General features: G+C 51.5%; 50 protein-coding genes, 1 tRNA gene and 1 riboswitch (1 of these 52 running past the window's edge). Of the genes, 32 read left to right on the plus strand and 19 right to left on the minus strand.

Features of this window, described 5'->3' with window-relative positions; all coding sequences use genetic code 11:
- Positions 1-116 precede the first annotated feature (116 nt).
- From HEN33_RS10340 to HEN33_RS10355, 4 genes are all read left to right on the plus strand, one after another.
- Complete coding sequence (locus HEN33_RS10340; protein ID WP_176263610.1) at positions 117-680, plus strand: fimbrial-like protein; 564 nt, start codon at positions 117-119, stop codon at positions 678-680.
- 86 nt (positions 681-766) lie between these two features.
- Positions 767-3,289 (plus strand): fimbria/pilus outer membrane usher protein, encoded by a 2,523-nt coding sequence (locus HEN33_RS10345; protein WP_001060688.1) that lies wholly within the window; start codon positions 767-769, stop codon positions 3,287-3,289.
- A 15-nt stretch (positions 3,290-3,304) separates the two neighbouring features.
- A complete protein-coding gene (locus tag HEN33_RS10350; RefSeq protein WP_001360978.1) occupies positions 3,305-4,045 on the plus strand; it encodes a fimbrial biogenesis chaperone in 741 nt (246 codons plus the stop codon).
- On the plus strand, positions 4,042-5,085 hold the full coding sequence (locus tag HEN33_RS10355) for a pilus assembly protein (RefSeq protein ID WP_176263609.1): 1,044 nt from the start codon (positions 4,042-4,044) through the stop codon (positions 5,083-5,085). The genes HEN33_RS10350 and HEN33_RS10355 overlap by 4 nt, the downstream gene beginning before the upstream one ends.
- A 53-nt stretch (positions 5,086-5,138) precedes the next feature.
- On the opposite strand, the gene ribB is transcribed toward HEN33_RS10355, so the two are convergent.
- On the minus strand, positions 5,139-5,792 hold the full coding sequence (gene ribB / locus HEN33_RS10360) for a 3,4-dihydroxy-2-butanone-4-phosphate synthase (protein WP_001076997.1): 654 nt from the start codon (positions 5,790-5,792) through the stop codon (positions 5,139-5,141).
- A gap of 103 nt (positions 5,793-5,895) precedes the next feature.
- Positions 5,896-6,044, minus strand: a riboswitch (FMN riboswitch).
- 121 nt (positions 6,045-6,165) lie between these two features.
- On the opposite strand from ribB, the gene ubiK reads away from it, so the two are divergent.
- On the plus strand, positions 6,166-6,465 hold the full coding sequence (gene ubiK / locus HEN33_RS10365) for a ubiquinone biosynthesis accessory factor UbiK (protein ID WP_000566827.1): 300 nt from the start codon (positions 6,166-6,168) through the stop codon (positions 6,463-6,465).
- A 34-nt stretch (positions 6,466-6,499) separates the two neighbouring features.
- Here the strand turns inward: ubiK and glgS are convergent, their stop codons facing one another.
- Complete coding sequence (glgS, locus tag HEN33_RS10370; RefSeq protein ID WP_001296424.1) at positions 6,500-6,700, minus strand: cell surface composition regulator GlgS; 201 nt, start codon at positions 6,698-6,700, stop codon at positions 6,500-6,502.
- Between the two features lie 268 nt (positions 6,701-6,968).
- Between glgS and HEN33_RS10375 the strand changes: the two genes are divergently transcribed.
- From HEN33_RS10375 to HEN33_RS10385, 3 genes are all read left to right on the plus strand, one after another.
- Positions 6,969-7,598 carry an OB-fold-containig protein gene (locus HEN33_RS10375; protein WP_176263608.1) on the plus strand — a complete coding sequence of 210 codons (630 nt, stop codon included), beginning with the start codon at positions 6,969-6,971 and terminating at the stop codon, positions 7,596-7,598.
- A gap of 26 nt (positions 7,599-7,624) precedes the next feature.
- Entirely contained in the window at positions 7,625-9,286 is a 1,662-nt protein-coding gene (locus HEN33_RS10380) for a flotillin family protein (RefSeq protein ID WP_176263607.1), read from the plus strand.
- Positions 9,287-9,524: 238 nt separating this feature from the next.
- Complete coding sequence (locus HEN33_RS10385) at positions 9,525-9,584, plus strand: type I toxin-antitoxin system Ibs family toxin (RefSeq protein WP_071821827.1); 60 nt, start codon at positions 9,525-9,527, stop codon at positions 9,582-9,584.
- A 120-nt stretch (positions 9,585-9,704) separates the two neighbouring features.
- On the opposite strand, the gene hldE is transcribed toward HEN33_RS10385, so the two are convergent.
- From hldE to ygiF, 3 genes are read right to left on the minus strand one after another with little or no spacing between them, the layout of a single operon-like run.
- The gene (gene hldE, locus HEN33_RS10390; protein ID WP_176263606.1) at positions 9,705-11,138 is read right to left on the minus strand and encodes a bifunctional D-glycero-beta-D-manno-heptose-7-phosphate kinase/D-glycero-beta-D-manno-heptose 1-phosphate adenylyltransferase HldE; all 1,434 of its coding nucleotides are present in this window, start codon (positions 11,136-11,138) and stop codon (positions 9,705-9,707) included.
- A 47-nt stretch (positions 11,139-11,185) separates the two neighbouring features.
- Positions 11,186-14,026 carry a bifunctional [glutamate--ammonia ligase]-adenylyl-L-tyrosine phosphorylase/[glutamate--ammonia-ligase] adenylyltransferase gene (gene glnE / locus HEN33_RS10395; RefSeq protein WP_176263605.1) on the minus strand — a complete coding sequence of 947 codons (2,841 nt, stop codon included), beginning with the start codon at positions 14,024-14,026 and terminating at the stop codon, positions 11,186-11,188.
- 22 nt (positions 14,027-14,048) lie between these two features.
- Positions 14,049-15,350: an inorganic triphosphatase gene (gene ygiF, locus HEN33_RS10400; RefSeq protein WP_176263604.1), complete on the minus strand. Its 1,302-nt coding sequence runs from the start codon at positions 15,348-15,350 to the stop codon at positions 14,049-14,051.
- 241 nt (positions 15,351-15,591) lie between these two features.
- On the opposite strand from ygiF, the gene HEN33_RS10405 reads away from it, so the two are divergent.
- The gene (locus HEN33_RS10405) at positions 15,592-16,212 is read left to right on the plus strand and encodes a TIGR04211 family SH3 domain-containing protein (RefSeq protein WP_001125332.1); all 621 of its coding nucleotides are present in this window, start codon (positions 15,592-15,594) and stop codon (positions 16,210-16,212) included.
- A 63-nt stretch (positions 16,213-16,275) separates the two neighbouring features.
- Positions 16,276-17,514 (plus strand): fused tRNA nucleotidyltransferase/2',3'-cyclic phosphodiesterase/2' nucleotidase/phosphatase Cca, encoded by a 1,239-nt coding sequence (cca, locus tag HEN33_RS10410; RefSeq protein ID WP_001551671.1) that lies wholly within the window; start codon positions 16,276-16,278, stop codon positions 17,512-17,514.
- An 80-nt stretch (positions 17,515-17,594) separates the two neighbouring features.
- Here cca and bacA read toward each other — a convergent pair whose 3' ends face one another.
- A complete protein-coding gene (gene bacA, locus HEN33_RS10415) occupies positions 17,595-18,416 on the minus strand; it encodes an undecaprenyl-diphosphate phosphatase (RefSeq protein ID WP_001305111.1) in 822 nt (273 codons plus the stop codon).
- Between the two features lie 90 nt (positions 18,417-18,506).
- Positions 18,507-18,875 (minus strand): bifunctional dihydroneopterin aldolase/7,8-dihydroneopterin epimerase, encoded by a 369-nt coding sequence (gene folB / locus HEN33_RS10420; RefSeq protein ID WP_001295541.1) that lies wholly within the window; start codon positions 18,873-18,875, stop codon positions 18,507-18,509.
- Between the two features lie 104 nt (positions 18,876-18,979).
- On the opposite strand from folB, the gene plsY reads away from it, so the two are divergent.
- The gene (gene plsY / locus HEN33_RS10425) at positions 18,980-19,597 is read left to right on the plus strand and encodes a glycerol-3-phosphate 1-O-acyltransferase PlsY (protein WP_001272796.1); all 618 of its coding nucleotides are present in this window, start codon (positions 18,980-18,982) and stop codon (positions 19,595-19,597) included.
- Positions 19,598-19,609: 12 nt separating this feature from the next.
- On the opposite strand, the gene ttdR is transcribed toward plsY, so the two are convergent.
- A complete protein-coding gene (gene ttdR, locus HEN33_RS10430; RefSeq protein WP_000935209.1) occupies positions 19,610-20,542 on the minus strand; it encodes an L-tartrate utilization transcriptional activator TtdR in 933 nt (310 codons plus the stop codon).
- Positions 20,543-20,748: 206 nt separating this feature from the next.
- Between ttdR and ttdA the strand changes: the two genes are divergently transcribed.
- Genes ttdA through ttdT form a run of 3 tightly spaced genes read left to right on the plus strand, consistent with a single transcriptional unit; the run spans position 20,749 to position 23,774 of the window.
- Positions 20,749-21,660 carry a L(+)-tartrate dehydratase subunit alpha gene (gene ttdA, locus HEN33_RS10435; RefSeq protein ID WP_000986806.1) on the plus strand — a complete coding sequence of 304 codons (912 nt, stop codon included), beginning with the start codon at positions 20,749-20,751 and terminating at the stop codon, positions 21,658-21,660.
- Positions 21,657-22,262 carry a L(+)-tartrate dehydratase subunit beta gene (gene ttdB, locus HEN33_RS10440; RefSeq protein WP_000722957.1) on the plus strand — a complete coding sequence of 202 codons (606 nt, stop codon included), beginning with the start codon at positions 21,657-21,659 and terminating at the stop codon, positions 22,260-22,262. Before ttdA ends, ttdB begins: the two co-directional genes overlap by 4 nt.
- A 48-nt stretch (positions 22,263-22,310) precedes the next feature.
- Positions 22,311-23,774 (plus strand): L-tartrate/succinate antiporter, encoded by a 1,464-nt coding sequence (gene ttdT / locus HEN33_RS10445; protein WP_176263603.1) that lies wholly within the window; start codon positions 22,311-22,313, stop codon positions 23,772-23,774.
- Positions 23,775-23,816: 42 nt separating this feature from the next.
- Here ttdT and tsaD read toward each other — a convergent pair whose 3' ends face one another.
- The gene (gene tsaD, locus HEN33_RS10450; RefSeq protein WP_032185154.1) at positions 23,817-24,830 is read right to left on the minus strand and encodes a tRNA (adenosine(37)-N6)-threonylcarbamoyltransferase complex transferase subunit TsaD; all 1,014 of its coding nucleotides are present in this window, start codon (positions 24,828-24,830) and stop codon (positions 23,817-23,819) included.
- A gap of 237 nt (positions 24,831-25,067) precedes the next feature.
- Between tsaD and rpsU the strand changes: the two genes are divergently transcribed.
- The 3 genes from rpsU to rpoD all read left to right on the plus strand — a co-directional run bounded on the left by rpsU (position 25,068) and on the right by rpoD (position 29,175).
- Positions 25,068-25,283, plus strand: coding sequence for a 30S ribosomal protein S21 (rpsU, locus tag HEN33_RS10455; protein ID WP_001144069.1), 216 nt, complete (start codon positions 25,068-25,070; stop codon positions 25,281-25,283).
- Between the two features lie 110 nt (positions 25,284-25,393).
- Positions 25,394-27,139, plus strand: a complete 1,746-nt coding sequence (gene dnaG, locus HEN33_RS10460) for a DNA primase (RefSeq protein ID WP_000918834.1) — start codon at positions 25,394-25,396, stop codon at positions 27,137-27,139.
- 194 nt (positions 27,140-27,333) lie between these two features.
- On the plus strand, positions 27,334-29,175 hold the full coding sequence (gene rpoD, locus HEN33_RS10465; protein ID WP_000437371.1) for an RNA polymerase sigma factor RpoD: 1,842 nt from the start codon (positions 27,334-27,336) through the stop codon (positions 29,173-29,175).
- Positions 29,176-29,253: 78 nt separating this feature from the next.
- On the opposite strand, the gene mug is transcribed toward rpoD, so the two are convergent.
- Complete coding sequence (mug, locus tag HEN33_RS10470) at positions 29,254-29,760, minus strand: G/U mismatch-specific DNA glycosylase (protein ID WP_176263602.1); 507 nt, start codon at positions 29,758-29,760, stop codon at positions 29,254-29,256.
- A 124-nt stretch (positions 29,761-29,884) separates the two neighbouring features.
- Here mug and HEN33_RS10475 point away from each other — a divergent pair.
- Positions 29,885-29,960, plus strand: a tRNA-Ile gene (locus HEN33_RS10475).
- A 53-nt stretch (positions 29,961-30,013) separates the two neighbouring features.
- Here the strand turns inward: HEN33_RS10475 and nfeF are convergent.
- A complete protein-coding gene (nfeF, locus tag HEN33_RS10480) occupies positions 30,014-30,778 on the minus strand; it encodes an NADPH-dependent ferric chelate reductase NfeF (protein WP_176263601.1) in 765 nt (254 codons plus the stop codon).
- A gap of 287 nt (positions 30,779-31,065) precedes the next feature.
- Here nfeF and nfeR point away from each other — a divergent pair, with 287 nt between their 5' ends.
- Positions 31,066-31,689: a DNA-binding transcriptional regulator NfeR gene (gene nfeR, locus HEN33_RS10485; RefSeq protein WP_000018005.1), complete on the plus strand. Its 624-nt coding sequence runs from the start codon at positions 31,066-31,068 to the stop codon at positions 31,687-31,689.
- Between the two features lie 106 nt (positions 31,690-31,795).
- On the opposite strand, the gene aer is transcribed toward nfeR, so the two are convergent.
- Positions 31,796-33,316 (minus strand): aerotaxis sensor receptor Aer, encoded by a 1,521-nt coding sequence (aer, locus tag HEN33_RS10490; RefSeq protein WP_000094718.1) that lies wholly within the window; start codon positions 33,314-33,316, stop codon positions 31,796-31,798.
- A gap of 416 nt (positions 33,317-33,732) precedes the next feature.
- Between aer and ygjG the strand changes: the two genes are divergently transcribed.
- A complete protein-coding gene (gene ygjG, locus HEN33_RS10495) occupies positions 33,733-35,112 on the plus strand; it encodes a putrescine aminotransferase (RefSeq protein ID WP_001297164.1) in 1,380 nt (459 codons plus the stop codon).
- A 41-nt stretch (positions 35,113-35,153) separates the two neighbouring features.
- Here the strand turns inward: ygjG and HEN33_RS10500 are convergent, their stop codons facing one another.
- The gene (locus tag HEN33_RS10500; protein WP_000450588.1) at positions 35,154-35,486 is read right to left on the minus strand and encodes a tRNA-binding protein; all 333 of its coding nucleotides are present in this window, start codon (positions 35,484-35,486) and stop codon (positions 35,154-35,156) included.
- A 218-nt stretch (positions 35,487-35,704) separates the two neighbouring features.
- Between HEN33_RS10500 and ebgR the strand changes: the two genes are divergently transcribed.
- The 7 genes from ebgR (at position 35,705) to fadH (ending at position 47,818) form a co-directional block, all read left to right on the plus strand.
- Positions 35,705-36,688, plus strand: coding sequence for a transcriptional regulator EbgR (gene ebgR / locus HEN33_RS10505; RefSeq protein WP_176263600.1), 984 nt, complete (start codon positions 35,705-35,707; stop codon positions 36,686-36,688).
- 183 nt (positions 36,689-36,871) lie between these two features.
- On the plus strand, positions 36,872-39,964 hold the full coding sequence (gene ebgA / locus HEN33_RS10510) for a beta-galactosidase subunit alpha (RefSeq protein WP_176263599.1): 3,093 nt from the start codon (positions 36,872-36,874) through the stop codon (positions 39,962-39,964).
- Complete coding sequence (locus HEN33_RS10515; RefSeq protein WP_001219950.1) at positions 39,961-40,410, plus strand: beta-galactosidase subunit beta; 450 nt, start codon at positions 39,961-39,963, stop codon at positions 40,408-40,410. The genes ebgA and HEN33_RS10515 overlap by 4 nt, the downstream gene beginning before the upstream one ends.
- A 62-nt stretch (positions 40,411-40,472) precedes the next feature.
- Positions 40,473-41,906, plus strand: coding sequence for an amino acid permease (locus HEN33_RS10520; RefSeq protein ID WP_001285446.1), 1,434 nt, complete (start codon positions 40,473-40,475; stop codon positions 41,904-41,906).
- Between the two features lie 133 nt (positions 41,907-42,039).
- Positions 42,040-43,110: a protein YgjJ gene (gene ygjJ, locus HEN33_RS10525; RefSeq protein WP_039021363.1), complete on the plus strand. Its 1,071-nt coding sequence runs from the start codon at positions 42,040-42,042 to the stop codon at positions 43,108-43,110.
- Between the two features lie 15 nt (positions 43,111-43,125).
- Positions 43,126-45,477, plus strand: a complete 2,352-nt coding sequence (ygjK, locus tag HEN33_RS10530) for an alpha-glucosidase (protein ID WP_176263598.1) — start codon at positions 43,126-43,128, stop codon at positions 45,475-45,477.
- A 322-nt stretch (positions 45,478-45,799) separates the two neighbouring features.
- Positions 45,800-47,818: an NADPH-dependent 2,4-dienoyl-CoA reductase gene (gene fadH, locus HEN33_RS10535; RefSeq protein WP_105271291.1), complete on the plus strand. Its 2,019-nt coding sequence runs from the start codon at positions 45,800-45,802 to the stop codon at positions 47,816-47,818.
- Positions 47,819-47,928: 110 nt separating this feature from the next.
- Here fadH and higA read toward each other — a convergent pair whose 3' ends face one another.
- From higA to rlmG, 3 genes are all read right to left on the minus strand, one after another.
- The gene (gene higA / locus HEN33_RS10540) at positions 47,929-48,345 is read right to left on the minus strand and encodes a type II toxin-antitoxin system antitoxin HigA (protein WP_000560266.1); all 417 of its coding nucleotides are present in this window, start codon (positions 48,343-48,345) and stop codon (positions 47,929-47,931) included.
- Positions 48,342-48,656, minus strand: coding sequence for a type II toxin-antitoxin system toxin HigB (gene higB, locus HEN33_RS10545; protein WP_000550189.1), 315 nt, complete (start codon positions 48,654-48,656; stop codon positions 48,342-48,344). The genes higA and higB overlap by 4 nt, the downstream gene beginning before the upstream one ends.
- Positions 48,657-48,940: 284 nt before the next feature.
- Complete coding sequence (gene rlmG / locus HEN33_RS10550; protein ID WP_000018675.1) at positions 48,941-50,077, minus strand: 23S rRNA (guanine(1835)-N(2))-methyltransferase RlmG; 1,137 nt, start codon at positions 50,075-50,077, stop codon at positions 48,941-48,943.
- A gap of 84 nt (positions 50,078-50,161) precedes the next feature.
- Here rlmG and HEN33_RS10555 point away from each other — a divergent pair, with 84 nt between their 5' ends.
- The 5 genes from HEN33_RS10555 (at position 50,162) to sstT (ending at position 55,314) form a co-directional block, all read left to right on the plus strand.
- Entirely contained in the window at positions 50,162-50,665 is a 504-nt protein-coding gene (locus tag HEN33_RS10555) for a M48 metallopeptidase family protein (RefSeq protein ID WP_001295542.1), read from the plus strand.
- Between the two features lie 76 nt (positions 50,666-50,741).
- Positions 50,742-51,434, plus strand: coding sequence for a SanA/YdcF family protein (locus HEN33_RS10560; protein WP_176263597.1), 693 nt, complete (start codon positions 50,742-50,744; stop codon positions 51,432-51,434).
- A gap of 78 nt (positions 51,435-51,512) precedes the next feature.
- Positions 51,513-52,499, plus strand: a complete 987-nt coding sequence (locus HEN33_RS10565; RefSeq protein WP_105276825.1) for a Gfo/Idh/MocA family protein — start codon at positions 51,513-51,515, stop codon at positions 52,497-52,499.
- 282 nt (positions 52,500-52,781) lie between these two features.
- Positions 52,782-53,747 carry a TerC family membrane protein Alx gene (gene alx / locus HEN33_RS10570; protein ID WP_001098830.1) on the plus strand — a complete coding sequence of 322 codons (966 nt, stop codon included), beginning with the start codon at positions 52,782-52,784 and terminating at the stop codon, positions 53,745-53,747.
- A 322-nt stretch (positions 53,748-54,069) separates the two neighbouring features.
- Positions 54,070-55,314: a serine/threonine transporter SstT gene (gene sstT / locus HEN33_RS10575; RefSeq protein ID WP_000211655.1), complete on the plus strand. Its 1,245-nt coding sequence runs from the start codon at positions 54,070-54,072 to the stop codon at positions 55,312-55,314.
- 4 nt (positions 55,315-55,318) lie between these two features.
- Here the strand turns inward: sstT and HEN33_RS10580 are convergent, their stop codons facing one another.
- From HEN33_RS10580 to uxaC, 3 genes are all read right to left on the minus strand, one after another.
- Entirely contained in the window at positions 55,319-55,873 is a 555-nt protein-coding gene (locus HEN33_RS10580) for a YgjV family protein (RefSeq protein WP_000128139.1), read from the minus strand.
- 82 nt (positions 55,874-55,955) lie between these two features.
- Positions 55,956-57,443: an altronate dehydratase gene (gene uxaA / locus HEN33_RS10585; RefSeq protein ID WP_001199369.1), complete on the minus strand. Its 1,488-nt coding sequence runs from the start codon at positions 57,441-57,443 to the stop codon at positions 55,956-55,958.
- 14 nt (positions 57,444-57,457) lie between these two features.
- Positions 57,458-57,671: the 3' portion of a glucuronate isomerase gene (gene uxaC / locus HEN33_RS10590; protein WP_000187442.1), read on the minus strand. 1,199 nt of this gene lie beyond the right edge of the window; the window shows 214 of its 1,413 coding nt (coding positions 1,200-1,413); the start codon falls outside the window, past its right edge — the gene reads right to left on this strand; the stop codon is at positions 57,458-57,460.

The raw sequence follows: 57,671 nt of genomic DNA on the forward strand, positions 1-57,671 counted from the left end.
ATTAATAACAAGCCAAATTATCTTTGATTATGGTAATGTCCATAGCGGAATTAATATTAGATTCAAACCTATATTTTCCTCATCCATAGCTCTTCCTATTTATAAAGGATTAAGTCATGTTTAAAAAAACATTATTATCTATATTCGCAACCACACTATTATCTGGCGTTGCATTTAACGCGCTTGCTGATGACCCTAATCAGGGTTCCGGTAAAATAACGTTTAAGGGTGAAGTTATCGATGCACCTTGCTCTATTGCTCCTGGTGATGAAGATCAAACAATAAATCTCGGTGAGGTTGCTGATACTGTATTAAAAAGCGGACAGAAATCTCTGCCTGTAGATGTCACCATTCATTTGCAGGATTGTATTTTATCTGACGGCACTAACACTGTTGATAAAGTCAAAATCACCTTTAGCTCTGCCAGCGTTGACACTACCGACTCCAACCTGCTTAAAAACACACAGGAAGGTAACATCGGCGGCGCAACTGATGTAGGAGTACGTCTGGTGAAATCAGACAATACCAACGTGACTCTTGGTACCCCCATCACCATCGACTTCCCGACAACTAATTCCTACCAGGAGTTGAACTTTAAAGCCCGTATGGAATCTCTGGGACGCACCGCGACCCCGGGTAATGTGCAGGCACAGGCTAATTACGTACTCGACTACAAGTAATCGGCAATTAATACCTACACAACACCAGGCGGTAAAACTGATGAAATTTCATCAGCACCTTGGGGTCTTTTTTGAAATGGATTTTTATGAACAATAAAAACACGTTTACCGGGGATAAATTATCCTACGCAATTAAAAATGCCCTGTCTGGTGTTGTGTTTTCGCTACTCTTCGTTTTACCAGTCCGCGCCGTAGAATTCAATGCTGATATGATTGACGTTGAAGATCGTGCGAACATTGATCTCTCGCGATTTGAAAAAAAAGGCTATATCACCCCTGCAAAATACCTCGTTCGTGTGCAAATAAACAAAAACATGTTACCACAAGCGTTAATGCTGGAGTGGGCAAAAGCCGATAATGAAAGTGGTTCGTTACTCTGCTTAACCAAAGAAAACCTGACTAATTTCGGCCTTAATACGGACTTTATTGAATCATTGCAAACCATAGCTGGCAGCGAATGTTTAGATTTAAGTCAACGTCAGGAATTAACGATACGGCTTGATAAAGCCACAATGATATTATCGCTTAGCATTCCCCAAGCATGGTTAAAATACCAGGCAACAAACTGGACGCCCCCCGAATTTTGGGATGACGGTATCGCCGGATTTATCCTTGATTACAACATATACGCTAGCCAGTATTCTCCACAGCAGGGAGACAGTACCCAAAATGTCAGCTCCTATGGTACGTTAGGCTTTAACCTCGGCGCATGGCGCTTACGTAGCGATTACCAATATAATCAGAATTTTGCTGATGGTCGTTCCGTCAGCCATAGCGGTGAATTTGCGCGAACTTATCTCTTTCGCCCTATTCCCTCATGGTCATCTAAGTTCACCATGGGACAATACGACCTGAGTTCCAATCTTTACGATACCTTCCATTTTACTGGCGCATCACTGGAAAGTGATGAAAGCATGTTGCCGCCAGATTTACAGGGTTATGCGCCACAAATTACCGGCATCGCGCAGACCAACGCCAAAGTGACAGTAGCGCAAAATGGTCGTGTACTTTATCAAACCACAGTCGCGCCAGGCCCTTTTACTATTACTGATTTGGGTCAATCGTTTCAGGGTCAACTGGATGTCACTGTTGAAGAAGAAGATGGCCGTACCAATACCTTTCAGGTCGGTTCCGCTTCCATCCCCTATTTAACCCGTAAAGGGCAAGTACGCTACAAAACATCGCTGGGAAAACCAACATCAGTCGGACATAACGATATTAATAACCCCTTTTTCTGGACGGCTGAAGCCTCCTGGGGCTGGCTGAATAATGTGTCGCTCTATGGCGGCGGCATGTTCACTGCAGATGATTACCAGGCGATCACCACTGGCATCGGTTTTAACCTCAATCAATTTGGTTCGCTTTCTTTCGATGTCACCGGAGCTGATGCCTCTTTACAGCAACAAAATAGCGACAATTTGCGTGGTTACAGCTATCGGTTTAACTATGCAAAACATTTCGAATCAACGGGCAGCCAGATTACCTTCGCGGGTTATCGCTTCTCTGATAAAGATTACGTGTCAATGAATGAGTACCTCAACTCACGTAATGGTGATGAGTCAATCGATAACGAAAAAGAAAGTTATGTTATTTCCCTGAACCAGTACTTTGAATCGCTGGAATTAAACTCTTATGTCAACGTTACACGCAATACTTATTGGGACAGCCCTGCCAATACTAATTACTCGATATCAGTAAGCAAAAACTTTGATATTGGTGATTTCAAGGGCATTTCCGCATCGCTGGCAGTGAGTCGCATTCGCTGGGATGATGACGAAGAAAATCAGTATTACTTCTCATTCTCTCTGCCGTTACAGCAAAGTCGCAACCTTTCCTACAGCATGCAGCGCACGGGTGGTAGTAATACTTCGCAAATGGTTTCCTGGTATGACTCGTCAGACCGCAACAATATCTGGAATATTTCGGCGTCAGCAACGGACGATAATATTCGCGATGGCGAACCAACGCTGCGTGGCAGCTATCAGCACAATTCACCATGGGGACGTCTGAACTTTACCGGTAGTGTGCAACCGAATCAGTACAATTCTGTTACCGCAGGCTGGTACGGTTCAATTACAGCTACGCGTCATGGTGTCGCTCTTCACGATTATAGCTACGGCGATAACGCCCGCATGATGGTCGATACCGATGGTATTCCTGGCGTTGAAATCAACTCTAACCGTACTGTTACCAATGGGCTGGGCATCGCCGTGATACCTTCATTATCGAACTACACCACCTCCATGTTGCGGGTGAATAATAACGTTCTGCCAGAAGGTGTCGATGTCGAAAACTCGGTCATTCGTACTACGCTCACCCAGGGTGCCATCGGCTACGCAAAACTGAATGCCACCACCGGATACCAAATCGTCGGCGTTATTCGTCAAGAAAATGGGCGCTTCCCACCACTGGGGGTGAATGTCACGGATAAATCGACAGGTAAAGATGTGGGCCTGGTGGCGGAAGATGGCTTTGTTTATCTCAGCGGGATTCAAGAAAACAGTACCCTACGTTTAACTTGGGGTAATAACTCCTGTGAAATTACCCCCCCGAACCAAAGTAACATCAACGAAAGTGCCATTATTTTGCCTTGTAAAACAGTCAACTAATTCAGGATGAAAAAAATGAAATCGCTATTAACCGTAACAGGAATGATTTGTTTACTGGGGTTCTGTAACTTCGCCCAAGCGACTGTCTCCCCCGACAGAACGCGCATAATTTTTAATGCTTCAAATAAAAGCGCAACTGTTCGCCTGACCAACCAAAGTAAAATCGATCCTTATTTAGCTCAATCGTGGATTGAGGACGCCAGCGGTAAAAAAACGCGCGATTACATATCAACGCTCCCCCCAATGGAACGTATCGAGGCCAATGAGCAAGTGCAAATTCGCCTGATGGCGCTGTCCGCATTAAACAACTTGCCACAGGACAGAGAAACGCTGTTTTACTATAACGTGCGGGAAATTCCGCCGCGCGCCAAAGAACAGAATGTAATGCAAATCGCCATGCAAAGTCGTCTGAAACTGTTCTGGCGACCCAAATCGATTGAATTAAAAGAGGGAGAGATGGTACCCCTGCAAAAATTGACGATTACCCACAGCGCCGCCGGGTTGACCCTGAATAACCCGACGCCTTATCACATTACCGTCGGTTATATCGGAACTAACGGCAAGACATTAATGCCCGGAACAGACAGCATTATGGTTACCCCTTTTGGGACTGCAACTCAGCAAATTAAAAACCTTCCGACGACCTTCCTACTGGGTTTTGTTGGTGATTACGGTGGGCTGGAAATGTTCAAAATTGACTGTAATTCCGTTCAGTCACTCTGCCAAGCTACACCTGCGAAGAAGGGAAAATTATGATCATGCTTTTTCGTCTCCTGGCAATATTGTGCTTGTTTGTTAATGTTTCTTCTTATGCAGTCGATTGCTATCAGAATAAACGTTTTGGTAATACAGAAATAAATAAACCTATGCCTGCGTTCAAAGTACCACAGGATGCTGAGATTGGTCAGAAAATTTGGGAAAGCGATGATATTAATACAAAAGTTTTTTGCAACAGGGCCGTCAATTGGTCAGAAAGCAATCCATATGAAAATGTTCATGCCTGGATAAAAATAGCAGAGTTCAATGATCCCTCTGTGATAAACAACCCATACTTAACATTTGGTGTAACTTATAATGGACAGGATTACGAAGGAAACAATCAGGGCATTGATACAGGATATTGTCTGGATAGAGCAAACCCATTTCAGATTGTGACTGACACATGCACTAATACTGGTGTCCTCCAAACAGAGGTCACCTTCAATGCTCGATTTCGCTTGTATGTAAAACTTAAACAATATCCCCCTAAGGACACGAAATTTGACTTTAGCTCGGTCAATATATTGCAATTCGATGGTTCACAAGGAGCAAACACCGATAATAGAGCCAAAAATTTACACGCTAATATTACAGGGCTCGACAATATTTCTTTTCTTGATTGTAGCATAGACATTCGCATTTTCCCTGAAAGTCAAATCGTTAATTTCGGACGTATTGACCCGAGTACAATCGTGACTATACCGCCAACAGCTACATTTGATGTTTCAACAATTCGGGATGCTACTGCTAATTGTAGCGAACAATTTGATGTCGCAACCAGTTTCTACACTGATGATACATTATATGATAATACACACTTAGAAATGGGAAACGGTCTTATAATGCACATTACAGATCAAGTTGATAAGACAGATATGAAATTTAATCAGTATAAATTATTTACTACTTATAAACCTAATGAAACCCCAGCAGTAATAACACGAAGTTACCAGGCGAAGCTAACGACAGAACCAGGTGCAACACTGGTTTATGGCCCATTTCAAAAGGACCTGATTGTTAAAATCAACTACAACTAGCCATAAAAACGCCGGGAATATCCCGGCGTTTTCATCTTCAATATTTTGAGTTATTAACTAGCTTTACGCTCATGCGCCTGTCGGTATGCCACCAGGTCTTCAATAGTCACGAGCGCCATATTATGTTTATTGGCAAACTCAATGCACTCTGGCGCACGCGCCATCGTGCCATCGTCATTAGTCAGCTCACACAACACACCAGCTGGTTTAAAGCCTGCCAGCGTCATCAGATCAATAGTCGCTTCGGTATGGCCGCCACGCGTCAGCACACCACCCGCCTGCGCGCGCAGTGGGAAAACGTGGCCAGGACGATTCAGATCAGAAGGTTTTGCGCCATCGGCAATCGCTGCGCGAACGGTCGTAATACGGTCAGCGGCAGAAACACCGGTAGTCACACCTTCAGCCGCTTCAATGGTCACGGTAAAACCGGTGCCATAGGCGCTGGTGTTATTTTCTACCATCATTGGCAGATCGAGTTGTTTACGGCGATCTTCAGTAATGCACAGGCAAACAATACCGCTACCGTGGCGAATGGTCAGCGCCATCTGCTCAACGGTCATGGTTTCTGCCGGGAAGATCATATCGCCTTCGTTTTCACGGTCTTCATCATCAAGCACCATTACACCGCGTCCTTCACGCAGCGCAGCCAGTGCATTTTCAACACGTTCGAAAGGCGTACCAAAAGAGGAAAGTAGCGTCTGATTCATGGTAAAAAAACCTCACTAAAATTATGGTTACCAGAATCAGGGCAGTCTTAGGAGTGGCGGCATATAGCCAAAATAACGTGAGCGGGTCCATGCCCGACAGAATCGTTACTCTCTCCCATCCGGACTCTAACCGTCGGCCCCGGAATTACACCGGATCTGCTGTCCTTTGAGTTCGCACCCAAAGCGCTCGCGGGCTTTCAACTGAGTTGATTTACCGCCGGTGGGGAATTTCGCCCCGCCCTGAGAATAAGCGGATTCACTATAACGCTAATGATTAGCGGCAGCAACGCATAGCTTCACATAATTCTGGTTTATGACTTACCCTTATCGCACTACAATGGCACTCAACACCTATCAGTACAGGGAAACTACAATGATTGACCCGAAAAAAATTGAGCAAATCGCTCGCCAGGTTCACGAATCAATGCCTAAAGGAATCAGGGAGTTCGGGGAAGATGTGGAGAAAAAAATCCGCCAAACCCTACAAGCGCAGCTGACGCGTCTCGATCTGGTGAGCCGCGAAGAATTCGACGTACAGACGCAAGTCCTGTTACGGACTCGTGAGAAACTGGCATTACTGGAGCAGCGCATCAGTGAACTGGAAGCGCGCAATAATCCGGTAGCAGAACTTCAATCTCCTCCGGCTATCCCGCCGGTTGATAAAGCAGAATAAAGCACCACAAAAACGGGCCAGACGGCCCGTAATATCAATGTTCTAATTCCAGTTCTCTGGTTTGCATCATCTGTTGGCAATACCAGGCATAACGTGCGCAAAACCAGGTTCTATGTTCTTCATCCATGTTACCAGTAACGGCCAGAATATCGACCGGGCGACCTTCTGCGTGCATTCTGGCAAAACTACGCGCCAGGAAATCGAAGTTATTTAAAGAATTAAGACTATGATCCATAAGCACATCCTCCGGTTATCGCATACCTTTTAAGGCCATATGCTTTTTCTGATTTCAGTATTCCCCAATCAGTGTAGTGCCTTTAAACATAACGTGCGTAAATATATTGTTCCCGATCACACTTTTTAGTGAAAAATAAAAAACAACATTAAAAGACTTTCTCTTTCAGAACATCTCTAACATGTGTTATTATTAACAAAGATAAATGTAAGCAAGGAAATTATCGCAAAATAAATATTGCGTCACTAAATGGACATTGGAGTGACATATGATTTTATTCGCTGACTATAACACCCCTTATCTTTTCGCTATTTCTTTTGTACTTTTGATCGGCCTTTTAGAAATTTTTGCACTTATCTGCGGTCACATGCTCTCCGGTGCTCTTGATGCACATCTTGACCATTATGATTCCATAACCACAGGTCATATTAGCCAGGCACTTCATTATCTCAATTTTGGAAGATTGCCAGCTCTCGTCGTTCTCTGCTTACATGCTGGTTTTTTTGGCCTTATTGGCATCCTGCTACAGCAGGTCTGCATCATGGTTTGGCAATCACCACTCTCGAACCTGTTCGTGGTTCCTGTCAGTTTACTGTTTACGATTATTGCGGTGCATTATACCGGTAAAATAGTTGCGCCCTGGATTCCACGCGACCATAGTTCAGCTATTACAGAAGAAGAATATATTGGTAGCATGGCGTTAATTACCGGTCATCAGGCCACTTCAGGTAATCCCTGCGAAGGAAAACTCACCGATCAATTTGGCCAAATACATTATTTACTACTAGAGCCTGAAGAAGGAAAAATTTTCACTAAAGGAGACAAAGTGTTAATTATTTGCCGACTTTCTGCAACGCGATATTTGGCGGAAAACAATCCCTGGCCCCAAATATTGTAATTTATTAATCAAAAGGAAATTTAATAATGGATGATATTGTTAATTCTGTGCCCTCCTGGATGTTTACCGCAATTATTGCCGTATGCGTTCTGTTTATTATTGGGATTATTTTCGCCAGGCTCTATCGTCGCGCTTCGGCAGAGCAAGCATTTGTTCGTACTGGTTTAGGTGGTCAAAAAGTGGTGATGAGCGGTGGCGCAATCGTGATGCCAATCTTCCATGAAATAATTCCCATCAATATGAATACCCTGAAACTGGAAGTCAGCCGCTCAACCATTGATAGCCTGATTACGAAAGATCGTATGCGCGTCGATGTCGTTGTCGCTTTCTTTGTGCGGGTAAAACCGTCAGTGGAAGGTATTGCCACCGCCGCTCAGACGCTGGGGCAACGCACCCTGTCGCCTGAAGACTTACGTATGTTGGTTGAAGATAAATTTGTCGATGCCCTCCGTGCAACAGCTGCACAAATGACCATGCATGAGTTACAGGATACCCGCGAGAACTTCGTGCAGGGCGTACAAAATACCGTTGCTGAAGATCTGTCGAAAAACGGCCTGGAACTGGAAAGCGTTTCACTTACCAACTTTAACCAGACGTCGAAAGAACATTTCAATCCTAACAACGCCTTTGACGCCGAAGGTTTAACCAAGCTGACGCAGGAGACGGAGCGCCGTCGTCGCGAACGTAACGAAGTTGAACAGGATGTAGAAGTTGCGGTGCGTGAGAAAAACCGTGATGCGCTTTCGCGGAAGCTGGAGATTGAACAGCAAGAAGCGTTTATGACGCTTGAGCAGGAGCAGCAGGTTAAAACCCGTACCGCTGAGCAGAATGCGAAAATTGCGGCTTTTGAGGCCGAGCGTCGTCGGGAAGCAGAGCAGACGCGAATTCTGGCTGAACGACAGATTCAGGAAACGGAAATCGACCGCGAACAGGCCGTCCGTTCCAGAAAAGTTGAAGCTGAACGTGAAGTTCGCATTAAAGAGATCGAACAGCAGCAGGTCACCGAAATCGCCAACCAGACGAAATCGATCGCTATTGCCGCCAAATCGGAACAGCAGTCACAAGCGGAAGCGCGTGCCAACCTTGCACTTGCAGAAGCGGTAAGCGCCCAGCAAAACGTAGAAACCACTCGCCAGACCGCAGAAGCCGATCGTGCTAAACAAGTTGCCCTAATCGCTGCCGCGCAGGATGCAGAAACCAAAGCGGTTGAACTGACCGTGCGGGCGAAAGCAGAAAAAGAAGCCGCAGAGATGCAGGCGGCGGCGATCGTTGAGTTAGCCGAAGCTACGCGTAAAAAAGGCCTGGCGGAAGCAGAAGCGCAACGTGCGCTGAACGATGCTATCAACGTACTTTCTGACGAGCAAACCAGCCTTAAATTCAAACTGGCATTGTTGCAGGCGCTCCCTGCGGTAATTGAGAAATCTGTGGAACCAATGAAGTCTATCGACGGTATTAAGATTATTCAGGTCGATGGTCTGAACCGTGGTGGTACCGCAGGGGATGCAATATCAGGTAGCGTTGGTGGAGGAAATCTGGCGGAACAAGCGTTATCAGCCGCGCTTTCTTACCGCACACAGGCACCGCTGATTGACTCCTTGCTCAATGAAATTGGTGTTTCAGGCGGCTCGCTAGCGGCATTGACTTCACCCTTAACCTCAACAACTCCCGTAGCAGAAAACATAGAATAAATTTTCAACCATGAACATCCCTGGCCCAAAAAGCCGGGGATTTGTTATATCTGCGTTCCGCTAAAAAGTACAAATGATCAGGTTGTTACAGCGTTTTGCGAGCCGACTCGGGGAAGAGAAAACTGCATCAGGGAAAGCATTGCGCGGGGTCTGGCGCTCATCAACAATCGGGTAGTCAGCAAGGGGCTGAAACGGGAAAGCCCCTCCCGAGGAAGGGGCCTTGTATAAGGAAAGGGTTATGATGAAGTTCGTCATCATACTGATTGTGTTGTTACTGTTAAGTTTCCCGACTTACTAACAACCAATTCAGAGGGGGGAGAAATCCTCCCTTACCCTTGTTCCTTTACTTTAGGTTGAAAAAACAGCAGCGTCAATAGACCTGCCTGGTTCGAAGCGAGATCTGTGAACCGCTTTCCGGTTAGCCTTTTTTATCCTGTTGGATCTTCTTGATGATGTTGGTCGTTGAGCAACCGTCTTCAAAGTTGAGCACCAACACTTCGCCACCGTTGGCCCAGACTTCTTTACTCCCGGCAATCTCTTCTGGTTTATAGTCGCCGCCTTTCACCAGCAGGTCTGGCAAGATCCCGGCGATCAAGTGCTGCGGCGTGTCTTCTTCAAACGACACCACCCAGTCGACCGCTTCCAGTGCCCCCAGCACAATCATACGCTGTTCGAGAGGGTTAACGGGGCGGGAATCCCCTTTCAGCCGTTTGGTGGAGGCATCGCTGTTCACAGCGACAATCAGGCGGTCACCCAGTTTGCGGGCATTTGCCAGATAGGAGACGTGCCCGGCGTGCAGGATGTCGAAGACGCCGTTGGTCATCACCACTTTTTCACCGCGTTTACGCGCCGCCGCTACAGCAAGCTTCAGTTCCTCTTCGGTCATCACACCAAAGCCGGTATCTGCACGTCCACGTACTGCATTTTCCAGCTCGATCGGCGAAACCGTGGATGTCCCCAGTTTGCCGACCACCACGCCTGCCGCCGCATTGGCAAAGAAGCAGGCTTCTTCCAGCGAATTACCCGCAGCCAGCGTTGCCGCCAGCACACCAATCACCGTGTCGCCCGCACCGGTAACGTCATACACTTCCTGCGCCTGGGTTGGCATATGCAGCGGCGCTTTACCCGGTTGCAGCAGGGTCATCCCTTGTTCGGAACGGGTCACCAACAGAGCCGAGAGTTCGTAATCGGCAATCAGTTTCATTCCGCGCTCAACAATCTCTTCTTCGGTCTTACATTTACCGACAACAGCTTCAAATTCCGAGAGATTCGGCGTTAACAGCGTAGCGCCGCGGTAGCGCTCAAAATCGGTGCCTTTTGGATCAATCAGCACCGGAACGCCCGCTTTACGCGCCAGTTGGATCATCTGCTGCACGCTTGCCAGCGCACCTTTCGCGTAGTCAGAGAGCACCAGCGCGCCAATCGAACTCAGCGCCTGATTAATCCGCTCGTGCAGCGGCTGCGGATCAACCCCTTCGAAACCTTCTTCAAAATCCAGACGGATCAGCTGTTGGTTGCGGGAAAGTACCCGTAATTTGGTGATGGTCGGATGCGTCGGTACAGAAACGAAGTCGCATTTGACGTTGACGTCGGCCAGAGATTTACTCAGCGCGCGCGCCGCATCGTCAATGCCCGTCAACCCGACCAGGCGTGCATTAGCACCGAGAGAAGCGATATTCATCGCCACGTTAGCCGCGCCGCCCGGACGTTCTTCGATGGTATTCACTTTAACCACGGGCACCGGCGCTTCCGGCGAGATACGGCTGGTGGGACCGTACCAGTAACGATCCAGCATCACATCACCAACCACCATCACTCCTGCACGTTCAAACTCTGGCAGCGTTACTTTCATTCCTGTCTCCTGAGAGATTCAAAATTTGCGCGCGATAATACCATACTTCATTCTTCCACCAGCCACTTCTGCCAGCTTGCCCGCACCAGATCACGCTCTGCGGTGAAGCAATCCTCCGACACATGGCCCGGCAATTCCTGTAATGCCAGATGATGAAGTTCATCGCGCAGCGTAGTGTAAGCACGGGTCAGCACCATCGCTTCCTGCTCTTCCATAATGTCGTTTTGCGCCAGCAGCTCCAGAATACGCACGTTGTCTGACCAGCGCGTTAACTTCGGTTTTTCATGAGCGTAGCGCAACACCAGATATTGGGTAATAAATTCGATATCGGTAATTCCGCCTTCATCGGCTTTGATATCAAAGCGATCGCGATGTTTATTGCCGAGATGAGCGCGCATTTTCTCGCGCATTTCCCGCACTTCCGTTTGCAGAGTTTTACCTTCACGCGGCAGCATCATAATCTCGCGACGCACCGCGTCAAAGTGCGCGGTGAGCTGCGGATCGCCGTACACTACACGCGCACGCACCAGCGCCTGATGTTCCCACGTCCAGGCCTCGTTTTTCTGATAATCGGAAAACGCTTCTGCAGAGGTGACCAGCATTCCCGCCGCCCCGGACGGACGCAGTCGAGCATCCACTTCATACAAAATGCCGGAAGAGGTTCGCGTACTGAACAGATGCATAATGCGTTGCGCCAGACGCAGATAAAACTGTCGCCCGTCGATTTCCCGCTCGCCGTCAGTCATCGCATCCATTGGGCAATCATGGAGGAAGATCAGGTCAAGATCGGAACTGTAGCCTAACTCCCAGCCGCCCAGCTTGCCGTAGCCGACCACCGCAAAACCACGCCCTTCGCGTTCGTTCAGGTGATTTGGCTTACCGTAGCGGGCAACCATTTGAACCCATGCCTGTTGTACGACAGCATCTATCATAGCTTCCGCCAGCCAGGTTAAGTGATCGCTCACTTTCATTACCGGTAGCGTACCGGCGATATCCGCCGCCGCGATGCGTAAAAGTTGCGCCTGTTTGAACTGACGCAGCGCCTCAAGCTGTTGCTCTTCGTCATCTTCCGGCACGCGCAGCAAATACTGGCGCAGTTCATCACGGTAGGCATCCGTCGCCGTCGGCTGGTAAAGAGTGTTCGGATCGAGCAGTTCGTCCAGCAATAATGGATAACGCGCCAGTTGGCTGGCAATCATCGGCGATGCGGCGCACAGCGAAATCAAATGCTTAAGCGCTGCGGGGAATTCACTAAGCAGCTCAAGATAGGTAGTGCGGGTAACAATCCCCACCAGCAAAGCCGTAATGCGCGACAGCGTGACAGCAGCGTCTTCACGCGCACAGACATCACTTAGCAGATGCGGCATCAGATGGTCGAGCACCTGACGTCCTCGCGGCCCGATTGTGCGCTTATCCAGCTCTTTGCGGAAATCGGCAATCAGTGTTAGCACCTGTTTGCGATCATCTTCGCTAAGATGCGCCAGCACTGGCGTGGTGTCATCTTCCTGCAACGCATCCTGCCACAGCTCACGCCACTGTTCCGACAGCGACTCTTCCTGAGTTTCGCTTTCGTCGTCGCCAATCAATTCATTAAACACCCGGCGCACATTGGTCATATGTACGGTCAGCGCCCCGGTCAGTTGCGGCCAGTCAGCAAAGTCCATCGCCCACGCCAGCCGCGCACGGTTAAGCTCATCAGAAGGAAGTGTCTGGGTTTGTTCGTCGTTAATGCTTTGCAGCAGGTTTTCCAGACGCCGCAGGAAGAGATACGCCACTCGCAATTGTTCAGCATCGTTTTCAGAAAGCAGATGCAGCGCGGCAATGGCGCTGAGCGTTGGCAGTAAAGAGCGCGATTGCAGCGACGGTTCGCGCCCGCCGCGAATGAGCTGGAATACCTGGACGATAAATTCAATTTCGCGAATGCCACCCGCGCCAAGTTTGATGTTGTCGGTCAAACCGCGTCGGCGCACTTCACGGGCAATCATCCCTTTCATGTTGCGCAGCGACTGGATGACGCTGAAATCGATGTAACGGCGGAAAACAAACGGGCGCAGCATCGCACGCAACTCGTTAGCATAGACGCCGTCGCTATCGCCCATAATCCGCGCCTTGACCATGGCGTATCGCTCCCAGTCGCGCCCCTGCTCCTGGTAATAGTCTTCCAGTGCCGCAAAGCTCAGCACCAGCGGGCCACTTTCGCCAAACGGACGCAGTCGCATATCCACGCGATAAACAAAACCATCCTGCGTTGGTTGATCCAGCACTTTAATCAGCCGCTGACCCATGCGGGTAAAGAACTGAGCGTTATCCAGTTCCCTGCGTCCGCCCTGCGTGCAACCATGTTCCGGCCAGACAAAAATCAGATCGATATCTGAGGAAAAATTCAGCTCCCCGCCGCCCAGTTTACCCATGCCTAAAATCAGCAGCGGTTGCGCTTCACCCTGCGCATTGCACGGCGTTCCCCACTCGCGGCAGCAGGCCTCATACAGCCAGTCACGCGCAGCGACAATCAATGTCTCCGCCAGATGGCTGAGCTGCTGCAATATGCTCTCTTCAGTAACCAGTGCCAGCGTTTGCGCCCAGGCAATGCGCACCATAATGCGCCGCCGGAACAGACGCAGCTCGCGCATTAACCCTGCTTCGTCGCTTACATCACTGAGCGCCTTCTGCAACCATGCAGCGTAATGCTGCCATTCGTCGGCCTGCGGCGGCTGGCTTTCCAGTTCCGTCAGCCACTCTGGATGCGCAATTACGCTGTCCTGCACAAAATCACTGAAGGTAAGTACTGACTTCGCCTGTGCGCTAAGTGATTCCTCGGCTAAAGGCGCTGGCAGCCGCTCAACAACGGTCTGCCAGTACTGCTGTAACGGTGAAGAGAGCGGCTTCATAAGCGATTTTATCCTTGCCTGATTAACGTTTTCCGCTGTGCAACCAGAACGGTTCCTGATTGTTTGCCTCATTACGGAAATGTTCAATTTCAATGCGTTGCCCGGTCGCAATGGCATGACGCAGTCCCTGCCAGTTCTCCAGCCAGGCTTGCGCGACGAGAGGATCGTAGTAACCCGCCAGCAACAATATTGAGTCAATGTCACGCGTCAGGCGCGGCAATTGGTCACGGTAGCGATCGCCTAATGGCTGGCAGAAAACGCTTTTCAGTTCAGCGGCATGGCGGGAAAGATGGATATCGGCAAAGCGTTTGAAAGAATCGCTGATTTTGCCCTGCGCTTTGGCATCTAAAAACGGCTGCCAGGCTTTGCTTACCAGCCATTCGGTCAACGCCAGCTTCGCCATCGCCGTTTCGGTAGAGTAGACCGCCGTCACGGCAGATACCGCAGAAACGATGGTCGCTTCGCATTGGGTCAGCAGGTCACGTAAGTGAGTGCTCGCTTTACGCGGCACAATACCGCCGAACAGCATCAGCGTATGACGGACCAGACCGATGGCTGCCAGCACCTGCTCTTTCGCCGCATCGTTGCCACGTACCCACAGTTCTTCATGATACTGCCATTGCGCTAACGCCAGCTCGAGCGCCGCTTCCAGCCCCTGTTCCACATCAGCTTTTGCCGCAACATGCAAAATGGTGGTCGGTTTGATTTCACGCGCGGGATTGCCCTGCGCCAGATGATAGCCGCGCGCGGCTTTGCTCAGGCTGCCCTGACGTAATCCGGTTTGCGATACCAGTTGGTTCGCCAGTTTCAGTACCGCGCGCGTATCGCCGCTAAGCAGCTCCAGTTCCAGCTCGCAGATAGGCTCAGCAAATTCACCCGCTTTCACCTCGCCCTGATCGAGAGCGATTTCAATGCTGCTGCCATCGACCTCCACCAACCATTTTTCGCGATAAAAATCGGTGCTGAACAGTGGCTTCACGCGGGACGCGAGATCGGCTGGTAACTCACCGTTCGGCCAGACTTCCGTCGGTAACTGCGCCAGCTCGAGCGTCGGTTCGCTCAACGCCACGTTATATTCCGGGCGCTGGTGTAAGCCGCCTGTCACTCTTCCTGCAACTTTCATGGTCATCTCATAGCGACCGTTTTCGCCACGGATACGTAAGCCCATGTCGTGCCCACGCAGCCAGTTATCCTGCGTTTCGTAGTAAATATTCAGCAACTGCACGGGGTCATGGTGCTCGCCGCCCAGCGTATTGAGATGGTCACGCAACGCCTCAACGGCACTGTGATTAACAATAAACTTTAATTCGATTTCCTGAGCCATGGCCTTTACTTATCGGTTATGTCACATAAGTGACGATGAACGGCGAACTTAATGCGATCTTTTTTGTCAGTAGATAGTATTTTGCGCCAAATTGCCATGCAACGGGCAATTTGACGGGCGTAAAAGTTTGAAGCAGTGGCAAGACCTGACACAGAGGATTCCGATTGATGTCGAATGCTTTGCGTAGCGACACTGATGCCACTACTATCGTTCCACTTTCCATGACAATAACGACAGCCTGATGCCAAAATTACGCCTGATCGGATTAACTTTACTCGCACTTAGCGCGACTGCCGTCTCACACGCTGAAGAAACGCGCTATGTTTCCGACGAACTGAATACCTGGGTCCGTAGCGGTCCGGGAGACCATTATCGCCTCGTGGGCACGGTTAACGCCGGCGAGGAAGTGACCTTATTACAAACTGACGCCAACACCAATTATGCCCAGGTGAAAGACAGCTCTGGCCGTACCGCCTGGATCCCGTTGAAACAACTTAGCACAGAGCCAAGCCTGCGCTCCCGTGTGCCAGATCTGGAAAATCAGGTCAAAACCCTGACCGATAAGCTCACCAATATCGATAACACCTGGAATCAGCGCACCGCAGAAATGCAGCAAAAAGTGGCGCAGAGCGACAGCGTGATCAACGGGTTAAAAGAAGAAAATCAGAAACTGAAAAACGAGCTGATTGTCGCGCAGAAAAAGGTCGATGCCGCCAGCGTGCAGCTGGATGACAAACAGCGCACCATCATCATGCAGTGGTTTATGTATGGTGGCGGCGTGCTGGGGCTTGGCTTGCTGCTCGGTCTGGTACTGCCGCACCTGATCCCAACGCGCAAACGTAAAGATCGCTGGATGAACTAAATCGCCTTCTTCGTTGCACTGTCTTATTATTAGGAATTGTGTATTTGACGAAGGGATGATGGCGTGAAGATTTATCTGGTCGGTGGTGCTGTTCGGGATGCATTGTTAGGGCTACCGGTCAAAGACAGAGATTGGGTGGTAGTCGGTAGTACGCCACAGGAGATGCTCGACGCGGGCTACCAGCAGGTAGGCCGCGATTTTCCTGTTTTTCTGCATCCGCAAACGCATGAAGAGTATGCGCTGGCACGTACCGAACGGAAATCCGGTTCCGGTTACACCGGTTTTACCTGCTATGCCGCACCGGATGTCACGCTGGAAGATGATCTTAAGCGGCGCGATCTGACCATTAATGCGCTGGCCCAGGACGATAACGGCGAGATTATCGACCCGTACAACGGTCTGGGCGATCTGCAAAATCGTCTGTTGCGCCATGTTTCCCCCGCTTTTGGCGAAGATCCGTTACGCGTACTGCGCGTGGCGCGTTTTGCTGCGCGTTATGCCCACCTCGGTTTTCGTATTGCCGATGAAACTCTGGCGCTGATGCGCGAGATGACCCACGCGGGTGAACTGGAACACCTGACGCCTGAACGGGTGTGGAAAGAGACGGAAAGCGCCCTCACTACCCGCAATCCCCAGGTGTTCTTCCAGGTACTGCGCGATTGCGGCGCACTGCGCGTTTTATTCCCGGAAATTGACGCCCTGTTTGGCGTTCCGGCCCCCGCCAAGTGGCATCCGGAAATCGACACCGGTATTCACACCTTAATGACGCTCTCAATGGCGGCGATGCTAAGTCCGCAGGTCGATGTCCGTTTCGCAACGCTATGCCACGATCTCGGTAAAGGACTGACGCCGCCAGAACTTTGGCCGCGTCATCATGGTCATGGCCCGGCGGGTGTGAAGTTAGTGGAACAACTATGCCAGCGTCTGCGCGTGCCAAATGAAATTCGCGATTTAGCCAGACTGGTGGCTGAGTTTCACGATCTCATCCACACCTTCCCAATGCTGAACCCAAAAACCATCGTCAAACTATTTGATTCCATCGACGCCTGGCGTAAACCGCAGCGTGTCGAGCAACTGGCGCTGACCAGCGAGGCTGATGTGCGCGGCAGAACCGGTTTTGAATCAGCGGACTACCCGCAAGGCCGCTGGTTGCGCGAAGCCTGGGAAGTGGCACAGTCAGTGCCGACAAAAGCCGTCGTTGAAGCGGGATTTAAAGGTGTGGAGATTCGCGAGGAGCTGACCCGACGGCGGATTGCGGCGGTAGCCAGCTGGAAGGAACAACGTTGTCCAAAGCCTGATTAAGCACTTGAATTTCAATTTATTGCAAACACCGGCCAGGTCGGATAAGACGCACAAGCGTCATATCCGACACTATTCCTCAATCAAAAGAACACGACATACACCGCAGCAGCCACAATAAAGCGATAAATGGCGAAAGGGATAAACGAAATGCGCTTAATCAATTGCAGGAAGGTTTTAATCGCTATCAGCGCCACCACAAAAGCGGTGATAAACCCAACGGCAAACATCGGGATATCGCCGGTTGTCAGGAAGCCCCAGCTTTTGTAGAGATCGAGCGCCGTTGCGCCCATCATCATCGGCACCGCCAGCAGGAACGAGAACTCGGAAGCCGCGTAACGGCTCACGCCCATCAGCATCCCGCCAGATATGGTCGCCCCGGAGCGTGAAAAACCCGGCCACAGCGCCAGACACTGGAAGCAGCCAATCATAAACGCCTGGCGATAGGTCATATCATCGAGACCCGGCGCACGCGGCTCTTTCGGCTTCAGACATTCGGCAGCAATCAGCAACAAACCACCAACCACTAGCGCATACATCACATTTATTGGATTAAACAATGATTTAATCGTGTCATGGAACAACAATCCCAGTACTACCGCTGGGATCATGCCAAGCAGAATGTGGATCAGCGTTAAACGGCCTTTGCTTTCTCCTTCGTGTTGCAGCGGACGACCAAAGTGAATGCCAATCAGGCCAAACAGACGCCGCCAGAACATCACTACTACCGCCAGAATTGATCCTAACTGGATCACGACTTCAAAGGTTTTCGCCGTGTCGCCCTCAAATCCCAACAAGTGACCGACAATAATCATATGGCCCGTGCTGGATACCGGCAGAAATTCTGTCAATCCTTCGACCACACCCAATATTGCCGCTATCAGCAGCGAGTGCATATCGCTCATCAATAAACCCCTAAATTATAAAAATGTAACGCTTGTCCAAACTACTGCAGTATGACCAGGTTATAACCGTTTGGTTTAACAGCTGTAAAATTAATTATTTTCTTTCAGATTATTGCCACGCTCAATGATGACGCCAACATTCGCCGCCCGCGCCACTGCGCCTGGCTTGCTGAGTTTGATACGCACCCACGGCGAGTTGAAGCGTGCTAACAGCAGCTCCGCCACCTCTTCCGCCACACGTTCCACCAGCGCAAAACGCGCGCCCTCGACGTGGCTGACTACCGTTTCTGCAATGTCAGCGTAACTGAGGCAATCCGCCACATCATCACTTTTCGCCGCTTTACGGTTATCCCACGCCATTTCGATATCGAACACTAACTTCTGTTCGATGGTCTGTTCCCAGTCGTAAACACCAATAGTGGTGATTACCGAAAGTTGCTCTATAAATACAATATCCATCACGTCCTGCCTGCTTTTTGGCTAACCGGATACCACTTCCGGCGAAATGTGCGTATTATCCACAGATTCATCGTTGAACACGAATTTTCAAAACGGAACAGCTTATGAGTGCAATCGCGCCTGGAATGATCCTCATCGCGTACCTCTGCGGCTCCATTTCCAGTGCCATTCTGGTTTGCCGCTTGTGTGGGCTGCCCGATCCGCGAACCAGCGGCTCCGGTAATCCTGGCGCAACCAATGTGTTACGTATCGGTGGCAAGGGAGCAGCCGTAGCAGTACTGATTTTCGACGTTCTGAAAGGAATGTTGCCCGTCTGGGGCGCGTATGAATTAGGTGTCAGCCCCTTCTGGCTAGGCTTAATTGCCATCGCCGCCTGCCTTGGACACATCTGGCCCGTTTTCTTCGGTTTTAAAGGAGGAAAAGGCGTTGCTACCGCTTTTGGTGCCATCGCACCAATTGGCTGGGATCTCACCGGAGTAATGGCGGGAACCTGGTTACTGACCGTGCTATTGAGCGGATACTCGTCGCTGGGAGCGATTGTCAGCGCACTGATTGCTCCATTTTACGTCTGGTGGTTTAAGCCACAATTCACCTTCCCGGTTTCGATGCTCTCATGCCTGATCCTGCTGCGCCATCATGACAACATCCAGCGTCTGTGGCGTCGTCAGGAGACAAAAATCTGGACGAAATTCAAAAGAAAGCGCGAAAAGGATCCTGAGTGATTTTTCGCGAGTCTACATAACCTGATAGCCTTCGTCGGGCTTGCCTAGCCGCTGCTGGCACCATGCCGCCAGAAATTCCACGCAGACACGTAATTTCATGCTGCGATAGAGCGGCTCCCGGTAAACAGCCCAGATATTGGCGCTTTGTGCATACTCCGGCAATACTCGCACCAGTTTGCCACTCTCCAGAAACGGTAAAACATCCCACTCAGAACGCAGCATAATTCCTTTTCCTTCCAGCGCCCATTGCAGCACAATCTCGCCGCTATTGGAGGAAAGGTGCCCGCTTACCTTCACCGATTTTTTCTCCTGACCATTCCCCAACTCCCATATTCCGTGGGTCATATCGCGCTCTTTGGTCACCAGACAGTCATGACGACTTAATTCCTGCAAGGATTGTGGCTGCGGATATTTTTGCAGATACTCAGGTGCTGCACATAATATTCGTTTATTTTTTGTCAAAAGATGCGCAATATAATAATCAGGAATTTCGTCATTAATACGAATATCCAGATCAATATTATCCTGCACTAAATCAATTTGCCGATCGAACAATTCAAAATGCACCTGTAACTCAGGATAATTGCGCATCAGTTCGGTAATAGCTGGCGCAATATGGCTGCGCCCAAAACCAAAACTACAGCCAATACGAATCATCCCCTCCGGGCGCGTTTTGATTTGCGTGACGTCATCGACCAGTCTCTGATATTGGGTGAGGATTTCCAGCGCATGCTCGTAACAACGTTGGCCACTTTCAGTCAGCGCCACGCCGCGAGCGGAGCGGTTCAGCAGCGTTGTTGCCAGCGTATTTTCAAGGATTTGGATCCGCTTGGTGACAAATGCAGGCGTCTGCCCAAGCGTCGCCGCTGCGGCGCTAAAACTCCCGCTGTGGACGATTTCTACCAGTACCTGCAAATCTTTGGCTAAAGGCCAGCTATTCAGCATCGTTAATTATCCGCAGTTGTGATAAGCGCAGTGTATTTCGCAAAACATTGCCATTCCCTGCTCTGGCGCAATATTCATTCTTATTTTCGCGTTGATTCACGAACTGTGAATTACATATTCACGGCGGCAAAAAATATAAAACCACATTTTTAGTGGTAGTTTGTGGCGGTGAATTTTTCCAGACAAATACATAAACTGGAGTTGCCATGATGAGCGAAAGTAATAAGCAACAGGCAGTGAATAAGTTGACGGAGATTGTCGCTAACTTTACCGCCATGATTTCTACCCGAATGCCCGATGACGTGGTGGACAAACTAAAACAGCTAAAGGATGCCGAAACGTCGTCGATGGGGAAAATCATCTACCACACGATGTTCGACAACATGCAAAAAGCAATCGACCTGAATCGTCCTGCCTGTCAGGACACCGGCGAAATCATGTTTTTTGTTAAGGTCGGTTCCCGTTTCCCACTGCTTGGCGAGCTGCAAAGCATTCTTAAGCAAGCCGTGGAAGAGGCAACCGTCAAAGCGCCACTGCGTCACAATGCGGTAGAAATTTTTGACGAAGTGAACACCGGCAAAAATACCGGCAGCGGCGTACCGTGGGTCACCTGGGATATCGTCCCCGACGGTGACGATGCGGAAATCGAAGTTTACATGGCAGGCGGCGGCTGCACGTTGCCTGGTCGTTCGAAAGTGTTAATGCCGTCGGAAGGCTACGAAGGCGTAGTGAAATTCGTCTTCGAAAATATCTCCACCCTCGCCGTAAACGCCTGTCCACCGGTACTGGTAGGCGTGGGCATCGCCACCTCGGTGGAAACCGCCGCTGTGCTCTCACGTAAAGCCATTTTGCGCCCAATTGGCAGCCGCCATCCCAATCCAAAAGCGGCAGAGCTGGAACTACGCCTGGAAGAAGGACTCAACCGTCTGGGGATTGGTCCACAGGGGCTGACTGGCAACAGTTCAGTGATGGGCGTACATATCGAATCTGCCGCCCGCCATCCGTCAACCATCGGCGTTGCTGTTTCTACCGGCTGCTGGGCGCATCGTCGCGGCACACTGCTGGTTCATGCCGATCTCACCTTTGAAAATCTGTCTCACACCCGGAGCGCGTTATGAAAAAGATCCTGACAACCCCGATCAAAGCTGAAGATCTGCAAGATATTCGCGTCGGCGATGTGATCTACCTGACCGGTACGCTGGTAACCTGCCGTGACGTTTGTCACCGTCGCTTGATCGAACTCAAACGTCCGATCCCTTACGATCTCAACGGCAAAGCGATTTTCCACGCTGGCCCCATCGTGCGCAAAAACGGCGACAAATGGGAGATGGTATCCGTCGGCCCGACAACCAGTATGCGTATGGAAAGTTTTGAACGTGAATTTATCGAACAGACCGGCGTGAAACTGGTGGTCGGCAAAGGCGGAATGGGGCCGCTGACCGAAGAAGGCTGCCAGAAATTCAAGGCGCTGCATGTGATTTTCCCGGCAGGCTGCGCAGTACTGGCGGCAACCCAGGTGGAAGAGATTGAAGAGGTGCACTGGACAGAACTCGGGATGCCGGAGTCGCTGTGGGTCTGCCGGGTCAAAGAGTTCGGTCCGCTGATTGTCTCTATTGATACCCACGGCAACAACCTGATAGCCGAAAACAAAAAGCTGTTCGCCGAACGCCGCGATCCCATCGTGGAAGAGATTTGCGAGCACGTCCACTACATCAAATAACCCTCCCGGAGAGGCTCACCCCCTCTCCTTTTTCGCAGGCATAACACGATGAAACCTTCCACTGAATGGTGGCGATACCTTGCGCCGCTGGCGGTCATCGCCATTATTGCTCTAATTCCGGTTCCCGCAGGGCTGGAGAGTCATACCTGGCTCTACTTTGCCGTTTTTACTGGCGTGATCGTTGGACTGATCCTCGAACCCGTGCCGGGTGCCGTGGTGGCGATGGTGGGTATCTCCATTATCGCCATTCTCTCGCCGTGGCTGCTGTTTAGCCCGGAGCAGCTCGCCCAGCCAGGTTTTAAGTTCACCGCCAAATCCCTCTCCTGGGCGGTTTCTGGTTTTTCTAATTCGGTTATCTGGCTGATTTTCGCCGCCTTTATGTTTGGCACAGGCTATGAAAAAACCGGGCTGGGGCGACGTATCGCGCTGATTCTGGTGAAAAAGATGGGGCATCGTACGCTGTTTCTCGGCTATGCGGTGATGTTCTCCGAGCTGATCCTGGCACCTGTAACACCGTCCAACTCGGCGCGCGGTGCGGGGATTATCTATCCCATCATCCGTAACCTGCCACCGCTCTATCAATCACAACCAAACGACAGCAGTTCGCGCAGCATTGGCTCGTACATCATGTGGATGGGGATTGTTGCCGACTGCGTGACCAGCGCCATTTTCCTGACGGCGATGGCACCAAACTTGCTGTTAATTGGACTGATGAAAAGCGCATCTCACGCCACGCTGAGTTGGGGCGACTGGTTTCTCGGCATGTTGCCGCTCAGCATTTTACTGGTTCTGCTGGTTCCCTGGCTGGCTTACGTGCTGTACCCGCCGGTACTGAAGTCTGGTGATCAGGTGCCGCGCTGGGCAGAGACGGAACTGCAGGCAATGGGCCCGCTCTGTTCTCGTGAAAAACGGATGCTGGGGCTGATGGTAGGCGCACTGGTGCTGTGGATTTTCGGCGGTGATTATATCGATGCCGCGATGGTCGGTTACAGCGTGGTGGCACTGATGCTGCTTCTGCGCATTATCTGCTGGGACGATATTGTCAGTAATAAAGCGGCGTGGAACGTTTTCTTCTGGCTGGCCTCGCTTATCACCCTCGCTACCGGACTCAACAACACCGGTTTTATTAGCTGGTTTGGCAAACTGTTAGCAGGCAGCTTAAGCGGTTATTCGCCAACGATGGTGATGGTGGCGTTGATTGTGGTGTTTTATCTGCTACGCTACTTCTTTGCCAGCGCCACGGCGTATACCTCCGCTCTCGCGCCGATGATGATTGCCGCCGCGCTGGCGATGCCGGAAATCCCGCTTCCCATGTTCTGCCTGATGGTTGGCGCGGCAATTGGTCTGGGGAGCATTCTTACGCCATACGCCACCGGACCCAGTCCAATTTACTACGGTAGTGGTTATCTGCCAACGGTGGATTACTGGCGACTGGGGGCAATTTTTGGGCTGATATTCCTCGTGTTGCTGGTGATTACCGGCTTACTGTGGATGCCCGTGGTGTTGCTTTAAGTGAGGACGGTGCCGGAAGTGACTCTCCGGCACCTAATAGTTTTACGCGGCCGGTAACTCTGCCAGCGGCCAGCGCGGACGCACGCTAACGCCGAGATCCGCCGTCGCGCCTGCTTTAAACCGCACCATTCCGGCATAGGCGATCATCGCGCCGTTATCAGTACAAAATTCCGGACGCGCGTAGAACACTTCGCCACGGCGTTTTTTCATCATTTCAGCCAGCTTCGCCCGTAACGTGCGGTTAGCACTCACGCCGCCTGCCATTACCAGTCGCTTAAAGCCTGTCTGATCCAGCGCTCGCTTACACTTAATCATCAACGTATCGACCACCGCATCTTCAAAGGCGCGGGCGATATCAGCACGCGTCTGGTCGTCGGTGCCGTTATCACGAATGGTATTTGCCGCGAAGGTTTTCAGACCAGAAAAGCTGAAATCCAGCCCCGGACGGTCGGTCATCGGGCGCGGGAAGACAAAGCGCCCGGCTGTACCCTGCGCCGCCATTTTCGACAGTAACGGACCACCAGGATAATCGAGCCCTAACAGTTTCGCGGTTTTATCAAAGGCTTCACCGGCGGCATCATCGATAGACTCGCCGAGCAGCTCGTACTGACCAATGCCTGTGACGCTGATTAACTGCGTATGGCCGCCGGAAACCAGCAACGCGACAAACGGGAATTCTGGCGGATTATCTTCCAGCATCGGCGCTAACAGATGCCCTTCCATATGGTGTACCGGGATCGCCGGAACGCCCCAGGCAAACGCCAGCGAACGCCCGACCGTTGCGCCAACCAACAGCGCACCGACTAATCCAGGGCCTGCAGTATAGGCCACGGCGTCAATGTCTTTTGCCGTTAAACCGGACTCTTTCAGCGCCTCCTGGATCAACGGTACGGTTTTACGCACGTGATCGCGGGAGGCCAGTTCAGGCACGACGCCGCCGTAGTCAGCGTGCAATTTCACCTGACTATACAATTGGTTGGCTAACAAACCTTTTTCATCGTCGTAAATGGCGATGCCGGTTTCATCGCAGGAAGTTTCAATACCCAGTACACGCATGACTTGTTTTACCTCGCTTTATTACCGCGCAGTGTAGGACCAATGCGGGTTGATGTAAAACTTTGTTCGCCCCTGGAGAAAGCCTCGTGTATACTCCTCACCCTTATAAAAGTCCCTTTCAAAAAAGGCCGCGGTGCTTTACAAAGCAGCAGCAATTGCAGTAAAATTCCGCACCATTTTGAAATAAGCTGGCGTTGATGCCAGCGGCAAACCGAATTAATCAAAGGTGAGAGGCACATGCCGGTAATTAAAGTACGTGAAAACGAGCCGTTCGACGTAGCTCTGCGTCGCTTCAAGCGTTCCTGCGAAAAAGCAGGTGTTCTGGCGGAAGTTCGTCGTCGTGAGTTCTATGAAAAACCGACTACCGAACGTAAGCGCGCTAAAGCTTCTGCAGTGAAACGTCACGCGAAGAAACTGGCTCGCGAAAACGCACGCCGCACTCGTCTGTACTAATTCCCCGAGAGCGTTGCTCTCCGATCAGACCGAGTTGTAGTTGTAAGGCCGTGCTTCCGAAAGGAATGCGCGGCTTATTTTCGTTTATGAATTGCTAAAAATCGGGGCCTATGGCTGGACGAATCCCACGCGTATTCATTAATGATCTGCTGGCACGCACTGACATCGTCGATCTGATCGATGCCCGTGTAAAGCTGAAAAAGCAGGGCAAGAATTTCCACGCGTGTTGTCCATTCCACAACGAGAAAACCCCGTCATTCACCGTTAACGGTGAAAAACAGTTTTACCACTGCTTTGGATGTGGCGCGCACGGCAATGCGATCGACTTCCTGATGAACTATGACAAGCTCGAGTTCGTCGAAACGGTCGAAGAGCTGGCGGCAATGCACAATCTTGAAGTGCCATTTGAAGCAGGCAGCGGCCCCAGTCAGATCGAGCGCCATCAACGGCAAACGCTTTATCAGTTGATGGACGGTCTGAATACGTTTTACCAACAATCTTTACAGCAACCTGTTGCCACGTCTGCGCGCCAGTATCTGGAAAAACGCGGATTAAGCCACGAGGTTATCGCCCGCTTTGCGATTGGTTTTGCGCCCCCCGGCTGGGACAACGTCCTGAAACGGTTTGGCGGTAATCCAGAAAATCGTCAGTCATTGATTGATGCGGGCATGTTGGTCACCAACGATCAGGGTCGCAGTTACGATCGTTTCCGCGAGCGGGTGATGTTCCCCATTCGCGATAAACGCGGTCGGGTGATTGGTTTTGGCGGGCGCGTGCTGGGCAACGATACCCCCAAATACCTGAACTCGCCGGAAACCGATATTTTCCATAAAGGCCGCCAGCTATACGGTCTTTATGAGGCGCAGCAGGATAACGCTGAACCCAATCGTCTGCTTGTGGTCGAAGGCTATATGGACGTGGTGGCGTTGGCGCAATACGGCATTAATTACGCCGTTGCGTCGTTAGGCACGTCAACCACTGCCGATCACATTCAGTTGTTGTTCCGCGCGACCAACAATGTCATTTGCTGTTATGACGGTGACCGTGCAGGTCGCGATGCTGCCTGGCGAGCGTTGGAAACGGCGTTGCCTTACATGACAGACGGACGGCAGCTACGTTTTATGTTTTTGCCTGATGGCGAAGACCCTGACACGCTGGTGCGCAAAGAAGGTAAAGAAGCGTTTGAAGCGCGGATGGAGCAGGCGATGCCGCTCTCCGCTTTTCTGTTTAACAGTCTGATGCCGCAAGTTGATCTGAGTACCCCTGACGGGCGCGCACGTTTGAGTACGCTGGCACTGCCATTGATATCGCAGGTGCCGGGCGAAACGCTGCGAATATATCTTCGTCAGGAATTAGGCAACAAATTAGGCATACTTGATGACAGCCAGCTTGAACGATTAATGCCAAAAGCGGCGGAGAGCAGCGTTTCTCGCCCTGTTCCACAGCTAAAACGCACGACCATGCGTATACTTATAGGGTTGCTGGTGCAAAATCCAGAATTAGCGACATTGGTCCCGCCGCTTGAGAATCTGGATGAAAATAAGCTCCCTGGACTTGGCTTATTCAGAGAACTGGTCAACACTTGTCTCTCTCAGCCAGGTCTGACCACCGGGCAACTTTTAGAGCACTATCGTGGTACAAATAATGCTGCCACCCTTGAAAAACTGTCGATGTGGGACGATATAGCAGATAGGAATATTGCTGAGCAAACCTTCACCGACTCACTCAACCATATGTTTGATTCGCTGCTTGAACTGCGCCAGGAAGAGTTAATCGCTCGTGAGCGCACGCATGGTTTAAGCAACGAAGAACGCCTGGAGCTCTGGACATTAAACCAGGAGCTGGCGAAAAAGTAATTTAACGGCTTAAGTGCCGAAGAGCGATCGGGAAGCCCCCGACAGCCGCACTGAGAGGCAGCGGCAAATATATAAGTACGCCCTCGTAATTATCGTTGGCGGTAAATAACCGTTGGATTTCAGCGTTAACGGCTGAAGGACAGCGGGTCAATCGCCCAACACCAACCTCATGAAATAAGTGTGGATACCGTCTTATGGAGCAAAACCCGCAGTCACAGCTGAAACTTCTTGTCACCCGTGGTAAGGAGCAAGGCTATCTGACCTATGCCGAGGTCAATGACCATCTGCCGGAAGATATCGTCGATTCAGATCAGATCGAAGACATCATCCAAATGATCAACGACATGGGCATTCAGGTGATGGAAGAAGCACCGGATGCCGATGATCTGATGCTGGCTGAAAACACCGCGGACGAAGATGCTGCCGAAGCCGCCGCGCAGGTGCTTTCCAGCGTGGAATCTGAAATCGGGCGCACGACTGACCCGGTACGCATGTACATGCGTGAAATGGGCACCGTTGAACTGTTGACCCGCGAAGGCGAAATTGACATCGCTAAGCGTATTGAAGACGGGATCAACCAGGTTCAATGCTCCGTTGCTGAATATCCGGAAGCGATCACCTATCTGCTGGAACAGTACGATCGTGTTGAAGCAGAAGAAGCGCGTCTGTCCGATCTGATCACCGGCTTTGTTGACCCAAACGCAGAAGAAGATCTGGCACCTACCGCCACTCACGTCGGTTCTGAGCTTTCCCAGGAAGATCTGGACGATGACGAAGATGAAGACGAAGAAGATGGCGATGACGATAGCGCCGATGATGACAACAGCATCGACCCGGAACTGGCTCGCGAAAAATTTGCGGAACTGCGCGCTCAGTACGTTGTAACGCGTGACACCATCAAAGCGAAAGGTCGCAGTCACGCTGCCGCTCAGGAAGAGATCCTGAAACTGTCTGAAGTATTCAAACAGTTCCGCCTGGTGCCGAAGCAGTTTGACTACCTGGTCAACAGCATGCGCGTCATGATGGACCGCGTTCGTACGCAAGAACGTCTGATCATGAAGCTCTGCGTTGAGCAGTGCAAAATGCCGAAGAAAAACTTCATTACCCTGTTTACCGGCAACGAAACCAGCGATACCTGGTTCAACGCGGCAATTGCGATGAACAAGCCGTGGTCGGAAAAACTGCACGATGTCTCTGAAGAAGTGCATCGCGCCCTGCAGAAACTGCAGCAGATTGAAGAAGAAACAGGCCTGACCATCGAGCAGGTTAAAGATATCAACCGTCGTATGTCCATCGGTGAAGCGAAAGCCCGCCGTGCGAAGAAAGAGATGGTTGAAGCGAACTTACGTCTGGTTATTTCTATCGCCAAGAAATACACCAACCGTGGCTTGCAGTTCCTTGACCTGATTCAGGAAGGTAACATCGGCCTGATGAAAGCGGTAGATAAGTTCGAATATCGCCGTGGTTACAAGTTCTCCACCTACGCAACCTGGTGGATCCGTCAGGCGATCACCCGCTCTATCGCGGATCAGGCGCGCACCATCCGTATTCCGGTGCATATGATTGAGACTATCAACAAGCTCAACCGTATTTCTCGCCAGATGCTGCAAGAGATGGGCCGCGAGCCGACGCCGGAAGAACTGGCTGAACGTATGCTGATGCCGGAAGACAAGATCCGCAAAGTGCTGAAAATCGCCAAAGAGCCAATCTCCATGGAAACGCCGATCGGTGATGATGAAGATTCGCATCTGGGGGATTTCATCGAGGATACCACCCTCGAGCTGCCTCTGGATTCTGCGACCACCGAAAGCCTGCGTGCGGCAACGCACGACGTGCTGGCTGGCCTGACCGCGCGTGAAGCGAAAGTTCTGCGTATGCGCTTCGGTATCGATATGAACACCGACCACACGCTGGAAGAAGTGGGTAAACAGTTCGACGTTACCCGTGAACGTATCCGTCAGATCGAAGCGAAGGCGCTGCGTAAACTGCGTCACCCGAGCCGTTCTGAAGTACTGCGTAGCTTCCTGGACGATTAATCGGTAGGTCGGATCAGGCGTTACGCCACATCCGGCACTTTTCCCTTTGCACAAACGCCACCTTTTCGGTGGCGTTTTTTATCGCCCACGCACTACCAGCGCCTGGTCCAGTTCCCGATACGCCTCAACCAGTTTCTCCAGTGAAACGCGACTTAAACCGCTGGGATTTGGCAGTACCCAAATCTGCGTCGAACCAATAGTGAGCGTTTGCTTCCCCCACTGTGCACCGCGTTGGCTGAATCCTTGCTCAAACGCTTGTTTGCCCAGAATCGCCAACGCTTGTGGTTGGTAATCTTCAATTTTTTCAATCAGCTTACGCCCGCCTGCGTGTAGCTCTTGCTTTGAAACTTCATTGGCATGCACCGTTGGACGGTCTACCAGTTTGGTGACGCCACAACGATAATCCAGCAGATGCTGCGCCTCCTGCGGCTTCAACTGACGGTCGGTAAACCCGGCCTGATATATTACCTTCCAGAAGCGATTTGCCGGATGAGCAAAGGGAAAACCAGTTCCGGCGGATGAAAGACCAGGGTTGATACCGCAAAACACAACCCGTAACCCTGGAGCCAAAATATCCTCAACCATATTTACTCCTTTCTAACATCACCAGGAAAAGTATAACGGATTGAAAATACATTGTTTATAAAAACAGCAGGCGAGCGGTAATGGCTGGATTGCGACACGGAGTTACTTTATAATCCGCTACCATGGCCCCTTAGCTCAGTGGTTAGAGCAGGCGACTCATAATCGCTTGGTCGCTGGTTCAAGTCCAGCAGGGGCCACCAGACATAGCAAAGGCTGACGAGAAATCGTCAGCCTTTTTCTTTTTATATATCAGTTACTTTGCGTGCCAGTAAGCCGCTGCGCGTACCCGCTGTGGGTCATACTGTTCCGCTTCAAAGCGGCTGCTTAAATTCTTAACGACTTTGCCTTCGCCGGTTATCCAGATGAAGTAATCATCGGCAGGGATTTGCAGCTGCGCCAGGCGTGCGTCTACCGCCTGCTCATCATGCGCCAACCATTCGATATTAAAACCATCAAGGTGCGCGAGATAATCCTGACAGGCGTTATCCTGTACGCTGACCAGCGCGGTAACTTGCGATTTAACGGCAAGTTTACTCAACGTTTCCAGGCGGCGGCGCAGTGCCGGCATTCCGGACTCATCGCAAACATACACCTGATACGCGTAATCTTCCGGCACCACCAGCGAACCGCGCGGCCCTGCCACCGTGAGTTTATCGCCCGGTTGCGCCTGCATCGCCCAGCTGCTGGCGACTCCGCCGTCGTGAATAAAGAAATCGATCGCCAGTTCATGACGTTGTTCGTCATACAGTGGCGTATAGTCACGCGACGGTGGGCGTGGTCCTTCCGGCCAGACGATCCCCTCTTCCGTTACCGTTGGCGGCACAAAGTGAACGTCAGATTGAGGAAAGAAGAGTTTGCTGTGATCGTCAAAGCCGCGCGATGTAAAACCGTCCAGCGCCTCGCCGCCGAGGACAATGCGCTGAAAACCGGCACTGATACGCTCAACGCGTAACACAGTCAGTTCACGGAAGCGCAGATCATTGCGAACGCGCTGTGGGTAGCTGGGGGAATTATTCATTGTTATCGCCTTCGTGATGATAATCAGATATATCTAAATAATTTTCGTAAATGATAATGATTGTTAATCATGATAAATGCAAGCGATTTGTAGAACTGATATGTCTATAGTCTGATAAGACGAACCGCCTCTTCTCAGGCATCATTACTCAACGCCGGATGCGGCGTGAACGCCTTATCCGGCCTACGTGTGAGATGAGTCCACGTTTAAAAATCATTTTTACACTTGCAAGAGCGCTCATATCAGATATAAATTAGATATATCTAATTAAGCAAAAGGAGGCTGATATGAGCCATCATCACGAAGGGTGTTGTAAACATGAAGGCCAGCCACGCCATGAGGGCTGCTGCAAAGGTGAGAAGTCAGAACACGAGCACTGCGGACACGGTCACCAGCATGAACACGGTCAATGCTGCGGTGGTCGCCACGGTCGCGGCGGCGGTCGTCGGCAACGTTTCTTTGGTCACGGCGAATTGCGTCTGGTGATTCTGGATATTCTCTCGCGCGATGACAGCCACGGTTACGAATTGATTAAAGCGATTGAAAATCTGACCCAGGGAAATTACACCCCAAGCCCGGGCGTCATCTACCCGACGCTGGATTTTCTGCAGGAGCAGTCGCTGATTACCATCCGCGAAGAGGAAGGTGGTAAGAAGCAGATTGCGCTGACCGAACAAGGCGCGCAGTGGCTGGAAGAAAACCGCGAACAGGTGGAGATGATTGAAGAACGCATCAAAGCGCGTTGCGTTGGCGCGGCGCTGCGCCAGAACCCGCAAATGAAGCGGGCATTGGATAATTTTAAAGCGGTGCTGGATTTACGCGTCAACCAGAGCGATATCACTGATGCACAAATAAAAAAGATCATTGCGGTGATTGACCGCGCCGCTTTTGATATTACCCAACTGGATTAATCACCGATTGCCGGATGCGGCGTACCCTACACACCCCGTAGGCCTGATAAGATGCGCCAGCATCGCATCAGGCATTGTGTACAAACGGCTATATCCGGCATACCGATTAATGCAGCACCGTCACCGCGTCTTCCAGTCGGCTGGCGCGGTGTTTCACCATCGCCGACACCTGCGCACTCTCTTCCACTAACTCGGCGTTTTTCTGGGTGATCAGGTTAAGCTCATCCACTGCACGGGTCAGGCTGGAAAGCCCATCGGACTGTTCCAGCGTTGAATGGCTAATCTGAGCTATCAACTGGGTGACGTTTTTTACCTGCGCCACAATATCTTCCATCGTCCGTCCGGCGGCGTGTACCTGCTGCGAACCGGATTGCACCTTATCAGCACTGGCATCAATCAGCTTGCGAATATCGTTGGCGGCATTAGCACTGCGGCTGGCTAAATGACGCACTTCCCCTGCCACCACTGCAAAACCTTTGCCTTGTTCTCCGGCACGCGCCGCTTCCACCGCCGCATTCAGGGCGAGAATATTGGTCTGAAACGCAATATCGTTAATCAGCGAAGTAATGGTGCCAATGCGCTGGGTACTGTCAGCAATATCGTCCATCGTTTTGATCACCGTGGACATCGCCTCCCCGCCCTGCACGGCCGCATTACTGGCGGTGATCGAAAGTTTATCGGCAGCCGACGCCGTGGCAGAGTTCTGTTTCACCGACGCCGCCATCTGGTTCATGGTCGCCACCGTTTGCTGAACATTATCAACCGTCTGTTGGGTATGTTCGTTCAGTTCATCAGTGCCTTTCGCCAGCGTCTCGCTGCCGTTTCTGACACTGGACACCTGGCTCGAGACATCGTTAATTAGCCAACGGCACATCAGGCCAAGCTGCCCTACCGCGCGTAATGTCAGCCCCAGCTCATCGCTGCGATTCAGATGCTCAACACTATTACGTTCTCCGGTCGCCACCTTCAGTGCCTGACGGGCGACATTTTCTATCGGGCGCACAATCTGCCATTCAAAACAGGCGCTTACTAACAATACCACTAATGCACAGAGGAAATACGACACCACCGGGGCAGCAACAAACCAAAGCATAGCCGCCAACAAGATAAACATCAGCGTCATCACTCCACGCGCCCGCCAGCGAAGCGGCAATGAAGGCAGTTTTCCCAGCCAGCCTTTACGCACCACCAGGCCTTTATGAATACGCTTACTGGTACGTCCGGCGTTCAACGCTTTGTACAGTGGCTCCACCGCCGCAATCTCTTCATCCGTCGCCCGGGTACGAATCGACATATAGCCACTGATTTTTCCCTCGCGCACCATCGGTACCGCATTGGCCCGCACCCAATAATGGTCGCCATTTTTGCGGCGATTTTTCACGATGCCGCTCCAGGGCTCCCCTTTTTTCAGGGTGAACCACATATCCGCAAACGCCGCTTTTGGCATATCGGGATGACGCACCATATTGTGCGGCTGCCCCTGTAACTCCTGCAAGGTATAGCCGCTCACCTGCACAAAAGTGTCATTAGCATGAGTGATATAGCTTTGCAGATCGGTAGTGGACATCAGAGTGGTATCGTCCGCCAGCGGGGTATTTTGCTGGGTGACATACGGATGAGAAGACATGTTCGCGTCCTGTGCAGGTTATATGGTTGTTAACTTCTTGTCAGAGTTTATGTCGGCCCCGCTGCGGTTATCTTTAACCGATTAATTTGATTTAGATCGCAATTTGCGATTAAAGCACAAATCTAATTCCTTGATTTAAAATACTTTCACTCTGTTACTATACGAAAACGTTAATTATCTTGCCCAAAAATCAGGCATTTATTGCCCTAAAAGCGTGCATTTGCGCAGCGATCACCACATCCATACCCAATATAGACCGTGCAAAATAACAGCAAATGTTAACAAATAGCATTAAATATTGCGTAAATGTAACCAGATTTGTGTTTATCCCGATTTTCGCGATCGCAGCCGGAGTGGCGCAATCCCTGCAATACTTAAATCGGTATCATGTGATACGCGAGCCTCCGGAGCATATTTTGAACAGGTTACCTTCGAGCGCATCGGCTTTAGCGTGCAGCGCCCACGCCCTGAATCTCATTGAGAAGCGAACGCTGGATCATGAGGAGATGAAAGCACTTAACCGAGAGGTCATTGAATACTTCAAAGAGCATGTCAATCCGGGGTTTTTAGAGTATCGCAAATCTGTTACCGCCGGCGGGGATTACGGAGCCGTAGAGTGGCAAGCGGGAGGTTTAAATACGCTTGTCGACACCCAGGGACAGGAGTTTATCGACTGCCTTGGAGGTTTTGGAATTTTCAACGTGGGGCACCGTAATCCAGTTGTGGTTTCCGCCGTACAGAATCAACTTGCGAAACAACCGTTGCACAGCCAGGAGCTGCTTGATCCATTACGGGCAATGCTGGCGAAAACCCTTGCTGCGCTAACGCCCGGTAAGCTGAAATACAGCTTCTTCTGTAATAGCGGCACCGAGTCCGTTGAAGCAGCGCTGAAGCTGGCGAAGGCTTATCAGTCGCCGCGCGGCAAGTTTACTTTTATTGCCACCAGCGGCGCGTTCCACGGTAAATCGCTTGGCGCGCTGTCGGCCACGGCGAAATCGACCTTCCGCAAACCGTTTATGCCGTTACTGCCGGGCTTCCGTCATGTACCGTTTGGCAATATCGAAGCCATGCGCACGGCTCTTAACGAGTGCAAAAAAACCGGTGACGATGTTGCCGCAGTGATCCTTGAGCCGATTCAGGGTGAAGGTGGCGTAATTCTACCGCCGCCGGGCTATCTCACCGCCGTGCGTAAGCTGTGCGATGAGTTCGGCGCACTGATGATCCTCGATGAAGTACAAACGGGCATGGGGCGCACGGGCAAGATGTTCGCCTGCGAGCATGAGAACGTTCAGCCGGACATTCTGTGTCTGGCAAAAGCCCTCGGCGGCGGCGTGATGCCGATTGGCGCGACCATCGCCACTGAAGAGGTGTTCTCAGTTCTGTTCGACAACCCGTTCCTGCATACCACCACCTTTGGCGGCAACCCGCTGGCCTGTGCGGCGGCGCTGGCGACCATCAATGTGTTGCTGGAGCAGAACTTACCGGCTCAGGCTGAGCAAAAAGGCGATATGTTGCTGGACGGTTTCCGTCAACTGGCACGGGAATATCCCGATCTGGTACAGGAAGCGCGTGGCAAAGGGATGTTGATGGCGATTGAATTTGTCGATAACGAAATCGGCTACAACTTTGCCAGCGAGATGTTCCGCCAGCGCGTACTGGTGGCCGGAACGCTCAATAACGCCAAAACGATCCGCATTGAACCGCCACTGACACTGACCATTGAACAGTGCGAACTGGTGATCAAAGCGGCGCGTAAGGCGCTGGCGGCCATGCGAGTAAGTGTCGAAGAAGCGTAATATCAAATCGGATGGCGATACGACGTCGCCATCCGATTGTTTTATACGATACGTACGCCCGCAGGCATCATCCGCTCCGGCGTTAACAGCACGCTTTCGCTGCCGTCATCGGTTTCCGCACACAACAGCATGCATTCCGACGTTTCACCGCGCATTTTCGCTTTTTGCAGATTGCATAAGACCACCACCGTTTTTCCCATCAGCTCTTCTTCGCTGTAGTACGGCACCAGGCTGGTCACGGTTTGCAGCGTTTTTTCCCCCACATCAACCTGTACGATGTACAGCTTGTCGGCGTTTTCATGGCGTTTCACTTCCACAATCTTTCCGACGCGCATTTCCAGACGTGCAAAATCAGCGTAAGCCACGGTTTCCATTGCTTCCTCCCCTTGAGTAAAATTTTACTAAACTATAGCAAAAGTTTTTCTCAATCCTGTAGGCTAAAAATGGAGAATGCAGGCGTGATCACATTCGTGAGCCGCTGTGTTACCGTTACAGCGTCAAAGAAACGCGCTTTATTTACTGAAAACAGGTGACCCGATAAGCACTTCCTCTACAATGGGGGCGCACATCAGGGAAAGTAAAAAAGGTAAACATGGCAACACTAAAAGACATCGCAATCGAAGCTGGCGTATCCCTGGCGACAGTATCCAGGGTCTTAAATGACGATCCGACATTGAATGTGAAAGAAGAGACGAAACATCGCATTCTCGAGATCGCCGAAAAGCTGGAGTACAAGACCAGTAGCGCCCGTAAACTACAGACAGGCGCAGTCAACCAGCACCATATTTTGGCTATCTACAGCTACCAACAAGAGCTGGAAATCAACGATCCTTACTATCTGGCGATCCGCCACGGCATTGAAACCCAGTGCGAAAAGCTGGGCATCGAGCTCACCAACTGTTATGAACACAGCGGCTTACCAGACATTAAAAACGTCACCGGTATTTTGATTGTCGGCAAACCCACGCCAGCCCTGCGCGCCGCCGCCTGCGCACTGACTGACAATATCTGTTTTATCGACTTTCACGAACCCGGTAGCGGTTACGATGCGGTGGATATCGATCTGGCTCGCATCAGTAAAGAAATCATCGACTTCTATATCGATCAGGGTGTTAATCGTATTGGTTTTATTGGCGGTGAAGATGAGCCTGGCAAGGCGGATATTCGTGAGGTCGCCTTTGCGGAATATGGCCGACTGAAACAAGTGGTACGCGAAGAGGATATCTGGCGCGGCGGTTTTTCCAGTTCGTCGGGCTATGAACTGGCAAAACAGATGCTGGCGCAGGAAGACTATCCGAAGGCACTGTTTGTTGCTTCCGATTCCATTGCTATCGGCGTACTGCGGGCAATTCATGAACGTGGCCTGAACATCCCACAGGATATTTCGCTTATCAGCGTTAACGATATCCCCACCGCACGATTTACCTTTCCGCCGCTCTCCACCGTGCGCATCCATTCCGAGATGATGGGAAGCCAGGGCGTTAACCTGGTGTATGAAAAAGCCCGGGATGGTCGCGCGCTGCCGCTGTTAGTCTTCGTTCCCAGCAAATTAAAACTGCGCGGCACGACCCGTTAAATCCCCTTACACACTGTCCGGCAATCGTTTTTGCCGGGCAGTGCTGCCGTTTATTTTCGTGATCCAGTTAAAGTAAATGCATTTACTCGCTATATTTTAGTGAAAATTTTACTAAACTCCCCAGCAATTACACAAACTACCATCACCATGAATGGTTCCGATTTCTCTCTACCGGGAGGCCCTATGAATCGCTGGGAAAACATTCAGCTCACCCACGAAAACCGACTTGCGCCGCGTGCGTACTTTTTTTCATATGATTCTGTTGCGCAAGCGCGTACCTTTGCCCGCGAAACCAGCAGCCTGTTTCTGCCCTTAAGTGGTCAGTGGAATTTCCACTTTTTTGACCATCCGCTGCAAGTGCCAGAAGCCTTCACCTCTGAGTTAATGGCTGACTGGGGGCATATTACCGTCCCCGCCATGTGGCAAATGGAAGGCCACGGCAAACTGCAATATACCGACGAAGGTTTTCCGTTCCCTATCGATGTGCCGTTTGTTCCCAGCGATAACCCAACCGGTGCCTATCAACGTATTTTCACCCTCAGTGACGGCTGGCAGAGTAAACAGACGCTGATTAAATTTGACGGCGTCGAAACCTATTTTGAAGTCTACGTTAACGGTCAGTATGTGGGTTTCAGCAAGGGCAGTCGCCTGACCGCAGAGTTTGACATCAGCGCGATGGTTAAAACCGGCGACAACCTGTTGTGTGTGCGCGTGATGCAGTGGGCGGACTCTACCTACGTGGAAGACCAGGATATGTGGTGGTCGGCGGGGATCTTCCGCGATGTTTATCTGGTCGGTAAACAACTCACGCATATTAACGATTTCACCGTGCGTACCGACTTTGACGAAGCCTATTGCGATGCCACGCTTTCTTGTGAAGTAGTGCTGGAAAATCTCGCCGCCTCCCCTGTCGTAACGACGCTGGAATATACCCTGTTTGATGGCGAACGCGTGGTGCACAGCAGCACCATTGATCATTTGGCAATTGAAAAACTGACCAGCGCCAGCTTTGCTTTTACTGTCGAACAGCCCCAGCAATGGTCAGCAGAATCCCCTTATCTTTACCATCTGGTCATGACGCTGAAAGACGCCGACGGCAACGTTCTGGAAGTGGTGCCACAACGCGTTGGCTTCCGTGATATCAAAGTGCGCGACGGTCTGTTCTGGATCAATAACCGTTATGTGATGCTGCACGGCGTCAACCGTCACGACAACGATCATCGCAAAGGCCGCGCCGTTGGAATGGATCGCGTCGAGAAAGATCTCCAGTTGATGAAACAGCACAACATCAACTCTGTGCGTACCGCTCACTACCCCAACGATCCGCGTTTTTACGAACTGTGTGATATCTACGGCCTGTTTGTGATGGCGGAAACCGATGTCGAATCGCACGGCTTTGCTAACGTCGGCGATATCAGCCGTATTACCGACGATCCGCAGTGGGAAAAAGTCTACGTCGAGCGCATTGTTCGCCATATCCACGCGCAGAAAAACCATCCGTCGATCATCATCTGGTCGCTAGGCAATGAATCCGGCTATGGCTGTAACATCCGCGCGATGTACCACGCAGCGAAGGCGCTGGATGACACGCGACTGGTGCATTACGAAGAAGATCGCGATGCTGAAGTGGTCGATATTATTTCCACCATGTACACCCGCGTGCCGCTGATGAATGAGTTTGGTGAATATCCGCATCCGAAGCCGCGCATCATCTGTGAATACGCCCATGCGATGGGGAACGGTCCGGGCGGGCTGACGGAGTACCAAAACGTATTCTATAAGCACGATTGCATTCAGGGACATTATGTTTGGGAATGGTGCGACCACGGGATCCAGGCGCAGGATGACAACGGCAATGTCTGGTATAAATTCGGCGGTGACTACGGCGACTATCCCAACAACTATAACTTCTGTCTTGATGGTTTGATCTATTCCGATCAGACGCCGGGGCCGGGACTGAAAGAGTACAAACAGGTTATCGCGCCGGTAAAAATCCACGCGCTGGATCTGACTCGCGGCGAGCTGAAAGTAGAAAATAAACTGTGGTTTACCACGCTTGATGACTACACTCTGCACGCAGAAGTGCGCGCCGAAGGTGAAACACTCGCGACGCAGCAGATTAAACTGCGCGACGTTGCACCGAACAGCGAAGCGCCCTTGCACATTACGCTGCCGCAACTGGACGCCCGTGAAGCGTTCCTCAACATTACAGTGACCAAGGATTCCCGCACCCGCTACAGCGACGCCGGGCACCCTATCGCCACTTATCAGTTCCCGCTGAAGGAAAATACCGCGCAGCCAGTGCCTTTCGCACCAAATAATGCGCGTCCGCTGACGCTGGAAGACGATCGTTTGAGCTGCACCGTTCGCGGCTACAACTTCGCGATCACCTTCTCAAAAATGAGTGGCAAACCGACATCCTGGCAGGTGAATGGCGAGTCGCTGCTGACCCGCGAGCCAAAGATCAACTTCTTCAAGCCGATGATCGACAACCACAAGCAAGAGTACGAAGGGCTGTGGCAACCGAATCATTTGCAGATCATGCAGGAGCATCTGCGCGATTTTGTCGTTGAGCAAAGTGATGATGAAGTGTTGATCATCAGCCGCACGGTTATTGCCCCACCGGTGTTTGATTTCGGAATGCGCTGCACCTACATCTGGCGCATCGCTGCCGATGGCCAGGTTAACGTGGCGCTTTCCGGCGAACGTTACGGCGACTATCCGCACATCATTCCGTGCATCGGTTTCACCATGGGGATTAACGGCGAATACGACCAGGTAGCATATTACGGACGTGGACCGGGCGAAAACTACGCCGACAGCCAGCAGGCTAACATCATTGATATCTGGCGCAGTACCGTCGATGCCATGTTCGAGAACTATCCCTTCCCGCAGAACAACGGCAACCGTCAGCATGTCCGCTGGACGGCACTCACTAATCGCCACGGCAACGGTCTGCTGGTGGTTCCGCAGCGCCCCATTAACTTCAGCGCCTGGCACTCCACCCAGGAAAACATCCACGCTGCCCAGCACTGTAACGAACTGCAGCGCAGTGATGACATCACCCTGAATCTTGACCACCAACTGCTTGGCCTCGGCTCTAACTCCTGGGGCAGCGAAGTGCTGGACACCTGGCGCGTCAGGTTCCGTGACTTCAGCTACGGCTTTACGTTGCTGCCAGTTTCTGGCGGGGAAGCTACCGCGCAAAGCCTGGCGTCGTATGAGTTCGGCGCAGGGTTCTTTTCCACGAATTTGCACAGCGAGAATAAGCAATGAGGATCATCGATAACTTAGAACAGTTCCGCCAGATTTACGCCTCTGGCAAAAAGTGGCAACGCTGCGTTGAAGCGATTGAAAATATCGACAACATTCAGCCTGGCGTCGCCCACTCCATCGGTGACTCATTGACTTACCGCGTGGAGACAGACTCCGCGACCGATGCGCTATTTACCGGGCATCGACGCTATTTTGAAGTACATTACTACCTGCAAGGACAACAAAAAATTGAATATGCGCCGAAAGAGACATTACAGGTAGTGGAATATTATCGTGATGAAACTGACCGTGAATATCTAAAAGGCTGCGGAGAAGCCGTTGAGGTCCACGAAGGGCAAATCGTTATTTGTGATATCCATGAAGCGTATCGATTTATCTGTAATAACGCGGTCAAAAAAGTGGTTCTCAAAGTCACCATCGAAGATGGTTATTTCCATAACAAATAACAATTACGGCGGCATAAGGAGTTTGCCGCCACCGCTACCCTACTCATTTTCGGAGATGTGTTATGTCTGATACCAAACGTAATACAATCGGCAAATTCGGCTTGCTCTCGCTGACTTTTGCCGCCGTTTACAGCTTTAACAACGTTATCAATAATAATATTGAGCTTGGACTGGCCTCGGCACCAATGTTTTTCCTCGCGACGATTTTTTATTTTATTCCCTTCTGTCTGATCATCGCAGAATTTGTTTCGTTAAATAAAAACTCGGAAGCCGGTGTCTACGCGTGGGTAAAAAGTTCGCTGGGCGGACGTTGGGCATTTATTACTGCCTATACCTACTGGTTCGTAAACTTGTTCTTTTTCACCTCATTATTGCCGCGCGTTATTGCTTACGCCTCGTATGCTTTCCTCGGCTACGAATATATTATGACACCGGTTGCCACCACCATTATCAGTATGGTGCTGTTCGCCTTCTCCACCTGGGTTTCCACCAACGGGGCGAAAATGCTGGGGCCAATCACCTCCGTCACTTCAACGCTGATGCTGCTGTTAACGCTCTCCTACATTTTACTGGCAGGCACGGCGCTGGTTGGCGGCGTACAGCCTGCCGATCCGATCACCGTTGACGCGATGATCCCTAACTTTAACTGGGCGTTCCTCGGCGTTACTACCTGGATCTTTATGGCCGCAGGTGGCGCGGAATCTGTCGCGGTGTACGTTAACGACGTCAAAGGCGGTTCAAAATCGTTTGTTAAAGTGATCATTCTCGCCGGGATTTTTATCGGTGTACTGTATTCCGTCTCCTCGGTGCTAATTAACGTCTTCGTCAGCAGCAAAGAGTTGAAGTTTACCGGCGGATCGGTGCAGGTATTCCATGGCATGGCGGCGTATTTTGGTCTGCCGGAAGCGTTGATGAATCGCTTTGTTGGCCTGGTGTCCTTTACCGCGATGTTCGGCTCCCTGCTGATGTGGACCGCTACGCCGGTAAAAATTTTCTTCTCCGAAATCCCGGAAGGCATCTTTGGTAAGAAAACCGTCGAACTGAACGAAAACGGCGTTCCGGCGCGCGCAGCGTGGATCCAGTTCCTGATCGTCATCCCGCTGATGATTATCCCGATGCTCGGTTCCAATACCGTGCAGGATCTGATGAATACTATTATTAATATGACTGCCGCAGCATCCATGCTTCCGCCGTTATTCATCATGCTGGCTTACCTGAATTTACGCGCCAAATTAGATCACCTGCCACGCGATTTCCGCATGGGCTCCCGTCGTACCGGTATTATCGTTGTTTCAATGCTGATTGCGATATTTGCCGTAGGGTTTGTCGCTTCGACATTCCCGACTGGCGCGAATATTCTGACCATCATTTTTTATAACGTCGGCGGTATTGTTATCTTCCTCGGCTTTGCGTGGTGGAAATACAGTAAATATATAAAGGGATTAACGGCTGAAGAGCGCCATATTGAAGCGACGCCAGCCAGCAATGTTGATTAAGCAGAATAATAAAAAATGAGCAGGCATTTTCCCTCTTCCTGGATGGGGAGAGGGAAAATAGTTTCTGCCTTTATATTTTTATAATTACAACGATAAAAGGCTGTACTTTTTCTTTAGCTCATGGATTAACACAATGAAATTAATCACTGCACCATGCAGAGCATTACTTGCTCTGCCGTTTTGCTACGCCTTTTCTGCGGCTGCTGAAGAAGCACGTCCAGCAGAACATGACGACACAAAAACACCCGCAATGACCTCGACATCTTCTCCTTCATTTCGTTTTTACGGCGAATTAGGGGTTGGTGGATATATGGATTTAGAGGGTGAGAATAAACATAAATACAGCGACGGCACCTATATTGAAGGTGGCCTGGAGATGAAGTACGGCTCCTGGTTCGGCCTGATTTACGGCGAAGGCTGGACCGTGCAGGCCGACCACGACGGTAATGCCTGGGTGCCTGACCATAGCTGGGGTGGTTTCGAAGGTGGGATTAACCGTTTCTATGGCGGTTATCGTACCAATGATGGCACCGAAATCATGCTCAGTCTGCGTCAGGATTCCTCGCTGGATGACCTGCAATGGTGGGGCGATTTCACGCCCGATCTGGGCTACGTCATTCCCAATACCCGCGACATTATGACCGCGCTGAAGGTACAGAACTTAACCGGCAACTTTCGTTATAGCGTCACCGCCACACCTGCCGGGCATCATGACGAAAGCAAAGCCTGGCTACATTTTGGCAAATACGATCGCTACGACGACAAATACACTTATCCGGCAATGATGAACGGTTACATCCAGTATGACCTTGCCGAAGGCATCACCTGGATGAACGGTCTGGAAATTACCGACGGTACCGGACAACTCTATCTCACTGGCCTGCTTACCCCTAACTTTGCCGCTCGCGCCTGGCACCATACCGGACGCGCCGACGGACTGGACGTACCGGGAAGTGAAAGTGGGATGATGGTGAGCGCCATGTATGAAGCGTTCAAGGGGATTTATCTCTCTACCGCTTACACGTACGCCAAACATCGCCCTGACCACGCTGACGATGAAACCACCTCTTTCATGCAGTTTGGTATCTGGTACGAATACGGCGGCGGACGTTTCGCAACGGCTTTTGATAGCCGCTTCTACATGAAAAATGCCTCTAACGATCCCAGCGACCAACTCTTCCTGATGCAATATTTCTACTGGTAAAAGGACAATAATCTCATGAAAATCAAAACTATTTTAACGCCAGTAGCCTGCGCTCTACTGATGAGTTTTTCCGCCCATGCCGCTAACGCCGACAATTATAAAAACGTGATTAACCGTACTGGCGCGCCGCAGTACATGAAGGATTACGATTACGACGATCACCAGCGTTTTAATCCGTTTTTCGATCTCGGAGCCTGGCATGGTCATCTGTTGCCAGACGGCCCGAATACCATGGGCGGTTTTCCAGGCGTTGCGCTGCTGACGGAAGAATACATCAACTTTATGGCCAGCAATTTCGACCGCCTGACCGTCTGGCAGGACGGCAAGAAAGTCGACTTCACGCTGGAGGCATACAGTATTCCCGGCGCGCTGGTACAAAAAATGACAGCAAAAGATGTGCAGGTCGAAATGACTCTGCGCTTCGCCACGCCGCGTACCTCATTACTGGAAACTAAAATCACCAGCAATAAACCGCTGGATCTGGTGTGGGACGGCGAGCTGCTGGAAAAACTGGAAGCGAAGGAAGGGAAACCGATTTCCGATCAAACCATTGCTGGCGAGTACCCTGATTATCAGCGCAAAATCAGCGCCACCCGTGATGGCCTGAAAGTCACCTTTGGCAAAGTGCGCGCCACCTGGGATCTGCTGACCTCCGGCGAATCAGAATATCAGGTGCATAAATCCCTGCCAGTGCAGACTGAAATCAACGGTAATCACTTTACCAGTAAGGCGCATATCAACGGGTCGACGACGCTCTATACCACCTACTCCCACCTGCTGACCGCTCAGGAAGTTAGCAAAGAGCAAATGCAGATCCGCGATATTCTGGCGCGTCCGGCGTTTTATCTCACCGCCTCGCAGCAACGCTGGGAAGAGTACCTGAAGAAAGGGTTAACCAATCCGGATGCGACGCCGGAACAGACGCGCGTCGCGGTGAAAGCCATCGAAACACTCAACGGTAACTGGCGCTCACCGGGCGGGGCGGTGAAATTTAATACCGTCACACCGTCGGTGACCGGACGCTGGTTCTCCGGCAATCAGACCTGGCCGTGGGATACCTGGAAGCAGGCGTTTGCGATGGCGCATTTCAATCCGGAGATCGCCAAAGAGAATATCCGCGCGGTCTTCTCCTGGCAGATCCAACCTGGCGACACCGTGCGTCCACAGGATGTGGGATTTGTCCCCGACCTGATTGCGTGGAACCTTAGCCCCGAGCGTGGCGGCGATGGCGGCAACTGGAACGAACGTAATACCAAACCCAGCCTTGCCGCCTGGTCAGTAATGGAAGTGTATAACGTCACCCAGGATAAAGCCTGGTTGGCAGAGATGTACCCGAAACTGGTGGCCTATCACGACTGGTGGTTACGTAACCGCGATCATAACGGCAACGGCGTGCCGGAATATGGCGCGACCCGCGATAAAGCCCATAACACCAAGAGCGGTGAGATGCTGTTTACGGTGAAAAAAGGCGATAAAGAAGAGACGCTGTCTGGGCTGAACAACTACGCCCGCGTGGTGGAGAAAGGCCAGTACGACAGTCTGGAAATTCCGGCACAAATTGCTGCGTCGTGGGAATCGGGCCGTGATGACGCCGCCGTCTTTGGGTTTATCGACAAGGAACAGCTGGATAAATATGTCGCTAACGGCGGCAAACGTAGTGACTGGACGGTGAAATTCGCCGAAAACCGCAGTCAGGACGGAACGTTGCTGGGCTACTCGCTATTGCAGGAGTCGGTGGATCAGGCCAGCTATATGTACAGCGATAACCATTATTTGGCAGAGATGGCAACTATCCTCGGTAAGCCGGCAGAGGCCAAACGCTATCGCCAGTTGGCGCAGCAGCTCGCGGACTACATCAATACCTGTATGTTCGACCCGACCACGCAGTTCTACTATGACGTGCGCATTGAAGATAAACCGCTGGCGAACGGCTGTGCGGGCAAACCGATTGTTGAGCGCGGTAAAGGGCCTGAAGGCTGGTCGCCGCTGTTTAACGGTGCTGCAACGCAGGCCAATGCCGACGCGGTGGTGAAGGTGATGCTGGACACCAAAGAGTTCAACACCTTTGTACCGCTGGGAACGGCGGCGTTAACCAACCCGGCTTTTGGCGCGGATATCTACTGGCGCGGGCGCGTATGGGTAGATCAGTTCTGGTTTGGTCTGAAAGGAATGGAGCGTTACGGTTATCGCGATGATGCCCTGAAACTGGCGGATACGTTCTTCCAGCATGCCAAAGGATTAACCGCCGACGGTCCGATTCAGGAGAATTACAACCCGCTGACTGGCGCGCAGCAAGGGGCTCCAAATTTCTCCTGGAGTGCCGCACATTTGTATATGTTGTATAACGATTTTTTCCGTAAGCAGTAATTTGCAACGGCTGGCGGATGCGGCGTGGGCGCCTTATCCGCACTACATGTGCGTTCCGTAGGCCGGATAAGACGCGGCAAGCGTCGCATCCGGCATCTGCACCGCGCCACTGGCGGATGCGGCGTGGACACCTTATCCGCCCTACATGTGCGTTCCCCCAGGCCGGATAAGACGCGGCAAGCGTCGCATCCGGCATTACCACCAGCGTATTCTTTTTGATTCCCATCACAAACCCCGCATTCCCCTTTTCCCTTTTCCCCGGCGACGGCTAAATTAGAACTCATCCGACCACATAACAATTATTTTACATACTGGATAATTTATGAGCTACCCGTCGCTGTTTGCCCCGCTTGATTTAGGTTTTACCACGTTAAAAAACCGCGTGTTGATGGGTTCAATGCACACCGGGCTGGAGGAATACCCGGACGGTGCCGAGCGGCTGGCGGCGTTTTATGCTGAACGCGCCCGTCACGGCGTGGCGCTGATCGTTAGCGGCGGTATTGCACCTGATTTAACAGGCGTTGGCATGGAAGGCGGTGCAATGCTCAATGACGTCAGCCAGATCCCACACCATCGCACCATTACCGAAGCGGTACATCAGGAAGGCGGCAAAATCGCCCTGCAAATTTTGCATACCGGACGCTACAGCTACCAACCGCATCTGGTAGCGCCCTCCGCGTTGCAGGCCCCCATCAACCGTTTCGTTCCTCATGAACTCACCCATGAAGAGATCCTGCGACTGATCGACGATTTCGCCCGCTGCGCGCAACTGGCGCGGGAGGCCGGATACGATGGCGTAGAGGTGATGGGTTCCGAAGGGTATTTGATCAACGAGTTTCTGACTCTGCGCACCAACCAGCGTAGCGACCAGTGGGGCGGCGATTACCGCAACCGGATGCGGTTTGCCGTCGAAGTAGTGCGTGCGGTGCGCGAGCGCGTCGGCAACGACTTCATTATTATCTATCGGCTGTCGATGCTCGACCTGGTAGAAGGCGGCGGGACTTTAACCGAAACGGTAGAACTGGCGCAGGCCATTGAAGCGGCGGGCGCAACCATTATCAACACTGGAATAGGCTGGCATGAAGCGCGGATTCCGACCATCGCCACGCCAGTGCCGCGCGGCGCATTTAGCTGGGTCACACGCAAACTGAAAGGTCACGTCTCATTGCCGCTGGTGACCACCAACCGGATTAACGATCCGCAGGTTGCCGACGATATTCTCTCGCGCGGTGATGCCGATATGGTATCGATGGCGCGACCGTTTCTTGCTGATGCGGAGCTGCTGTCAAAAGCGCAATCGGGGCGAGCCGATGAGATCAACACCTGCATTGGCTGCAATCAGGCCTGTCTCGATCAGATCTTTGTCGGCAAAGTCACCTCGTGCCTGGTGAATCCTCGCGCCTGCCACGAAACCAAAATGCCGATCCTTCCCGCCGTGCAGAAAAAAAATCTGGCGGTGGTCGGCGCAGGTCCGGCGGGGCTGGCGTTTGCCATCAATGCGGCGGCGCGTGGTCATCAGGTAACGTTGTTTGATGCACATAGCGAGATCGGCGGGCAGTTTAATATCGCCAAACAGATCCCCGGCAAAGAGGAATTTTACGAAACATTGCGCTACTACCGCCGGATGATCGAAGTGACTGGCGTGACACTGAAACTTAATCACACCGTGACCGCAGATCAGTTAAAGGCGTTCGATGAAACGATCCTCGCCAGTGGGATCGTACCGCGCATTCCGCCCATCGACGGGATCGATCATCCGAAGGTGTTGAGTTATCTCGACGTACTGCGCGACAAAGCGCCGGTGGGCAACAACGTCGCCATCATTGGTTGTGGTGGGATTGGCTTTGATACAGCGATGTATTTGAGTCAGCCAGGGGAGTCCACCAGCCAGAATATCACCGAGTTTTGTAATGAGTGGGGAATCGACAGTAGCCTGCAACAGGGTGGTGGGTTAAGCCCGCAGGGAATGCAGATCCCCCGTAGCCCGCGACAGATTGTGATGCTTCAACGCAAAGCCAGCAAACCAGGGCAAGGGTTGGGCAAAACTACGGGCTGGATCCATCGCACCACCCTGCTCGCGCGCGGCGTGAAAATGATCCCAGGCGTAAGTTACCAGAAGATCGACGATGACGGGCTGCATGTGGTGATCAACGGCGAACCGCAAATTTTGGCGGTAGATCATGTGGTGATCTGCGCGGGGCAGGAGCCAAACCGCACGCTGGCACAACCGCTCATTGATAGCGGGAAAACCGTGCATTTAATTGGCGGCTGCGATGTGGCTATGGAGCTGGACGCACGACGGGCAATTGCCCAGGGAACACGGTTGGCGCTGGAGATTTAAATCGTTATTTGAAGTGCTGGATGTGACGCTTGCTGCGTCTTATCCGGCCTACGGGTAACGTGCTAATCGTAGGCCGGATAAAGCGTTCACGCCGCATCCGGCACGTCGCGTTAATCAATAAACAAGGCGGGAGAAATGCCGAATCGCGTTGCCAGTTTTTTAGCGTGTTCCAGCGTTAATTTCCTCTTCCCGCTCAAAACGCGTGACACCATCGATTTACTGCCAATTTCCGGCAGATCGGAAAGGGTTAAACCATATTGATCCATAAGGGTACGAATCACAGCTATACCGCCAGGCATGGCTTGAGCCATGGCATTAAATTCAGCAAATTCGGGCGCTGATTCTTCCCACGCGGTTATTTTGGCACACACCAGATCCAGCAAGGGGTTTTCAGGATCGTTGAGCAGCAGATGATCTACCAGTTCCAGCGCCTGGGTGTATTGTTCCTCGTTCTGAATACCCGCCAGAAAAGGTGCCACAGCAGTTAGCTTTTCTCCTGCTTGCAAGATGTCGGCAATCGCAATCATTTTTTCCCCTTAGTACGATGAACGGCGGTAAAGAAATCGTATTCTTTATGCGTCATAACTTCACGTATGTAGCACTTTTGCGATTCAAAAAAGACCATTGCTACAACACGTAATTCATTGCCCCCGACATTGAAAACATAATGCTTATCCAGATATTTGAAGTTATCCAGAGAAGGGAATACTGCTTTTAATGACTCAGGTTTTTTGAAATATCCCTTAGCAATCGTGTTCCCCAGAGCCACCAACTCCGTTTTATGTTGCGGGTATTTTTCCGCAGCATCTTTCAATGCTTTTTGAGTTATCAGGTGCATTCTTCATCACGTCCGTTGACAAATTGGCAACATGATAACATCCGTTGACAGATTGGCAACGGATGAATTTATCTGTGTGACGGAAGAATAAACGTAGAAAAACGCTAAACAAGAGAATGTAGAGGATGGTGACAGGGATTTTTTGTTTTATGGAAGCGCGATTCCAGAACTGGGCAGACATTGCCGGATGCGACGCTTGCCGCGTCTTATCCGACCTGGGGGTAATGTGCTGAACGTATGCCGGATAAGGCGTTTACGCCGCATCCGGCAGGTAGCTGTCAATCTTACCGACGACGCCCCAGCTTCACCGCTTTCAGCACCACAAATTTATTATTGGTGGCAATGGTGGTGCAGTTGCCAAAAATTTTCTTCAGTTTATGGAAGTAATCCAGGTGACGGTTGGCAACGATATACAGCTCGCCGTTGATTTTCAGGCAGCGGCGCGCGTGGTGGAACATTTCCCAGGCAACGTTATCGGTCAGTGCATGTTGCTGGTGAAACGGCGGGTTGCAGAGCACAGCATTAAAGCGGAACGGCTCCACGCCGGAGAGCGCGTTGTTGATCATAAACTCGCAGCGATCCAACGCCTCTGGCATGTTGGTTTCAACATTCAAACGGCTGGAAGCAACCGCCATCGGTGATTCATCGACAAACACCACTTTCGCCTGCGGGTTTTTATCAAGCAGCGTCAGGCCAATAACGCCGTTACCACAACCGAGATCGACAACCTCACCCTCGAGATTCTCTGGCAGATGCTGCATAAAGAAGCGCGCGCCAATATCAAGCCCGGTGCGTGAGAAGACATTCGCATGGTTGTGGATAGTCCAGTCAGTACCCTCCAGCTTCCAGCTAACGGTTTGCGGTGCATCAACCAGCGGCGGCTCGTTGAAAGTGCAGTTAATCAGGCGCGCTTTCTTCCATGCCAGCGTGGTGGTGGTCGGGCCGAGCACTTTTTCGAACAGTTCCAGCGTGGAGGTGTGAATGTCACGGGCTTTAGCACCGGCAATAATACGTGTATCCGGCGTGACTACTTTGCGCAATGCGCGCAGTTGCTGTTCCAGCAATGCCAGTGTTTTCGGCACTTTGATCAGTACCACGCCCGGCTGTTGCGGGTAGTCAGCGGTGCTGTCGAGAAACTTCACGCTCGATTCATCAATCCCGTTGAGGCGTAAATTCTCGCGCGTCGCCAGTTCGCTGATGTATGAGTCGCCAATGCTGTACGGCTTATGTTCCGCCAGCGCACAACTTAACGCCCCAAAGGCATCATTCAGGATTAACACCGGGCCGCGGATTTCTGTGTCGTCCAACTGTTGCAGCAAATATTCATCTGCCGCTTCCCACGCCTGTAGCGGGTTAACGTCATCCGTCGCCGGAAAACGTTGTAGTGTCAGTGAACGGAAACCGTTGTCTAAGTGGCTCATCGGCCCTCCTGAATGATAAAATTTCGACGTTGCCCCTGAAAAGGGTGCGTGAGTATACCCTTTTTCTCTTTTTCGTGGGCGGTTATGAGCAATCTTACTTATCTTCAGGGTTATCCCGAACAGTTGCTTTCCCAGGTGCGCACGCTGATTAATGAACAGCGTCTGGGCGATGTGCTGGCAAAACGCTATCCAGGAACGCACGACTACGCCACCGATAAAGCCCTCTGGCAATATACTCAGGATCTTAAAAATCAGTTTCTGCGTAATGCTCCACCGATCAATAAAGTGATGTATGACAACAAGATCCATGTGCTGAAAAACGCGCTCGGGTTACATACCGCTGTTTCGCGTGTGCAGGGCGGCAAGCTGAAAGCAAAAGCAGAGATCCGCGTCGCTACCGTGTTTCGCAACGCGCCGGAACCGTTTTTGCGCATGATCGTGGTGCACGAGTTGGCGCACCTGAAGGAGAAAGAGCACAACAAAGCGTTCTATCAATTGTGCTGTCATATGGAGCCGCAGTACCACCAGCTTGAATTCGACACTCGTCTGTGGCTAACGCAGTTGTCGCTTGGGCAGGACAAAATCTGAAAATGATGTCAGGCGTTATCTTTTCCTCCTTTAGCGCCTAAAATCGACCTCCCCCCTTTCGTTAAGGATAACGACCATGCTGCGCGCCTTTGCCCGCCTTCTTCTCCGTATTTGTTTTTCTCGCCGGACTCTAAAGCTTGGCTGTTTATTGTTGCTTATAGCAGGAGCGACCATTTTTATTGCCGATCGCGTTATGATCAACGCCAGCAAGCAGCTGACCTGGAGCGATGTCAACGCCGTTCCGGCGCGTAACGTGGGTTTATTGCTGGGGGCGAGGCCGGGTAATCGCTACTTTACCCGACGTATTGATACCGCAGCAGAGTTGTACCACGCCGGAAAAGTGAAATGGCTACTAGTGAGCGGCGATAACGGACGTAAAAATTACGATGAAGCCTCAGGCATGCAGCAGGCTTTGATCGCTAAAGGCGTACCCGCAAAAGTCATCTTCTGCGACTATGCCGGATTCTCAACGCTTGATTCGGTGGTGCGTGCCAAAAAGGTGTTTGGTGAAAGCCATATCACTATTATTTCGCAAGAATTTCATAACCAACGCGCCATCTGGCTGGCAAAACAGTACGGCATCGATGCCATCGGGTTTAACGCACCAGACCTGAATATGAAACATGGTTTTTATACTCAGCTGCGGGAGAAACTCGCTCGCGTCAGCGCAGTGATTGACGCGAAAATCCTCCATCGACAGCCGAAATATCTCGGGCCGTCGGTCATGATTGGGCCGTTTAGCGAGCATGGCTGTCCGGCGAAAGAATAATGCGTATCTGCGCACGTCGAAGATGAAAAAGGCGTGCTACATTGACGGCAGAATCCCTTTATGGAGTATCCACGCGTTATGATACGTTTCGCTGTGATTGGCACGAACTGGATCACTCGCCAGTTCGTCGAGGCCGCCCATGAGAGCGGTAAATACAAGTTAACCGCTGTCTATTCCCGCAGCCTTGAACAGGCCCAGCACTTCGCCAATGATTTTTCTGTCGAGCATCTGTTTACATCGCTGGAAGCGATGGCAGAAAGTGATGCTATTGACGCGGTGTATATTGCCAGCCCGAATGCCCTGCATTTTCCCCAGACACGACTTTTCCTTAGCCATAAAATTCATGTGATTTGCGAGAAACCGCTGGCGTCGAATCTGGCGGAAGTGGATGCCGCCATTGCCTGTGCTCGGGAAAATCAGGTGGTGCTGTTTGAGGCATTTAAAACCGCCAGCCTACCGAATTTCCATTTGTTACGCCAGGTACTGCCGAAAGTTGGCAAATTGCGTAAAGTCTTTTTCAACTATTGCCAATATTCCTCGCGATATCAACGTTATCTGGACGGCGAAAATCCCAACACCTTCAATCCGGCATTCTCCAACGGTTCAATTATGGATATCGGCTTTTACTGTCTGGCGTCGGCGGTGGCGTTATTTGGTGAACCGAAAAGCGTGCAGGCAACCGCCAGTTTGCTGGCAAGTGGTGTGGATGCCCACGGCGTGGTGGTGATGGATTACGGTGATTTCAGCGTTACCTTGCAGCACTCAAAGGTCAGTGATTCTGTGCTGGCAAGTGAGATTCAGGGCGAAGCGGGATCGCTGGTGATTGAAAAACTGTCTGAATGCCAGAAAGTTTGCTATGTGCCGCGCGGCAGCCAGATGCAGGATCTTACCCAGCCGCAGCATATTAATACCATGCTGTACGAAGCAGAGCTGTTCGCTACCCTGGTGGATGAACATCTGGTAGATCATCCAGGGCTGGCGGTCAGTCGTATCACCGCCAGGCTGCTGACCGAGATCCGCCGCCAGACCGGGGTGATTTTTCCGGCAGATAGCGTAAAACTATAATAGCCAAAGTAAAACAGTGTAAAAGGGATGTAACAGACCATTGACTGACCGAATGGTCTGTCATACTTTGTTACCTGCAAAGGGGAGTAACTTCATTGCCGGTCGATCGTCATTACGATGTGTGAAAAACCACATCCGGTCACCGGGCAACCCGAAAGGAATACGCAGACGTATTCCTTTTTTGTTGTAAGTGAGACCTTGCCGGAAGGCGAGGTCTATGCATAAAAAGCAGCGGCTGACGTCTTCCGATGTTGGCCGTTTTTTTATGTGTAAGGAACTTCTATGAATACTGTCGGCACGCCGTTGCTATGGGGCGGATTCGCTGTTGTTGTCGTCATTATGCTGGCTATCGACCTGTTGTTGCAGGGGCGTCGCGGGGCACATGCCATGACCATGAAACAGGCTGCGGCCTGGTCGCTGGTCTGGGTGACACTGTCGTTATTGTTTAATGCCGCTTTCTGGTGGTATCTGGCGCAGACACAGGGGCGCGAAGTCGCGGACCCTCAGGCATTGGCCTTCCTCACGGGTTATCTGATTGAGAAATCACTGGCGGTCGATAACGTCTTCGTCTGGCTGATGTTGTTCAGCTATTTCTCTGTTCCGGCGGCATTACAACGCCGCGTGCTCGTGTATGGCGTACTCGGGGCGATTGTTCTGCGTACCATCATGATCTTCACTGGCAGCTGGCTGATTTCGCAGTTCGACTGGATCCTGTATATCTTCGGTGCCTTCCTGCTGTTTACTGGCGTGAAGATGGCGCTGGCTCATGAAGATGAATCAGGTATTGGTGACAAGCCGCTGGTGCGCTGGCTGCGCGGTCATTTGCGCATGACCGACACCATCGACAACGAGCATTTCTTTGTGCGTAAGAATGGTTTGTTGTATGCCACGCCGCTGATGCTGGTACTGATTCTGGTGGAGTTGAGCGACGTGATTTTCGCCGTGGATAGCATTCCGGCTATCTTCGCCGTGACCACCGATCCGTTTATTGTGCTGACCTCAAACCTGTTTGCGATCCTCGGCCTGCGTGCGATGTATTTCCTGCTGGCGGGCGTAGCAGAACGTTTCTCGATGCTCAAATATGGTCTGGCGGTGATTCTGGTGTTTATCGGTATCAAGATGCTGATTGTCGATTTCTACCATATTCCGATCGCCGTTTCGCTGGGCGTGGTGTTTGGCATTCTGGTGATGACGTTTATTATCAACGCCTGGGTGAATTATCGGCATGATAAGCAGCGGGTGGGATGATTTTTAATCTGCCTAAGCCGTGTACCTTGTCATCAACATGAGCACCATTTTCTCCCTCTCTCTTCCAGGGAGAGGGGACTGACCGAGTACTTTTTTGACGTTGTCATCAGTCTGGAAGCCGCACGTTGGGCTTTATTTTTATGTCAAACAAATGTAACCATTAAGTTGCAAAATATGACCTCTCTTTAAAATCCAGCATTTTTCGCTTCCCGAAGCTGTAACTTTCCTTATACTCGACCTTGCAAACACTTTGTTACATCCTGAAAGATGCGTCGACAGAACGCACCAGGGATGTGCGACAACACAATGAAAGGATCGAAAAATGACTACGCAACGTTCACCGGGGCTATTCCGGCGTCTGGCTCATGGCAGCCTGGTAAAACAAATCCTGGTCGGCCTTGTTCTGGGGATTCTTCTGGCATGGATCTCAAAACCGGCGGCTGAAGCTGTCGGTCTGTTAGGTACTTTGTTCGTTGGTGCCCTGAAAGCTGTAGCGCCGATTCTGGTGCTGATGCTGGTAATGGCATCTATTGCTAACCACCAGCACGGGCAGAAAACCAACATTCGCCCTATTCTGTTCCTCTATCTGCTGGGCACCTTCTCTGCTGCTCTGGCCGCGGTAGTCTTCAGCTTTGCCTTCCCTTCTACCCTGCACTTGTCCAGTAGCGCGGGTGATATTTCGCCGCCGTCAGGCATTGTCGAAGTGATGCGCGGGCTGGTAATGAGCATGGTTTCCAACCCCATCGACGCGCTGCTGAAAGGTAACTACATCGGGATTCTGGTGTGGGCAATTGGCCTCGGTTTCGCACTGCGTCACGGTAACGAGACCACCAAAAACCTGGTCAACGATATGTCGAATGCCGTCACCTTTATGGTGAAACTGGTCATTCGCTTCGCACCGATCGGTATTTTTGGGTTGGTTTCTTCTACCCTGGCTACCACCGGTTTCTCCACACTGTGGGGCTACGCGCAACTGCTGGTCGTGCTGGTTGGCTGTATGTTACTGGTGGCGCTGGTGGTTAACCCATTGCTGGTGTGGTGGAAAATTCGTCGTAACCCGTTCCCGCTGGTGCTGCTGTGCCTGCGTGAAAGCGGTGTGTATGCCTTCTTCACCCGCAGCTCTGCAGCGAACATTCCGGTGAATATGGCACTGTGTGAAAAGCTGAATCTGGATCGCGATACCTATTCCGTTTCTATTCCGCTGGGAGCCACCATCAATATGGCGGGCGCAGCAATCACCATTACCGTGTTGACGCTGGCTGCGGTTAATACGCTGGGTATTCCGGTCGATCTGCCCACAGCGCTGCTGTTGAGCGTAGTGGCTTCTCTGTGCGCCTGTGGCGCATCCGGCGTGGCGGGGGGGTCTTTGCTGCTGATCCCACTGGCCTGTAATATGTTCGGTATTTCGAACGATATCGCCATGCAGGTGGTTGCCGTCGGCTTTATCATCGGCGTATTGCAGGACTCTTGCGAAACCGCGCTGAACTCTTCAACTGACGTGCTGTTCACTGCGGCAGCTTGCCAGGCAGAAGACGATCGTCTGGCAAATAGCGCCCTGCGTAATTAATTGTTTAACCCCTTTCGTCTACTGCGGAAGGGGTTGTTTTCTCTACTTTAAACGGATCAATTCCCCTTTTCTGCATCCGCCAGAAACGAATGATATTCAGGCCATTCATGAGCAGAAAACTCCCCTCAATCATCGTGCCGCCTATCGACCCCGCCCAGAAGTTGTGAATCACCCAGCAACACGTTGAAAACCACATTACGCAGCGCATGGTCAGCCCTTTACAGCGGAATAGCGCCCAGGTACTGACAATCGTGCCGATAACCGGCAATAGTTCAACAGGATGATGGAACTTCGCGAGGCCAATTCCGCCAGTCAGCACAATAAAAATCGCCATTACCCATAAGCTGCGCGTGCGTAAGGTAATCAGCGTACGAATGGCATTAAGGATGGCACTGGCACCAGCGGGATAGGTGCCCAGAAGAAAAAAATGTACGCCAATAACGGCGCTATAGACCGAAAGCTGCTTTTTGAAGCGACGTTCGTCACGATTGAAAAATGTTGTGATACCAATCAGAAAGGCGATGACACCCACGCCCTGGGCCAGCCAATACGCGGTCATGATAAATCCTTAGCAGGTATGGAAAAGCAAACGGCGCTTCACATTATGAAACGCCGTTTTTTATTAACAACTCATTTCGACTTTATAGCGTTACGCCGCTTTTAAAGATCGCCAGTTCGCGGAAGTCGTTACGCTCGTTGCAGGTTTGCTTACCGTTGGCAAACTCAACGATGGTGTCGATAAATTCTTCCAGCAACTGCGGCATCGCTTTACCGTGGATCAGCTGACCCGCGTCAAAGTCGATCCAGTGTTTTTTCTTCGCCGCCAGTTCACTGTTGGTGGCGATTTTCACCGTCGGCACAAATCCACCATACGGCGTGCCACGACCAGTACTGAACAGCACCATATGGCAGCCCGCACCCGCCAGGGCGCTGGTCGCTACGGCATCGTTACCCGGCGCACTTAACAAGTTCAGCCCCGGCGTTTTCAGACGCTCGCCGTAACGCAGCACGTCAACCACGACGCTGGAACCCGCTTTCTGGGTACAGCCAAGTGATTTGTCTTCCAGCGTGGTGATACCGCCCGCTTTGTTCCCCGGCGATGGGTTTTCATAGATCGGCTGGTCATGGGCAATAAAGTACTGTTTGAAGTCGTTGACCATAGTGACCAGTTTTTCAAACGTTGCTTCGTCGCGGCAATGGTCCATCAGCAACTGCTCTGCGCCAAACATCTCCGGCACTTCGGTCAGTACGGTAGTACCGCCGTTAGCAATCACGTAGTCAGAGAAACGCCCCAGCATCGGGTTAGCAGTAATACCAGAAAGACCGTCAGAACCACCGCACTCCAGACCAAACTTCAGTTCGCTGAGTTTGCCTGGCTCACGCTTGTCGTTGCGCATCACGTTATACAGCTGATGCAAATGCGCGATCCCGGCTTCGATCTCATCATCCTGCTGTTGGCAGATCATGAAATGAACGCGTTCAGGATCGATATCGCCCAACGTTTCACGGAATGCGGCAACCTGGTTGTTTTCACATCCCAGACCAATGACCAGCACTGCGCCCGCGTTCGGGTGGCGCACCATGTTTTGCAGCATGGTGCGGGTATTGATGTGATCGTCGCCCAGCTGCGAGCAGCCGTAGGTGTGGCTGAAGAGGAACACGCCGTCAGTACCTTCGGCGTTGTTGGTCTCTTTCAGGAAACGGTTCTGGATCTGCCGCGCGATGCCGTTAACACAACCCACGGTTGGCAGGATCCACAGCTCATTACGCACCCCGACATCGCCGTTCGCGCGACGATAGATCTGCACTTCACGATCTGCCGCTTGCGCAGGCAGATCCTGAAAATCAGGTTGATAGCGATACTGATCCAGATCGCTCAGATTCGTGCGCGTATTGTGGGCGTGAACGTGTTCCCCCGCCGCAATATCCGCCAATGCATAACCAATCGGCAGGCCATATTTAATGACGTTGGCCCCTTTTGCGATATCCGTTAACGCAAATTTATGTCCACGAGCAACATCCTGGCGCAGCGTAACAGTCTGGTTATCGACACTGACTTCTGTGCCTTCCGCCAAATCTGCTAAAGCAACCGCGACGTTATCCAGCGCATGGATCTTGATGTATTGCATATCAACCCCAGACCTTAGTTCAGTTCAATGGCGAAGTAGTCACGCGCATTGTTAAAGCAAATATTTTTCACCATCTCGCCCAGCAGGTTGATGTCCGCCGGTGCTTCGCCCGCTTCCACCCAGCGGCCAATCATCTGGCACAGAATGCGACGGAAGTATTCGTGACGGGTGTATGACAAGAAGCTACGGCTGTCAGTCAGCATACCGACAAAGCGGCTCAGCAGACCG

The sequence above is a fragment of the Escherichia sp. 94.0001 genome (assembly GCF_013369155.2).
Classification (GTDB): domain Bacteria; phylum Pseudomonadota; class Gammaproteobacteria; order Enterobacterales; family Enterobacteriaceae; genus Escherichia; species Escherichia coli_F.

Excerpts from the sequence above, each read along its gene's own strand:
- HEN33_RS10340 (WP_176263610.1), top strand. The coding sequence starts at position 117 with ATGTTTAAAAAAACATTATTATCTATATTCGCAACCACACTATTATCT.
- HEN33_RS10345 (WP_001060688.1), top strand. The coding sequence starts at position 767 with ATGAACAATAAAAACACGTTTACCGGGGATAAATTATCCTACGCAATT.
- HEN33_RS10350 (WP_001360978.1), top strand. The coding sequence starts at position 3,305 with ATGAAATCGCTATTAACCGTAACAGGAATGATTTGTTTACTGGGGTTC.
- HEN33_RS10355 (WP_176263609.1), top strand. The coding sequence starts at position 4,042 with ATGATCATGCTTTTTCGTCTCCTGGCAATATTGTGCTTGTTTGTTAAT.
- ribB (WP_001076997.1), bottom strand. The coding sequence starts at position 5,792 with ATGAATCAGACGCTACTTTCCTCTTTTGGTACGCCTTTCGAACGTGTT.
- ubiK (WP_000566827.1), top strand. The coding sequence starts at position 6,166 with ATGATTGACCCGAAAAAAATTGAGCAAATCGCTCGCCAGGTTCACGAA.
- glgS (WP_001296424.1), bottom strand. The coding sequence starts at position 6,700 with ATGGATCATAGTCTTAATTCTTTAAATAACTTCGATTTCCTGGCGCGT.
- HEN33_RS10375 (WP_176263608.1), top strand. The coding sequence starts at position 6,969 with ATGATTTTATTCGCTGACTATAACACCCCTTATCTTTTCGCTATTTCT.
- HEN33_RS10380 (WP_176263607.1), top strand. The coding sequence starts at position 7,625 with ATGGATGATATTGTTAATTCTGTGCCCTCCTGGATGTTTACCGCAATT.
- hldE (WP_176263606.1), bottom strand. The coding sequence starts at position 11,138 with ATGAAAGTAACGCTGCCAGAGTTTGAACGTGCAGGAGTGATGGTGGTT.
- glnE (WP_176263605.1), bottom strand. The coding sequence starts at position 14,026 with ATGAAGCCGCTCTCTTCACCGTTACAGCAGTACTGGCAGACCGTTGTT.
- ygiF (WP_176263604.1), bottom strand. The coding sequence starts at position 15,350 with ATGGCTCAGGAAATCGAATTAAAGTTTATTGTTAATCACAGTGCCGTT.
- HEN33_RS10405 (WP_001125332.1), top strand. The coding sequence starts at position 15,592 with ATGCCAAAATTACGCCTGATCGGATTAACTTTACTCGCACTTAGCGCG.
- bacA (WP_001305111.1), bottom strand. The coding sequence starts at position 18,416 with ATGAGCGATATGCACTCGCTGCTGATAGCGGCAATATTGGGTGTGGTC.
- folB (WP_001295541.1), bottom strand. The coding sequence starts at position 18,875 with ATGGATATTGTATTTATAGAGCAACTTTCGGTAATCACCACTATTGGT.
- plsY (WP_001272796.1), top strand. The coding sequence starts at position 18,980 with ATGAGTGCAATCGCGCCTGGAATGATCCTCATCGCGTACCTCTGCGGC.
- ttdR (WP_000935209.1), bottom strand. The coding sequence starts at position 20,542 with ATGCTGAATAGCTGGCCTTTAGCCAAAGATTTGCAGGTACTGGTAGAA.
- ttdA (WP_000986806.1), top strand. The coding sequence starts at position 20,749 with ATGATGAGCGAAAGTAATAAGCAACAGGCAGTGAATAAGTTGACGGAG.
- ttdB (WP_000722957.1), top strand. The coding sequence starts at position 21,657 with ATGAAAAAGATCCTGACAACCCCGATCAAAGCTGAAGATCTGCAAGAT.
- ttdT (WP_176263603.1), top strand. The coding sequence starts at position 22,311 with ATGAAACCTTCCACTGAATGGTGGCGATACCTTGCGCCGCTGGCGGTC.
- tsaD (WP_032185154.1), bottom strand. The coding sequence starts at position 24,830 with ATGCGTGTACTGGGTATTGAAACTTCCTGCGATGAAACCGGCATCGCC.
- rpsU (WP_001144069.1), top strand. The coding sequence starts at position 25,068 with ATGCCGGTAATTAAAGTACGTGAAAACGAGCCGTTCGACGTAGCTCTG.
- dnaG (WP_000918834.1), top strand. The coding sequence starts at position 25,394 with ATGGCTGGACGAATCCCACGCGTATTCATTAATGATCTGCTGGCACGC.
- rpoD (WP_000437371.1), top strand. The coding sequence starts at position 27,334 with ATGGAGCAAAACCCGCAGTCACAGCTGAAACTTCTTGTCACCCGTGGT.
- mug (WP_176263602.1), bottom strand. The coding sequence starts at position 29,760 with ATGGTTGAGGATATTTTGGCTCCAGGGTTACGGGTTGTGTTTTGCGGT.
- nfeF (WP_176263601.1), bottom strand. The coding sequence starts at position 30,778 with ATGAATAATTCCCCCAGCTACCCACAGCGCGTTCGCAATGATCTGCGC.
- nfeR (WP_000018005.1), top strand. The coding sequence starts at position 31,066 with ATGAGCCATCATCACGAAGGGTGTTGTAAACATGAAGGCCAGCCACGC.
- aer (WP_000094718.1), bottom strand. The coding sequence starts at position 33,316 with ATGTCTTCTCATCCGTATGTCACCCAGCAAAATACCCCGCTGGCGGAC.
- HEN33_RS10500 (WP_000450588.1), bottom strand. The coding sequence starts at position 35,486 with ATGGAAACCGTGGCTTACGCTGATTTTGCACGTCTGGAAATGCGCGTC.
- ebgR (WP_176263600.1), top strand. The coding sequence starts at position 35,705 with ATGGCAACACTAAAAGACATCGCAATCGAAGCTGGCGTATCCCTGGCG.
- ebgA (WP_176263599.1), top strand. The coding sequence starts at position 36,872 with ATGAATCGCTGGGAAAACATTCAGCTCACCCACGAAAACCGACTTGCG.
- HEN33_RS10515 (WP_001219950.1), top strand. The coding sequence starts at position 39,961 with ATGAGGATCATCGATAACTTAGAACAGTTCCGCCAGATTTACGCCTCT.
- HEN33_RS10520 (WP_001285446.1), top strand. The coding sequence starts at position 40,473 with ATGTCTGATACCAAACGTAATACAATCGGCAAATTCGGCTTGCTCTCG.
- ygjJ (WP_039021363.1), top strand. The coding sequence starts at position 42,040 with ATGAAATTAATCACTGCACCATGCAGAGCATTACTTGCTCTGCCGTTT.
- ygjK (WP_176263598.1), top strand. The coding sequence starts at position 43,126 with ATGAAAATCAAAACTATTTTAACGCCAGTAGCCTGCGCTCTACTGATG.
- fadH (WP_105271291.1), top strand. The coding sequence starts at position 45,800 with ATGAGCTACCCGTCGCTGTTTGCCCCGCTTGATTTAGGTTTTACCACG.
- higA (WP_000560266.1), bottom strand. The coding sequence starts at position 48,345 with ATGATTGCGATTGCCGACATCTTGCAAGCAGGAGAAAAGCTAACTGCT.
- higB (WP_000550189.1), bottom strand. The coding sequence starts at position 48,656 with ATGCACCTGATAACTCAAAAAGCATTGAAAGATGCTGCGGAAAAATAC.
- rlmG (WP_000018675.1), bottom strand. The coding sequence starts at position 50,077 with ATGAGCCACTTAGACAACGGTTTCCGTTCACTGACACTACAACGTTTT.
- HEN33_RS10555 (WP_001295542.1), top strand. The coding sequence starts at position 50,162 with ATGAGCAATCTTACTTATCTTCAGGGTTATCCCGAACAGTTGCTTTCC.
- HEN33_RS10560 (WP_176263597.1), top strand. The coding sequence starts at position 50,742 with ATGCTGCGCGCCTTTGCCCGCCTTCTTCTCCGTATTTGTTTTTCTCGC.
- HEN33_RS10565 (WP_105276825.1), top strand. The coding sequence starts at position 51,513 with ATGATACGTTTCGCTGTGATTGGCACGAACTGGATCACTCGCCAGTTC.
- alx (WP_001098830.1), top strand. The coding sequence starts at position 52,782 with ATGAATACTGTCGGCACGCCGTTGCTATGGGGCGGATTCGCTGTTGTT.
- sstT (WP_000211655.1), top strand. The coding sequence starts at position 54,070 with ATGACTACGCAACGTTCACCGGGGCTATTCCGGCGTCTGGCTCATGGC.
- HEN33_RS10580 (WP_000128139.1), bottom strand. The coding sequence starts at position 55,873 with ATGACCGCGTATTGGCTGGCCCAGGGCGTGGGTGTCATCGCCTTTCTG.
- uxaA (WP_001199369.1), bottom strand. The coding sequence starts at position 57,443 with ATGCAATACATCAAGATCCATGCGCTGGATAACGTCGCGGTTGCTTTA.